Origin of the sequence: Candidatus Colwellia aromaticivorans (assembly GCF_003333305.1) — a bacterium.
GTDB lineage: Bacteria > Pseudomonadota > Gammaproteobacteria > Enterobacterales > Alteromonadaceae > Colwellia > Colwellia aromaticivorans.
Genome location: NZ_QOLD01000081.1, coordinates 1 through 57671 on the forward strand (window position 1 = coordinate 1; position 57671 = coordinate 57671).

Annotated in this window: 45 protein-coding genes, 1 tRNA gene and 1 pseudogene (1 of these 47 running past the window's edge); 11 read left to right on the plus strand and 36 right to left on the minus strand. The window is 36.5% G+C overall.

Annotated features, from left to right (window positions below; genetic code table 11):
* Window positions 1–642: 642 nt before the first annotated feature.
* From DWA31_RS12935 to aroG, 6 genes are all read right to left on the minus strand, one after another.
* Window positions 643–733, minus strand: a tRNA-Ser gene (locus DWA31_RS12935).
* Window positions 734–1093: 360 nt separating this feature from the next.
* The gene (locus tag DWA31_RS12940) at window positions 1094–1477 is read right to left on the minus strand and encodes a DUF4870 domain-containing protein (RefSeq protein ID WP_210725598.1); all 384 of its coding nucleotides are present in this window, start codon (window positions 1475–1477) and stop codon (window positions 1094–1096) included.
* 198 nt (window positions 1478–1675) lie between these two features.
* Window positions 1676–3811 (minus strand): transglutaminase TgpA family protein, encoded by a 2136-nt coding sequence (locus DWA31_RS12945; protein ID WP_114326998.1) that lies wholly within the window; start codon window positions 3809–3811, stop codon window positions 1676–1678.
* Window positions 3812–3815: 4 nt separating this feature from the next.
* Window positions 3816–4847, minus strand: coding sequence for a DUF58 domain-containing protein (locus DWA31_RS12950; protein ID WP_114326999.1), 1032 nt, complete (start codon window positions 4845–4847; stop codon window positions 3816–3818).
* A gap of 40 nt (window positions 4848–4887) precedes the next feature.
* Window positions 4888–5844: an AAA family ATPase gene (locus DWA31_RS12955; protein ID WP_114327000.1), complete on the minus strand. Its 957-nt coding sequence runs from the start codon at window positions 5842–5844 to the stop codon at window positions 4888–4890.
* Between the two features lie 135 nt (window positions 5845–5979).
* A complete protein-coding gene (gene aroG / locus DWA31_RS12960; protein ID WP_168427342.1) occupies window positions 5980–7035 on the minus strand; it encodes a 3-deoxy-7-phosphoheptulonate synthase AroG in 1056 nt (351 codons plus the stop codon).
* Between the two features lie 227 nt (window positions 7036–7262).
* Here aroG and add point away from each other — a divergent pair, with 227 nt between their 5' ends.
* The 3 genes from add (at window position 7263) to deoD (ending at window position 9358) form a co-directional block, all read left to right on the plus strand.
* On the plus strand, window positions 7263–8264 hold the full coding sequence (add, locus tag DWA31_RS12965; protein ID WP_114327002.1) for an adenosine deaminase: 1002 nt from the start codon (window positions 7263–7265) through the stop codon (window positions 8262–8264).
* Between the two features lie 39 nt (window positions 8265–8303).
* Window positions 8304–8474: a XapX domain-containing protein gene (locus DWA31_RS12970; RefSeq protein ID WP_114327003.1), complete on the plus strand. Its 171-nt coding sequence runs from the start codon at window positions 8304–8306 to the stop codon at window positions 8472–8474.
* A 179-nt stretch (window positions 8475–8653) separates the two neighbouring features.
* Window positions 8654–9358, plus strand: coding sequence for a purine-nucleoside phosphorylase (gene deoD / locus DWA31_RS12975; RefSeq protein ID WP_114327004.1), 705 nt, complete (start codon window positions 8654–8656; stop codon window positions 9356–9358).
* A gap of 150 nt (window positions 9359–9508) precedes the next feature.
* Here deoD and DWA31_RS12980 read toward each other — a convergent pair whose 3' ends face one another.
* On the minus strand, window positions 9509–10804 hold the full coding sequence (locus DWA31_RS12980) for a phosphopentomutase (RefSeq protein ID WP_114327005.1): 1296 nt from the start codon (window positions 10802–10804) through the stop codon (window positions 9509–9511).
* 172 nt (window positions 10805–10976) lie between these two features.
* Here DWA31_RS12980 and udk point away from each other — a divergent pair, with 172 nt between their 5' ends.
* The 4 genes and pseudogenes from udk to DWA31_RS13000 form a co-directional block, all read left to right on the plus strand.
* Window positions 10977–11621 (plus strand): uridine kinase, encoded by a 645-nt coding sequence (gene udk, locus DWA31_RS12985; protein ID WP_114327006.1) that lies wholly within the window; start codon window positions 10977–10979, stop codon window positions 11619–11621.
* A gap of 26 nt (window positions 11622–11647) precedes the next feature.
* Window positions 11648–12892, plus strand: coding sequence for a NupC/NupG family nucleoside CNT transporter (locus DWA31_RS12990; RefSeq protein WP_114327007.1), 1245 nt, complete (start codon window positions 11648–11650; stop codon window positions 12890–12892).
* Between the two features lie 51 nt (window positions 12893–12943).
* Entirely contained in the window at window positions 12944–13741 is a 798-nt protein-coding gene (deoC, locus tag DWA31_RS12995) for a deoxyribose-phosphate aldolase (RefSeq protein ID WP_114327008.1), read from the plus strand.
* A 117-nt stretch (window positions 13742–13858) separates the two neighbouring features.
* Window positions 13859–14182, plus strand: a pseudogene (locus DWA31_RS13000) (thymidine kinase); the annotation flags it as partial.
* Between the two features lie 11 nt (window positions 14183–14193).
* On the opposite strand, the gene DWA31_RS13005 reads toward DWA31_RS13000, so the two are convergent.
* Window positions 14194–14454 carry a DUF5062 family protein gene (locus DWA31_RS13005; protein ID WP_114327009.1) on the minus strand — a complete coding sequence of 87 codons (261 nt, stop codon included), beginning with the start codon at window positions 14452–14454 and terminating at the stop codon, window positions 14194–14196.
* A gap of 231 nt (window positions 14455–14685) precedes the next feature.
* Between DWA31_RS13005 and DWA31_RS13010 the strand changes: the two genes are divergently transcribed.
* The gene (locus DWA31_RS13010; RefSeq protein ID WP_245942619.1) at window positions 14686–15726 is read left to right on the plus strand and encodes a DUF3083 family protein; all 1041 of its coding nucleotides are present in this window, start codon (window positions 14686–14688) and stop codon (window positions 15724–15726) included.
* Between the two features lie 60 nt (window positions 15727–15786).
* On the opposite strand, the gene DWA31_RS13015 is transcribed toward DWA31_RS13010, so the two are convergent.
* The 9 genes from DWA31_RS13015 to DWA31_RS13055 form a co-directional block, all read right to left on the minus strand.
* A complete protein-coding gene (locus DWA31_RS13015) occupies window positions 15787–16515 on the minus strand; it encodes a hypothetical protein (RefSeq protein ID WP_114327011.1) in 729 nt (242 codons plus the stop codon).
* Window positions 16512–17315 carry an FTR1 family protein gene (locus DWA31_RS13020; protein WP_114327012.1) on the minus strand — a complete coding sequence of 268 codons (804 nt, stop codon included), beginning with the start codon at window positions 17313–17315 and terminating at the stop codon, window positions 16512–16514. The genes DWA31_RS13015 and DWA31_RS13020 overlap by 4 nt, the downstream gene beginning before the upstream one ends.
* A complete protein-coding gene (locus DWA31_RS13025) occupies window positions 17305–17721 on the minus strand; it encodes a cupredoxin domain-containing protein (RefSeq protein WP_114327013.1) in 417 nt (138 codons plus the stop codon). The genes DWA31_RS13020 and DWA31_RS13025 overlap by 11 nt, the downstream gene beginning before the upstream one ends.
* Window positions 17714–19183: an ATP-binding protein gene (locus tag DWA31_RS13030; protein WP_114327014.1), complete on the minus strand. Its 1470-nt coding sequence runs from the start codon at window positions 19181–19183 to the stop codon at window positions 17714–17716. Before DWA31_RS13030 ends, DWA31_RS13025 begins: the two co-directional genes overlap by 8 nt.
* A 17-nt stretch (window positions 19184–19200) precedes the next feature.
* Window positions 19201–19887, minus strand: coding sequence for a response regulator transcription factor (locus tag DWA31_RS13035; RefSeq protein WP_114327015.1), 687 nt, complete (start codon window positions 19885–19887; stop codon window positions 19201–19203).
* A gap of 9 nt (window positions 19888–19896) precedes the next feature.
* Window positions 19897–20826, minus strand: a complete 930-nt coding sequence (locus tag DWA31_RS13040) for an FAD:protein FMN transferase (RefSeq protein ID WP_245942620.1) — start codon at window positions 20824–20826, stop codon at window positions 19897–19899.
* A 10-nt stretch (window positions 20827–20836) separates the two neighbouring features.
* Entirely contained in the window at window positions 20837–22162 is a 1326-nt protein-coding gene (locus DWA31_RS13045; RefSeq protein WP_114327017.1) for a DUF3570 domain-containing protein, read from the minus strand.
* Window positions 22163–22224: 62 nt separating this feature from the next.
* Window positions 22225–22449: a DUF4266 domain-containing protein gene (locus DWA31_RS13050; RefSeq protein ID WP_114327018.1), complete on the minus strand. Its 225-nt coding sequence runs from the start codon at window positions 22447–22449 to the stop codon at window positions 22225–22227.
* Between the two features lie 11 nt (window positions 22450–22460).
* The gene (locus DWA31_RS13055) at window positions 22461–22949 is read right to left on the minus strand and encodes a TlpA family protein disulfide reductase (protein WP_245942621.1); all 489 of its coding nucleotides are present in this window, start codon (window positions 22947–22949) and stop codon (window positions 22461–22463) included.
* Window positions 22950–23219: 270 nt separating this feature from the next.
* Between DWA31_RS13055 and asnB the strand changes: the two genes are divergently transcribed.
* Together asnB and DWA31_RS13065 are read left to right on the plus strand one after the other, a co-directional pair.
* Window positions 23220–24884, plus strand: coding sequence for an asparagine synthase B (gene asnB, locus DWA31_RS13060; protein WP_114327019.1), 1665 nt, complete (start codon window positions 23220–23222; stop codon window positions 24882–24884).
* 163 nt (window positions 24885–25047) lie between these two features.
* Window positions 25048–27204, plus strand: coding sequence for a TonB-dependent receptor plug domain-containing protein (locus DWA31_RS13065; protein ID WP_114327020.1), 2157 nt, complete (start codon window positions 25048–25050; stop codon window positions 27202–27204).
* Window positions 27205–27213: 9 nt separating this feature from the next.
* Here the strand turns inward: DWA31_RS13065 and pyrD are convergent, their stop codons facing one another.
* The 11 genes from pyrD to proQ form a co-directional block, all read right to left on the minus strand.
* Entirely contained in the window at window positions 27214–28230 is a 1017-nt protein-coding gene (pyrD, locus tag DWA31_RS13070) for a quinone-dependent dihydroorotate dehydrogenase (protein ID WP_114327021.1), read from the minus strand.
* A 406-nt stretch (window positions 28231–28636) separates the two neighbouring features.
* The gene (locus tag DWA31_RS13075; protein ID WP_114327022.1) at window positions 28637–33511 is read right to left on the minus strand and encodes an NAD-glutamate dehydrogenase; all 4875 of its coding nucleotides are present in this window, start codon (window positions 33509–33511) and stop codon (window positions 28637–28639) included.
* A gap of 569 nt (window positions 33512–34080) precedes the next feature.
* Window positions 34081–36399, minus strand: a complete 2319-nt coding sequence (locus DWA31_RS13080) for an efflux RND transporter permease subunit (RefSeq protein WP_114327023.1) — start codon at window positions 36397–36399, stop codon at window positions 34081–34083.
* Window positions 36400–36454: 55 nt separating this feature from the next.
* Window positions 36455–37480 (minus strand): WD40/YVTN/BNR-like repeat-containing protein, encoded by a 1026-nt coding sequence (locus DWA31_RS13085; protein ID WP_114327024.1) that lies wholly within the window; start codon window positions 37478–37480, stop codon window positions 36455–36457.
* A gap of 237 nt (window positions 37481–37717) precedes the next feature.
* On the minus strand, window positions 37718–39079 hold the full coding sequence (locus tag DWA31_RS13090) for a DUF1329 domain-containing protein (protein ID WP_114327057.1): 1362 nt from the start codon (window positions 39077–39079) through the stop codon (window positions 37718–37720).
* Between the two features lie 27 nt (window positions 39080–39106).
* On the minus strand, window positions 39107–41203 hold the full coding sequence (locus tag DWA31_RS13095) for a DUF1302 domain-containing protein (RefSeq protein WP_114327025.1): 2097 nt from the start codon (window positions 41201–41203) through the stop codon (window positions 39107–39109).
* 429 nt (window positions 41204–41632) lie between these two features.
* Window positions 41633–41845, minus strand: a complete 213-nt coding sequence (locus DWA31_RS13100) for a DUF2835 domain-containing protein (RefSeq protein ID WP_114327026.1) — start codon at window positions 41843–41845, stop codon at window positions 41633–41635.
* Window positions 41846–41961: 116 nt separating this feature from the next.
* The gene (gene pepN, locus DWA31_RS13105) at window positions 41962–44553 is read right to left on the minus strand and encodes an aminopeptidase N (RefSeq protein ID WP_114327027.1); all 2592 of its coding nucleotides are present in this window, start codon (window positions 44551–44553) and stop codon (window positions 41962–41964) included.
* Window positions 44554–44597: 44 nt separating this feature from the next.
* Window positions 44598–46061 (minus strand): Na+/H+ antiporter NhaC, encoded by a 1464-nt coding sequence (gene nhaC / locus DWA31_RS13110; protein WP_114327028.1) that lies wholly within the window; start codon window positions 46059–46061, stop codon window positions 44598–44600.
* Between the two features lie 276 nt (window positions 46062–46337).
* Window positions 46338–48440, minus strand: a complete 2103-nt coding sequence (gene prc / locus DWA31_RS13115) for a carboxy terminal-processing peptidase (RefSeq protein ID WP_114327029.1) — start codon at window positions 48438–48440, stop codon at window positions 46338–46340.
* 52 nt (window positions 48441–48492) lie between these two features.
* Complete coding sequence (gene proQ, locus DWA31_RS13120) at window positions 48493–49167, minus strand: RNA chaperone ProQ (RefSeq protein WP_114327030.1); 675 nt, start codon at window positions 49165–49167, stop codon at window positions 48493–48495.
* A 101-nt stretch (window positions 49168–49268) separates the two neighbouring features.
* Here proQ and DWA31_RS17565 point away from each other — a divergent pair, with 101 nt between their 5' ends.
* The gene (locus tag DWA31_RS17565; protein WP_114327031.1) at window positions 49269–49553 is read left to right on the plus strand and encodes a hypothetical protein; all 285 of its coding nucleotides are present in this window, start codon (window positions 49269–49271) and stop codon (window positions 49551–49553) included.
* On the opposite strand, the gene DWA31_RS13130 is transcribed toward DWA31_RS17565, so the two are convergent.
* The 8 genes from DWA31_RS13130 to prpB all read right to left on the minus strand — a co-directional run.
* Window positions 49473–49763: a hypothetical protein gene (locus DWA31_RS13130; protein ID WP_114327032.1), complete on the minus strand. Its 291-nt coding sequence runs from the start codon at window positions 49761–49763 to the stop codon at window positions 49473–49475. The genes DWA31_RS17565 and DWA31_RS13130 overlap by 81 nt on opposite strands.
* Window positions 49764–49879: 116 nt before the next feature.
* Entirely contained in the window at window positions 49880–50251 is a 372-nt protein-coding gene (locus DWA31_RS13135; RefSeq protein ID WP_425451891.1) for a GAF domain-containing protein, read from the minus strand.
* A gap of 105 nt (window positions 50252–50356) precedes the next feature.
* The gene (locus tag DWA31_RS13140) at window positions 50357–51172 is read right to left on the minus strand and encodes an SIMPL domain-containing protein (RefSeq protein WP_114327033.1); all 816 of its coding nucleotides are present in this window, start codon (window positions 51170–51172) and stop codon (window positions 50357–50359) included.
* Between the two features lie 24 nt (window positions 51173–51196).
* Window positions 51197–51874 carry a DUF2057 family protein gene (locus tag DWA31_RS13145; RefSeq protein WP_114327034.1) on the minus strand — a complete coding sequence of 226 codons (678 nt, stop codon included), beginning with the start codon at window positions 51872–51874 and terminating at the stop codon, window positions 51197–51199.
* A gap of 115 nt (window positions 51875–51989) precedes the next feature.
* On the minus strand, window positions 51990–53180 hold the full coding sequence (gene prpF / locus DWA31_RS13150; RefSeq protein WP_114327035.1) for a 2-methylaconitate cis-trans isomerase PrpF: 1191 nt from the start codon (window positions 53178–53180) through the stop codon (window positions 51990–51992).
* Between the two features lie 198 nt (window positions 53181–53378).
* Window positions 53379–55982 carry a Fe/S-dependent 2-methylisocitrate dehydratase AcnD gene (acnD, locus tag DWA31_RS13155; protein WP_114327036.1) on the minus strand — a complete coding sequence of 868 codons (2604 nt, stop codon included), beginning with the start codon at window positions 55980–55982 and terminating at the stop codon, window positions 53379–53381.
* 79 nt (window positions 55983–56061) lie between these two features.
* Window positions 56062–57186 carry a bifunctional 2-methylcitrate synthase/citrate synthase gene (gene prpC, locus DWA31_RS13160; RefSeq protein ID WP_114327037.1) on the minus strand — a complete coding sequence of 375 codons (1125 nt, stop codon included), beginning with the start codon at window positions 57184–57186 and terminating at the stop codon, window positions 56062–56064.
* A 44-nt stretch (window positions 57187–57230) separates the two neighbouring features.
* Window positions 57231–57671, minus strand: partial view of a methylisocitrate lyase gene (gene prpB / locus DWA31_RS13165; RefSeq protein ID WP_114327038.1) — the 3' end only. It continues 450 nt past the right edge of the window; 441 of the gene's 891 nt are visible here — the last part of the coding sequence; its start codon lies beyond the right edge, outside the window; its stop codon occupies window positions 57231–57233.

Here is a 57671-nt window from a genome sequence, read left to right on the forward strand (position 1 = left end):
GAAAGCTTGTGGCTTAAATTGACTCTGTCAAACACAGTGTTGACAGTCGGCTTGGTTTTATCCTCCACACCATTACTGGCTTTCATCGGCCTAGCCTTACTCACTACTACGGGTTCATCTGCCACCTCACACTCGTAATACTCTTGAGTCACCTCTTGAATAATACGTCCAACCATTTTTGATCAAATCATTTTGATTGGATACAATGCCAGGCTTCCCCAGTTACTGCACTAGTTCCCTGTTAGAAATTCCACCCTCAAACACAGCATTGGTCTGACTAAGTATTGGGCTTCGCGCTATTTTGGACGCTTACCCACCAATACCGCCGAAGCAGGTTACGGTTAGTTGTGTACCTCTAACTTCTTATGGCTTCCTTCAGACCCCACCGTTAGCCAGTGACGCCCTTGCCATTCAGATTATCTTCCCCTTAGTCGGGGTGATAAGGCTTCTTTCAGCCTATCGGGTTTGCCAGCTTCGCTGGGCAAACAAAAAAAAGCCGCTATAATGCGACTTTTGTCTTTTTAGTTTTAATGGCGAGTAAGAGAGGTTTTAACTCTACTCGTTGGATTTACGCTATAAACCCTTTTTTGACAAACTATATTTCAATAGCAAATATTATTAATTCAAATAACATTTTGAATGTGGCGGTGAGATAGAGATTTGAACTCTAGAAGGGCTACAAACCCTTGCCGGTTTTCAAGACCGGTGCTTTCGACCACTCAGCCATCTCACCAGATATCATTAGCATGAAAAGAGCACTTGCTAAAAGACGGGCGAATGTTAAATACTGCGTGGTTATTTGTAAAGACTTAATTGTATAAAATAGCAAATAATACGTAAATTACACACTTATACCCATGTTACTTCAATATGTCGAATTCAGCTGGAGTTAGAAACGTCTTTAGGCACAGGTTCATAGTTCCAGACTGAACCTAAGTACCTACATCCCATTGATTGAAGATAATGGTTGTTCAGGAGAATATGCTCCTGAACGACCCTTAATAAAAAGATGCGCCTTGATCATGAATCGTTCAGCAGCCCTGAAACGCACATCTTGAAGTATCATGGGTATACAAGTATTAAAACAAAATATTTATTTGATAAAGTCTAGGTGTTCTTGATAACAATCACCTAAAACAGGCACTTTTACTTTTTGACCTTGTACCGCATGATAAATAGCATAGAGCCATGTTAAAAACACAGCTACATTCAATAACCAACCAATTAAGGGCACTAAAGCCAGCAATGCACCTGTAATAATAAGGCCAAGAGATTGGCGAAGATGAAAGGTTGCGAAATCAGACTTATGTTTGTCATGAAGCACAATGGCAACCAACCATCCTAACAAGGTTATATAACCTATAATAGCCACGGTTTTAGCTATGCCGTATACATCATCATTTATTGATGAATCATAATTATCACTAGCATGTGATATTGTTTGCTGCTTTGGCTTATCCGTTGAATGGTACTGCATAAATTGATACTCCATCGTTATAACGTCAACTGCCTAATCTTTATAATGTAGATTGAATCTAGTTTTACAACAAGCGTTTTGTTATGACAAAAAAGTATATACCCGTTCCACCTGAAGGTGCTCGTTTCATGCATCTTCAGGTGGAACGGGTATATAGTGCTTAGTTGCTTCAAATATAAACCGAATTATTTATTAACACTAACTTAAGTTTGCTGTTATACCTTTATATTGCTTTTTTAGACGACTCAGATGTAATTCTCGCTCTAAATCACTTAACTTTCTATAGTTTAACTGCTCAAAAGTAAGGGTAAAATCAAGAAACTCTTTTGATATTTGCGGTAATCGTGCGGTAACTAACATAGAAAAATCAAAAGCAGTCATATTTACAGGTTTATGCAGTCCCTTCGTTGCTAAAATTTTCAACGCTTTTTGATACAAGCTAAACCATGGCGTTACGTTTTTTCGCTTAAAGATTTTCATATTAAATCGATAAAACAAAGTGACAAGCGCCATTGACGAAATCAATGCGATAGCAACTATACCTGCTATTTTCCATGGCATTTGCTTTCCAAACAAACGCTTTAGCAGATCATATTGCTGTTTGCTAGAGAACCCTAAAACCCATCGTGTCCACTGATAATCCAGTGCATCAAGCTGTAATCTTAGCTCGTTAATCCAAGAAATCCTTTTAAATTGATATAAACCGATAAAACCATTATTCATTGATAATTGTTGTGTTACTAAGGTATTTGACCAGCCACTTTCAACTCGTTGGGGATCTACAGCTGCCGTAGGGTCGATCTTTTTCCAACCAATACCGTGCAACCAAATTTCTGACCATGCATGAGCATCATATTGATAAATACTTAAATGCCCACCCTGCTGTCCATTTTGCTGTGATAATGCTGCGGCATTGACATTGTTATATTCACCACCTAAATACCCCGTAACAACCCTTGCAGGAATACCGGCAGCCCGCATTAAATAGGTGAAACTGCTGGCATAATGTACACAAAACCCTGATTTAGTATCAAAATAAAATTGATCTAGGCTATTATTGAGTAACTTTGGAGGTTGTAAGGTATAAAAATAGTGACTTTCTCTAAAAGTTTCGAGAACAGCTTGTGCTCTATCAATTGGATCAACGTATTGCTTTATTAGTTTAGCTGCTAATTTTTCTAATCTGGGGTTACTACCTTTTACAATAGATAAATTACGCTGTTTATCGACTTCATTTATTGTTAAATCTAAAGAAGAATGTAAATAGCTTTTCACTTGATAATGAGTTATTTGGCTCAATACATTACGACTTTGAATGGTATAATCACTCATTAATGCAACTCTTGCATCATTGCTTGTTGCCACTGCTAGTCCAAATAGCCAAGGTTGATAGCTTGGCTCAACAGTTACATCATACAGAATACTGAGACCTGAAGTTTCAGGCTCGAATATAACATTTGGCGATGTAACTTGTGATAATGTTTTGTTTATATCGTCTTTTGCACGAGTCCATTTTTTGCCATCAAAATTTTCTAATGTCATCGCACGCCAATATAACGTTGAATAATCAGGAATTTGTTCCCTTTTAAAGTCAACCCGAAATGCTAGATCACTAGACAAAGCTAACGAGGCAATATCACCGGGACTGACTTCATCTGACAATCCTATTTTTGCAGAGTTAACGCTAGGCACTTGCCAAAATGGTGATAAACGGGGGAAAACAATAAACAAAGTAACGGCCAGTAACGCACTTTGTAATAATAATATACAAACGGTTTTACTTGCTAACAATAACGTTTTAGTTGGCGAGAAAACCCGGTGTAATATCGTCAGATTAATAATTAAGAAAAAAACAATTAATAAAGAAAAAGCCAATGTTTGCTTAAAAATAAGTGCCGAGGCTAATAAAAACAAACCAAGTAAAAATAATTGATAGAAGTCTTTTCTTTTCTTAATTTCAAAAGCTTTTAAGGTATAAGCAAAAGTAAGTAAGTGCAGCATACTAACCAAAACCCCTAAGCTTCTAGCTGAAATTGCGATGGCAATACAACCACTAACCGCAATGAACATTAATAGCATCGAAGATATAGCCATTTGTTGCTTGACTGAAATATTAACCTTACTGTGTTTTTTGTTGGTATTTAACCTGTTATGGAGTAATAGCGCCTGCCAGCACAAGCATAATGCGATAACTGCAATCATCCATGTACTGATTTCCAATAGTAAAGTAGACAAATTTAATAATTGACAACACCATAATAACCAAGCATTTTTACTAGTTAAATAAAATAAATCAACGGGCTGGCTAAGTGGTTTTGTTGGATTCGTTATCATAGACTTAATCGGTTACTTTTGCTAAAGCGATTAAACAGCTCTGTTGGTGTTGATACCCTGAATTTGGCTCAATTTTAATTAGAGTACTATTTTTAGTGCTGTTTGTAATGCTGGGAGGTAAGTCGAGAACTAGACCAAAACACTGCTTGTTATGGCTATATTCAAGGATTAAGAAACACAAAAACTGAAGCTTCGTTTCAATATCAGAACTTGGCATATTACTAAACTTTAACCAAAGTAAACTGCCTTGCTGCGCTTGGTAATTTTTACTCAATTTTCCCTGACCGCGTGCTAATTGCTTCCAAGCAATACGTGCTTGCGATTCTCCAAGTACATAATTTTTTAATTCCGAATAATCTTCTCCCCCAACTGTTGCTTGCATAGAAGCACCATTACTTTCATCAAGCCCGGTTAAAAATTGTTGATTATCAGTTAATCTTTTCGGCTGTGGAAAAACAATCGCTTGATGTGAAAAGTCTAACAGTGACCAAGTAATAAAAAGACCTAAAGAGTACTCACTAAAAACTTTAACTCTGCCTAAGCTGTAAACTCCTCGCTGCTTTGCATACCACGGAAGTAAAATCTCTATCGTATCAGTGTCACATTGTGCGAGTTTTACTACTTTTAAAAAGTGTTGGGACTCAGAAAATATAAAATTAATATCAAAATGTATTTTATGACCTGTAATAGTAATAGGGTAATTTAAAACTTGCTTAGCAAAGCCGGTTTGTTTCGCTTTTGATGAAAAGGTTAACTGGGAAAAGTTATAAAAACTGTGCATCATTACCGTAATGAAAAGACTTGCTAGTAAATAGCTTAACAACAAAATAATATTATTTTGATAATTAGTGCCTAAGAGAAACAATAAAATATCAAAAAATAAATAAGTAAACCCAAACCGTGTCGGTAGAATAAAAATATTACGATTAGACAGTTTTTGTTGAAAACGACTTGGCATTCGTCGACTAAGCCAGTGATCAAAACGTTTGTTGATTACTTTTTGACTGGCTTGTTTAATAGTTCTAAAAATATTCATGAGGCTAGATAGTAATGACTAAACATAGCTAAAACCATAGCTAAGCATTCAATGGATTTAATACGTTAACAGCGTCCAAAATACGCTCGCTAATACTACCAGAGACATGTTGCTGCTCTGTTATATTTAGATCTAATCGGTGTTCACATACGTTATAAAATACAGCCTTTATATCATCAGGTAGCAAATAATCTCTATTATCAATAAAAGCCCATGCTCTTGCTGCAGCAAGTAACGCTTTACCAGCACGAGGCGATAAAGGTTTACACACTATTTTATCTGTTTTTTCTGTCATCTCTTGCCCTCGGCTAATACGACAAAGCGCAATAATGTACTCAATAATGCTTGTCGATGCATGAACGTTTTCAATGGTATTTTGCATTGAGATTAAAGTATCAACGCAAATAATATCATTTATCAGCGTTGATTCAGTTGCTTGGACATTGTTCGAAAGAAGAATGCTTTTTTCAGCGTCAATATCAGGAAAGCCTAACGATATTTTCATCATAAATCGATCAAGCTGTGATTCAGGTAATGGATAAGTGCCCGCGTGAAATAAAGGGTTCTGAGTGGCGATAACAAAAAATGGTCTGGGTAATATATGGGTTATACCATCGATACTGACTTGGTTTTCAGCCATAGCTTCAAGTAAAGCGCTTTGGGTTTTTGGACTAGCACGGTTAATTTCATCAGCCAAGACTACTTGATTAAATATAGGTCCTTTATGAAGTTCAAACTGCTTAGTCTCGCTATTAAATATAGAGATACCAATCACATCAGAAGGAAGCAAATCACTGGTAAACTGAGTGCGTTGATAACTCAGGCTTAAGTTTTTAGCTAACGCTTGTGCCAGTGTTGTTTTTCCCATACCAGGTAAATCTTCTATCAACAAATGACCTTGAGCGAGTAAACAGGCAAGTGCTAAACGACATTCATGCGGCTTACCTATAACAACTGATTCAATTTGACTCAAAATAGCCAGAAGAGTTTTTTGCATAAAAAAAGCCTACCTAAATATGTTTATTTAAGTAGACTTTTTAGCATGATTAGGTGACTTTTAACAGCCAAGTGTCTTGATTATCAATAGCTCAGACTTCTGAAGCCCAAATACTCAAGTAGAGCGGATATGTTATTAAGCGTTTCTTCTTGCTGTTACCGCATCAGATAACTGTGCTAATAACGTTTCAGTATCTGGCCAACCAATACAAGCATCGGTAACACTTTGGCCATAAACTTCAGCTGTACCATTAACAAGCTTTTGATTTCCTTCAACCAAGTTGCTTTCAACCATAACACCAAATATATCTTGATTACCTTGGCTAATTTGTTTACTAACATCAGTAGAAACTATCATTTGATTTTCAAACTTTTTGCTTGAATTAGCATGGCTAAAATCAATCATTATTTTACTATTTAACTTACTTGCTTCTAATTGTTCTGTTACTGCTTTAACACTATCTTGATCAAAGTTTGTTGTTTTGCCGCCGCGTAAAATTATATGGCAATCACTGTTACCTGTGGTTTCAACAATCGCGGCATGACCAAACTTTGTCACCGATAAGAAGTGATGTGAAGCAGCCGCTGAACCAATAGCATCGATAGCAATTTTTATCATGCCGTCTGTACCATTTTTAAAACCAACAGGGCAAGATAACCCTGATGCTAACTCTCTATGAACTTGTGATTCAGTAGTACGTGCGCCAATTGCACCCCAACACATAAAATCAGCCATATATTGCGGAGTCATCATATCTAAGAACTCTCCCGCCGTTGGTAAACCTAATTCATTTAACTGAAGTAATAATTTACGACCGATACGTAAACCATCATTAAGTTTAAAGCTATTGTCCATATAAGGGTCATTTATGAGCCCTTTCCAACCTACCGTTGTTCGCGGCTTTTCAAAATAAACTCGCATAACAATTTCTAAGTTGTCTTTATACTTTTCACGTAGTTTCACTAAACGCTGACCATATTCAAGTGCCGCTTTGGGATCATGAATTGAACAAGGTCCAATAATCACGAGTACACGATCATCTTTATGATTTAATATGTTATGAATTGCAGTTCGACCAGAAACAACTGATTTAGTTGCTTTCTCTGACGCTGGAAATCGTTCCAGTAATGCGATAGGAGGTAATAAATCTTTGATTCTATTGATGCGCACATCGTCAGTTTGATACATAATTTTTCTCTTTTTTTACCTCATAATGAGGTGGCTTGGGTATAGACGTCTAGATAGATATTCTTAACGCCAATTTACCAGTGTTAAGTCATTAATACCAGACTATTCAAATGAATAAAGAACAAAAAAGTGATATACCTTTGTTACCAATCAATTTGTCTGTTTCATAAGTGCACTTTGAATGGTAACGAGTATAATTACTGAATAGATAAAACATGTTAAGGAATAAAATGATTGATAGTAAATTGCCCTTACTCGATTTACATAGGCATTTAGATGGTAATATTCGCCCTGCTACCATTTGGCAGTTGGCAGAAAAAAATAGCATTGCTTTACCAACAGCACAATTTAAAGAATTTATCCCTTATGTACAAATACAAGACAGTGAAGCAGATTTATTGGCTTTTTTGAAAAAACTCGATTGGGGTGTTTCCGTATTAAAAAACCTTGATGATGTAAAGCGTGTTGCTTATGAAAATGTAGAAGATGCCTTTAATGCAGGTTTACATTACGCAGAGTTACGTTTTTCACCCTATTACATGGCGATGAATCACCATTTATTGATAACTGACGTAGTTTCAGCAGTTATTGATGGTGTGCAGGCTGGTATTAAATCATTCAATATAAAAATAAATCTAATTGGAATTTTAAGTCGTACTTTTGGCGTAAAGCAATGTCAACTTGAGCTAGAATCATTACTTAAGCATAAAGATAAACTTGTTGCTATTGATTTAGCAGGTGATGAGTACAATTTTCCCGGTGAGTTATTTATAGAGCATTTCAATCAAGTACGTGATGCTGGCTTACAAGTAACTATACACGCAGGCGAAGCGGGTGGGGCAAAAAGTGTTTGGCAAGCGATAACCGAATTAGGAGCTACACGCATTGGTCACGGTGTTGCCACTATTAATGACGAAAAATTAATGACTTACATGGTCAATAATAATATAGCCATTGAGTCATGCTTAACCTCAAACTTTCAAACCGGTACGGTAAAGAACTTAAGCAAACATCCACTTAAAACGTTTCTTAAGGTTGGAATAAAGGCTTGCCTTAATACTGATGATCCTGCCGTTCAAGGCATAGAGGCTAAACATGAATTTGAAGTCGCTCAACAAAAGTTAAAATTTACTGATAGTGAAATAAGCCAATTGCAAAAAAATGCAGTAGAAGTTAGTTTTTTGTCAAGCACTGAGAAAACAACATTACTATCTCGTAACAAAATTGTTTAGTTCGTAAAAATATTAACATCAAATAAAGGAGCAATAATAATGGCAGAAGTTTTATTGGCGTTGGCAACCGGAGCGTTTGTTGGTATTTTATTTTCAGTATTAAAACTCCCCTTACCCGCCCCTCCAGTTATATCAGGAATAGCAGGCATTGTAGGAATTTATCTGGGTGGCATCGGTTATCAATGGATAATAGAAAGATTTTTTAGCTAGATACAAATAAATCAACCTTAGCAGTTTAATTTACTATGGCTAGTTGATAATATTCAATAACGCACTACCAAGTTAGTAAAACACCCTTGATAACAGTATCTAAATTTGAGCATAATTTAGATCAGGTTAGAAACTTACTGACTCATTTAACTCTATACAAAATAGACAAGGGATATTTCATGAGTACACCACATATTTCAGCTAATTCAAACGAGTTCGCCAAAACAGTTTTAATGCCTGGCGATCCCCTTAGAGCTAAATTTATCGCTGATAATTTTCTAGACAATGCTAAATGCATTACTAAAGTACGTAATATGTTTGGTTATACGGGTACGTATAAAGGACAAGAAATTTCCGTAATGGGATCAGGTATGGGTATACCGTCAATTTCAATTTATGCCACGGAGTTATATAAAGACTTTGGTGTTGAAAATATTATTCGTATCGGCTCGTGTGGCGCAGTACGAGACGATATAAAAATTCGTGATATTATTATTGGTATGGCTGCAAGTACTGACTCAAATGTTAACCGTCAACGTTTTAATCAATGTGATTTTGCCGCAACGGCTGATTTCTCATTATTACATCGCGTGGTTAATACCGCAGAACGTCTTAATCAAAAAGTGCATGTTGGCAATATTTTTACCGCTGATTTATTTTACACACCACAACCTGAAATGTTTGCCATGATGGAAAAATACGGTATTTTAGCTGTTGAAATGGAGGCTGCTGGCTTATACGGTGTTGCTGCAGAGTACGGTAAAAAAGCGTTAACCGTATTAACGGTGTCCGATCACATTAAAACTGGCGAACAAACTACAGCAGACGAGCGTGAAAGCACATTTAAAGAGATGATGGAATTAACACTGGAAAGCGTTTTGTAAACACGAGTTGTTTTTTCTAATTACTATTGGGTTTATTGAATTAATTTCTAAACTCAATACGTACTGTTGACCTTTCCGTTTGCTTAGTAATGAGTGGTTAAAAATATACTGATAACCTAACAGCATTGATGCTAATTCGGTTTTAATACCTCACAATTTAATGTTTAATTCTGACAGGAAGCTGGTACCATAGGTCATTACTTCCACTTTGAAAAGTTCCGATAGGGTTTGCCCTAAATCAGAAAAAGTTGTTCTCTGTCCAAGATTAACTGATTGTATATTCTGGTGATAACACAATAAAGGAACAAATTCACGCGTATGATCATTACCTGGCCAAGTGGGATCACAACCATGATCAGCAGTTAAAAATAAAATATCATCTGCTTCCATATGTTCATAAATTTCAGGTAAGCGTTTATCGAAATTTTCTAATGCTTGAGCATAACCAACTGCATCACGCCGATGGCCATAATCTTGATCAAAATTAACTAAGTTGGTAAAAATTAGGCTATTATCTGTTGCCGACTTAATGTGCTGAATAGTGGCATCCACTAACGCATCAATGCCGGTTGCTTTGGTTTTAATACTAATACCTTGATGTGCAAAGATGTCGGCTATTTTACCGACACTAATGACCTGCCCTCCTGCTTGCGTTATTTTATCTAACACCGTAGGTGCTGGCGGTAAAACAGAATAATCTCGTCGATTACCCGTACGGGAAAATTCACTCGCCTTTTGAGGTTTTTTATCACCGCCTTTATCTCCTCCAATGAAAGGTCTAGCAATGACTCGCCCTACATTGAGATCACTATCAGATAATAACGCTCGCACTTGCTCGCAATAACAATAAAGGTTATCTAAACCAAAATGTTCTTCATGTGCCGCTACCTGAAAAACACTGTCTGCTGAAGTGTAACAAATTGGTAAGCCGGTTTTTATATGCTCATTACCGAACGCATTGATAATATCAACACCCGAGGCATGACAATTACCTAGTACGCCGGCAAAACCTGTTTTATGATTAATAGCCGTTATTAGCTCAGCACTGAAAGAATCTTTTTTATTTGAGAAATAGTCCCAATCAAAGAGCACAGGTACGCCAGTCATCTCCCAATGCCCACTAGGTGTATCTTTGCCAGTACTGATTTCATTCATATAACCAAAAGCGCCTTTTTGAGGTTTTTTATAAAACTCAGTAAAGTCCTTTTCTGCCTTTGTTATTTCTTGCTCAAGTGCTTGCCAAATTTTAGGTCTGCTCGCTTGTCGACTTAATTCATGCAAACCTAAGTCACCTAAATTAGGTAATTGGATGATGTTGTTGCTTTCTTGAAAGTAGTGTCTGGCGATATTTATAAAAGTATTAGCACCAATATCACCAAATTTTTCAGCATCGTTGGAATAACCTACTCCAAAACTATCGAGTACTACTATTATCGCTCTTGCCATTAAATTACTCTCAATAAAAAGCTATCAATAAATATGACCAACTAGTCAACTTGTGCTAATTTAATGCTTTTATTATAATTAGCCAAGTTATTTTATGCTTACCTACTTAGGAATAGTATAGTCTAAATAAATTTCCCTTATCTCCCCAGACCTATTGCCTTTGGACTTATTGATGACACACCCTAGTAAAACAACTGTTATAGCAATTGCGGGTGCTTCTGCATCAGGTAAATCGCTCTTCGCCGAAACTATTTATAATGAATTGCTACCCGAACTTGGCTCTGACGGTATTTCTATCATTAAAGAAGATGCTTATTATCGTGTTCAATCACACTTATCAATGGATGAGAGAATTAACACTAATTATGATCACCCAAAGGCATTTGAACATGAATTGTTAAGTACACATTTAAGGGTTCTCACTAAGAAAAAGCCGGTTGATTGCCCTATATATTGTTATAAAACACATACTAGAACTAAAGAGACCATAAATGTTAGACCAACTAGAATAATTTTAGTCGAAGGTATCTTATTATTATCAAACCCAAAACTTCGCGATTGTTTTGATATTAAGGTTTACATGGACACACCGCTTGATATTTGTTTAATTAGACGAATAGAACGAGACACTAAAGAACGGGAACGTAGTTTAGAATCTATCACAAATCAATATTTGACTACTGTTCGCCCTATGTATTATCAATTTATTGAACCATCAAAAGCGTGGGCCGATATTGTTATTACCCGTGGCGGAAAAAACCGTATGGCGATAGAAGTGTTAAAAGCTAAAATAAGACAATTATTTAAATCATCATAAAAAAATAAAAACCACATGAGGTTACAATGGAGTTAGCAACACTTCGAGGTTTATTCGGAATTGGTGTATTACTTGCCATCGCAGTAATTTTTTCTAACAAGCGCAAAGCCATAAATTTACGTACCGTCGGTTGGGCTTTTTTTCTTCAAATTGGCTTAGGTGCATTTGTTTTATATATTCCAGCAGGGAAAGATGTTTTAACGTCTATTTCTGGTGGTGTGCAACAAGTGATCAATAGTGCGAATGTTGGTATTGCTTTTTTGTTTGGCGGATTAGGAACTGATGCGATGTTTTCTAACGGCGTTGGCTTCGTCTTTGCTATTCGCGTATTGCCCGTTATTATCTTTTTTTCATCATTAATCGCTGTTTTATATTACCTTGGCGTGATGCAATGGGTGGTGAAAATTATTGGTGGTGCTTTGCAAAGGCTGCTTGGAACCAGTAAACCCGAATCATTATCTGCCACTGCCAATATTTTTGTTGGCCAAACCGAAGCGCCTTTAGTCATTCGCCCTTATATTGCCAAAATGACACAATCTGAATTATTCGCCATTATGGTGGGTGGATTAGCTTCTGTTGCAGGGTCTATTTTAGCGGGCTATGCTGGTTTAGGTATTGATTTGAAATATTTGATCGCAGCCTCTTTTATGGCTGCACCAGGTGGTTTGTTAATGGCAAAAATCATTATGCCTGAAACCGAACATGAAAAAATAGCCCAAGAACATTTCATGACTGAAGATATTGGTGAACAGCCTAGTAACGTAATAGATGCGGCAGCATCAGGTGCAGCGTCAGGTTTAAAATTAGCCGTTAATGTTGGCGCCATGTTGCTTGCCTTTATTGCGCTTATTGCTTTGCTGAACACCCTTGTGGGTGGAACCGCCAGTTCATTGGGTTTCGAAGGAATCACTATAGAATGGATGTTAGGTTATTTATTCGCCCCTATTGCTTATATAATTGGCGTACCAAGTTCTGAAATGCTGCAAGCTGGTAGTTTTATCGGCCAAAAAATTGTGGTAAATGAATTTTTTGCTTATGTTAACTTTGTTGAAATTAAAGACAATCTCAGCGCGTCAACTCAAGCAATTATTACCTTTGCGTTATGTGGCTTTGCAAACCTATCCTCTATTGCTATTTTATTAGGTGGTATTGGCTCAATGGCACCTAATAGACGACATGACATTGCTAAGTTAGGGTTGAAAGCTATGATTGCAGCTACCTTGGCTAATTTAATGAGCGCAGCTATTGCCGGCGTTTTCTTATCGTTATAATTTTCACTTTTTACTTTTTACTTTTTACTTTTATTAGAATAATATTTTTATATGACTACTCAAAAAGAACTCGAAACAAAAGCCGCTAAATTGGCGATAAGCTTGATGGATCTAACCAGTTTAACAGATAAAGAAACGCCTCAAGACATAGAGAAACTATGCCAACAAGCTAAATCTCAAGGTGGAGGTACCGCAGCAATATGTATTTTCCCCCGCTTTATTCCTTTAGCTAAAAAAATATTATTACAACAAGGCACTCCCCAGATAAAAATAGCCACGGTGACTAATTTTCCTCATGGTAATGATGATATTGCTATTGCTGTGGCCGAAACTAAAGCCGCTATTGCCTATGGGGCAAATGAAGTCGACGTGGTTTTTCCATATAAAGCTCTCATTGCCGGTGATATTCATGTGGGTTTAGAGTTAATTGAAGCATGTAAACAAGTTTGTCCTAACAAGGTATTACTTAAAGTCATTATTGAAACAGGTGAATTAAAAACCCCTGAATTAATTAAACTTGCCAGTGAAGTATCTATCCGCGCTGGCGCTGACTTTATTAAAACTTCTACCGGCAAAGTAAAAGTTAATGCTACGCCTGAAGCAGCTAAAATAATGCTTGAGGTAATTAAATCAACAAATAATGAGCACATAGATACAGGTTTTAAAGCCGCAGGAGGTGTTAAAAATGTCGATGATGCACTGATTTATTTAAATCTAGCCAAAAGTATTTTAGGTGATAACTGGGTTACAACTGAGCACTTTAGGTTTGGCGCTAGCAGCTTACTTGATAATTTACTTTCAACACTTGGTTATATTGATGAAAAAGATAATTCATCAATAGGCTATTAGGTTAACAATTACTGTTATGGCACAACTGTACTTTTATTATTCTTCAATGAATGCCCTGCCTAAAGGCGTTTCTAATTCCAGCTGAATCATGCATCTTCAAGTGGAGCGGGTATGTAGGATGAAGCACAATTTTTAACTAAAAAACAAGTAAAGCAGCTAACTGATATTATTGATGAATTACACATCCCTGTTTTGGCTTATGGAATTCGAACTAATTTTTTAGGTTAAACTTTTAGTGGCAGTGCCGCTTTGCTTGCTTGGGCTGATAAACTCGTTGAACTGAAAACAATATGCCATTGTGGCAGAAAAGCTAACTTTGTTATTCGTTTAAATAGCGACGGTTACGCCGCTACAGATGGTGAACAAGTCGAGGATGGTGGCAATGAACGTTATCAAGCTTTATGTCGAAAATATTTTAAAAACTTCTTAATTTTACAATGAGTTACTTGCTATCAGTCAAGTAACGCGTGACCTTCTGGTAGCTGTTTAGCAATCCACAACGCAAGCTTATGTTTCATATGAGGTTGATCTTCGCTCTCAACTGCAAGCGGCTGAATTAACTTATCACTCACTAACAAACGGTAAAGACTTTCTATCTTATCTTTAGCAGAATTGGTTGCTGAAAAGCTTTTATAACCCCGATTAATCGCATATTTTTCACCAATCACTAAGGCTTTTTTTAGTAACTCGGCTTCGTTTTTTAATTTTTTCATTTTGATAACGTCTTAATATTGAAACTAAAGTTAAGATGCGTCAAAACTTGATATAAGTCAATTGTCTATTGTTATTATTAATAAATTAAATTGATCTACAACACGCTTCGTAGTTATACTCGTAGCTACTTATTCATACAAAACAACAGGTATACTATGTCTATCTCTCGTACTAGAAACGCTCTGCATAAGGTGTATGTTCCATCAACCGCTCGTGGAAATCAGTATTTAATGGCTAAAATCCCATTATCAGAAGAATTATTAGCGAAATATTCTGATTTAATTGATGAAAAGTCCCCCAAACCCTATGAAGCTTTTTATCAAAAGCTAGCAACATTATTTTTTAAAATTAATGATAGCTTAGCAATTGAAAGCAGTCACTTTATTGCCAATAATAAATTTGTTCGTGTACGCTTCAGCCCTGAAAAATTAGTATCCCAAACGGAAAAACAGTTACTTTTTTTATATAACCCTGAATTTCATACCAGCCAAAATTCTTTTTTTGATGGTGGAACAAAAACTAAAAAATTAACCTTATTATTTCTTGCCAATGGTGTTGATCTGCGTCAGAACTCAGCTGAATTTCATAAAAAGACAACGCAAGCAATAACAAATTTTATTGAACAAATAGGGTTAGAAAAATCTGCCGTGCGTATTAGTGATCATCAACATTTAACGTATGACCTTTTTGCTAAAAACAAAGGTGTAGAAGGCACTCAAGTACATAAAATTCGCCCCATGGCCAGTCGATATTTAGCCGATGGGCAACATATACCTGACTCTACGACAGCGCTAACTTATGCTGTAGTAGATTTCCCAGTTAATCATAGAATTCGTTCTTTAGCTAAGTCAACTGAAGAGACATCTGAAGAATACAACGAGCTTTATAATTTAATTGCCAACTCTTTTATTAGTGCAGCTAAAAATAATAATTTAAACAATGGTGCTGTTATTGCTAACGGCTTAGTACCAATAGTTAGATATGCTGAAGACGAAAATATTATTGCTAGCAGTGAATTACTGATGTTAGGTTATAATCCTAAACATACAAGTGGTGGTTATACATGCAAGTGGAACTCTGACAAACTGGTTGATACTATTCAGTTAATTTTTGTAGCCAGTGATAATGACAAAACCTCTCATGGTTATGGGAAATTTGTTAATCAAATAGAGAAATCATTACGAGATTTTGCTCAAACTCTTGACTTTGTAAATGACAAAGAACAAATGTTGGTTAGGTTACACCAGCACATTAGTTTTAATTTAGACTAATTATTAATAAAACAATCATGGGGCAACTTGTCGTTTATTCTGCCCTATTTTAATCTATTTTTAGAACTCATATTCAATGGCCAGGCGTAAAACATGGCCTTTACTTCGGCTATCTACACCCGTAATAAAACCGACTTCCCATTTTAGCTGTTTTTGCCCATCAAAACGTTGAATCCCCATAAAAGCTGGCCCAATACCTAGATAGTTTTCACCTGAATATAGCTCAATAGCCGGTTGTAGTTGCTCAAGATAACGATAACGATATTGTATACGAAACTCTGTTTCAAATTCGCTTACAATCGTATTACCCCACTCATATATAATGAAAGCGTTAAAGGTAAGGCTAGTTCGACCAAATTCTTTTTCTACTAAAACACCAGAAGTAATTTCCCAATTTTGTTGGCGTTGCTCTTTCTCTATCTCAAATAACAATCCCCAATCTGCCCAGTACTCCCCCTGCTCTGTCAGCATCCAACGGGCTTCAACCTCATATGAAGTTAAGCTGAAATCGTCATTGATATCACGTTCACCAACTAAATAAAACTCTAACATAACGGTATCAGTGATCGATTGCCCATAAGCAAAACGTTGCGCAAGTTTGTTACTTTCTCTTTCTTTATGTGAAAATAAACGCCACTCAACTTCTCGTTCATTCGGTAAAACATAAGGATGGTAGACTTTATCCACAACAACACCGTCAGCGTGCACCGTAGAAGTATAACAGAGAAAAAGGCTTAAACTGGCTAGCATAAAGCAGCAAGTCTGCTTAAAAAGCATTATGGCTTTCATGATTTTTCTCCGTAAGCTAACCGAACCAAATATCGTGTTTTGCTAATAAATACAGGAACAATAAAGGCAGTCAAATAGATAATGAGTTGCATAAATGATGGGGTTGTTTCATAGCCAAACAAGACGCGAAGTAATTGTCCAAATTCAGAGTTTTCAGCGATAAAAGCGGTGCTATTCCAAACACTATAACTCAATGGTAAAACATCCACTTGTTGCAATAGTACAATTGACTGCATTAACTGACCAATAGCAAAAAACAGTAAAAAATAGCAGGATGTTTTGATGTGAACATGAGTGTCACTGTAGCGTAATAAAAAATAAAGTAAAATAGCAAAACTGACACAAATACCAACGCCTAAAATGATGCCAATAAATAAAGATTCAAACCCTGATAATTCAAACGTCGATGACTGCGTCCAGTAACTGGTTAAATACAGAATAAAATGCGAACCATGAATAGAAAATACCAATAAAAACACGGCCAGTGCTAAGTATTTTTTAACGTGAATAAAACGGTCTTTTTTATCTAAGAGAAATAAGAATGCACTGCAAAAATAAATGACGATAGAACCAAAAGAAAAAACAAACTCTGTGCCTTTATCATCGAAAAGCTGCGATATTTTTTCCATGTATTGACTCAATAAAAGCACCAGTAAAATAGCCAAGACACTCATTATTGCCATATTTTTATTAGTAACGAGACTCTCTGATGTCGCAGTAAAGCGTAATAACAACAGTGATATGATAATAAACATGGGAAATGCGCTTTGTAGAAACAAAAGTACAGTGTTAATGAACATGCAGACTTCCTTGCTTTAGTTTTAAAGCGTCATGTGATGCCGCTTGCTTACGCTTGGTTTCGGCTACAATAACTTTTCCTCGAGCACTATTAGGGTGATATTCCCCAAAAAAACTGTATTCACCTACAGATAGTGGCCCAATAAAAACAATTGATTTTTGCTTAGGAAAGATCACTTTTTCGCGATTAAGATCGAAGCTATCAAACTCCTCTACGCTATTGTCACGATTATGAATAACTAACTTAACTTTTTTATTCGCTGGAATGATGATTTGTGCAGGATAAAATAAATGATTTTTAATATCTAAATGATATTCAGGCCGTTTTGCTTCTACACTTGGGCTACACAAAGAGAGTAAATTAATAAGTAAAAATAGTTTGCAATATTTAGGAAGACTTTTAATCATCTCCCTGCTCCTTTGCTAATTTACTACCTTTAAAGTACACATCAATTTTTAGCCCTTTAAGTAACGTCGAGGGGGATAATTCTATTTTAGCGCCGTGCACGTCAGCAATATGCTTAACAATGGTTAAACCTAAACCACAACCCAAAACACTTGAGTTATGTTGATCACCGCCAACGCGGTAAAAACGATCAAAAATTCGTAGGTAGTCTTGAGGGGCTATACCAATACCTGAATCTTCAACACTAAGTACAATTTTTCTATCATCTTTATCTTCATTAATTAACTTAACCGTGACTTTGATTTTTCCGCCTATTGGTGTGTATTTATTCGCGTTTGAAATCAAATTGACCGCTAACAAATGCACCGAAAACTCATGTGCGCATAAGTAAGTTTGATCACTTTCTAGCACGATGGTTTGTTCTTTTGCGCTTATGTCACTATAAAGTTCAGCAATCACTTGCTGCAATAATGAATTTAAATTAAAACGCGTGCTGCCATCCACAATTTGCGCGGTGTTAGTACGATTCAAATTTAAAATTTGATCGATAACATGTCCCATTCTATCAACACTGTTGGTTAATTCTTTTATTGAATCAAAGTGTTGAATTTCATTCGCTGTGACATGTAGATCATCTAAGGATAAACGCGCTGAAAAATCTTGAGTGATGTTGTGTACATTTATTTTTAATACACTTAAAGGTGTTTTTAACTCATGGGCAGCATCTTCTGCAAAGTGTCGTTCTCGTTTAAATGCTGCGTCTAAACGAGAGAATAGTTTATTTAACGTAACAACAATATCAGCCAGTTCAGTATTGTTTACTTGTAAGTCAAGTGGGCTAAAATCATTAGTATTTCGTTTACCAAGCTCTGTTCGTAGTTGGTGTAAAGGCTTTAACCCTTGGGTGATAATGATATAGATTAAAAATGATAATATAACTATTGCGATAATCATGGGCGTAACGGCGGCTAAAATAAGTTCTTGTGCTAAGGCAAATTGCGTTTGTAGTGGTTGCGCCACAATCACACTAATTGATGGGCTATCTTGGGCTGATGTACTATTCGATAATGCGAACACTCGCCAACGTTTATCTAAAAAATTAGCTTCAGAAAAATGACTTAACGGTTTATGAGAAAGCACCGAAGAGGTAATAAGGTGATCGGGTGCGTTATTACTTTTAATAAGTAATTCATCATTTTTCCATACCTGAAAAGCAAAACTACCCTGCTGTGCCACTTGAGCTGTTGGGTGTGTTTTGTTGCTATTATTGGTATTTATAAGAGATGATGTTTGCACTGCAGTTGTTTGCACTGCAAGTAACGTATTAGCAATATCTAGCAATTGCTGATCAAATTGTTTTTCAGCTCGTGACATACTCACTTTATAGCCTTGAATAGCAGCAATAAAGGTTATTAATGTTAATACCGAAAATAGTGTTAAGACTAAATAACGCCGGATACTCATAACTGAAAATTCATAGTTTAATACGCATTATTAATGATGTAGCCTACACCACGTACGTTTTGAATAAATTTTTCAGGTAAGCTTTTTCTTAACTTATGAATATGAACCTCTACTGCATTACTCAGCACTTCTTCGCCCCAATGATACAGTTTTGATTCAATTTGCTCTCGAGACAATATTCTTCCGGCATTTTCCATTAATGCTTTTAAAACCATAAATTCTTTTTTGGAAAAGTGTATTTCAATTTCATTATTAATAGTATTTCTATCACTTTCAACAAGAACCTTATGAGTAAAAGTGTCTAACTTAACTTGCCCTACACAAATAAGTGAAGAGTTGGCGGTACCTAAGCGACGTTCAATAACACGTAATCTAGCCATTAACTCTTGTATTTCAAAAGGTTTAACAAGATAATCATCTGCACCATAATCAAGGCCTTTAACTTTACTTTCAATTGAGTCTCGCGCGGTTAAAATGATGACAGGCAGTGATGATTTTTGATTACGTAGATGTTTTAATACATCAAGTCCATCGATATCAGGCAAACCTAAGTCAAGAATAATCATATCTTGGTCAGGTGTAGATAAAGCGTTTAACGCTAGCTTCCCTTGGTTTACATGATTAACAACAAAACCTTCACTTTGCAGTGAGCGCTGTAAAGCTTTAGCCAATGGTAAGTCATCTTCAACTAGTAGTATTCTCATATCATTGGTTTACCTGCGAGCCCAAAATTTAATTTCTTGTTCCTCTAAAAACTGCTCTGCATTAGTCCCTTGCAGTAAAGCTAAGGTTGCTAATATACCTGCTTGGATACATTGCGGGGCAACCACCGTAATAGAGCGCGGTGCCTCAATAATGGGCCAACCAGTTTTCGCATTCAAAATATGGCTATAGCGTTTACCATCGTTAATAAGGAACCGACGAGCATCACCACTGGTAGCAAGTGCACCCGCTTTTAATGAAACAATCATATCTGCCTTACTGATATGATTGTTATCTGTATCGGGGTGCTCAATGGCTACTTGCCAAGGTTCATTATTTACACGGGAGGAAGTAACGGCTAAATCGCCACCTAAGTTAACTAATACTGGACTGTTGGTTAATTGCTTGGCAAGAATAATAGCACGGTCAACGGCATACTCTTTACCTATGCCACCGAAATCAATTTCCATCCCTTTCACTAAATTAATTTGCTTTTGATCGAAGTGAATTTTTTGCCAGCCAACATTTGTTAATATTTGTTTAACTTGCGCTTCTGTCGGGAAATTATCATTATTGTCTTCGCTAGCTTGAGCATCGTGAAAAGACCAAACTTTTCGTAGTACACCAGAGCTGATATCAAACAAACCATCACTTAGTTGGTAACATTGCTCGGCGAAGTTCAGTAATAAATAGGTTTCTTCATCAATCGCAACAGAGTCTCCCGCATTGTTATTAATAACACTACAAACACTGTACTGATTATAACGGCTATATTTATCTTCAATACGCCAAACCTCAGTAGCAATAATATCACCCAGTTTAGCGGCTAGTTGCTTATCAGTTGATTGTATTATCACCTCACAAGGACTTGCCATGGCATTAAACGTAATACCATAGCTGTCTTTGTTTTTTGAAAGCTGTACCGCTCTGTCTTTATTCAAGCGTGTCTCGTTAGAAAGAATAAGAAACTTGGGCAATAATAGCATCAATAGTTGAATAAAGTTCGACATCTTTAAGCTCACCAGGAGCATCAAAACCTGCATCCGTTGGTGTTTGACGATAATACTCCAATCTAAAAGATAAATGATGACCATTATTCACTAACAAACCATATTTTAAGCCTACCGTAATAGTGGACATTTCACCTATGCGATAATCAGCACTAACATAGGAAGGTAATGCGGCACCATCAATTAAAAACGGTTGATAAAACACAGCAGCACTTTGTTGATAAAATCTAAAGTGCGGTTGTAAATAACTTTCTGTACCAAACGTATCTCCTAAAGGTATTCTAAAGCGAGAATCAATAGTATGAGAAGTGATTTCCCAGTCATCCCACATATAACGATAAGAAACATCAAGTACTGTACTATCAAAGTGATAAAGCGATTGCGCATAAATACTTTGCTTAACACGAGAGTCCGGTCTAGATTCGTAAATATAATCTTGGGTAAAACCACTGCTGCCATCTACTACCGATATAACTTTAAAGGGGTCTGTTAGGTAGCCATCAACCATTGAGTAAGAATAATTGAATTGCGTGATCATTCTGCGATTGATAACTTGCGTAAAGCCTAATAAAATATCGGTAGTTGTTTTGGTATCTTCTGAGCCAATACGCGTTTCAGCAAAGTCATCACCCCAAGAAGGTGCACTGCTGTCTCCTATTAACATAGAACTAAACGGTTTAGGAATACCTCCTTCTGGGGTAAACGTATCTTGAAAGAAACTAAATCCCGCTGAGAAAGTTGAGTTTTTTCGATCGAAATCAAACGCTAAATTACCATTAATCCCCAGTGATAAATAATCATATTCCTTCGATATATGAACACCACCGCTGGCAGTATAGTTGGGTGCTATTGGTTGAGTCCATTGGCCATTTAGCTGAACGCGAGTGTCTTTAAAGGTATCATCAAGGGGAGTATTGCCTGGGGCGATTGTATATTGCCCCTTACCCGATGGTCGGGTAAACGTTTGTACATTGGGTTGTGCTACTGCGCCATTAGCCGATGCACCTGTTAACGCATCAATCGTTAATTTTAAGTTAAGTATTTCATCATCAGCAAAAGTTTTTGTGGCATTAAAAATAGCTTCCGCGGCACTCACTCGGTCTACTTCACTGTAAAATAAAAAAGCACTGTCGAATTCCCATGTACTTTCTTCTGTATTGGGATTCGACGTTGTGTCTGCTTGCGCTATGTTACTTGTACCCAGTAGCGCCGCGGTAGCGAGTGTTAATGCCGCTTTAATATTAGGTTTTTCAGTTTTATGTTTCATATTATATTTTCTTTGAAAGTGTGACTTACAAGTGATTTATTAGGAGCTATTTAAATGGTGTATTAATTACAACCGCAGCCACCACCACCAAATCCTTTACCGCCACTTGATGCTTCTTTACTAAAATAAATATGATCATCAAGCGCGGCATCAACCGGAGCTGCGTTTAATGACATTTCATCTTTCGCTAATAAATCACGTTCCCAAGGCTCAACACCTAAATTTGCACAGCCCGTTACACCAATAACCAGTGGTAAAAACAAAACTAATTTGATATTTTTTGTCATAATATAAGGCCTTATTTAGTAGCGAGTAACTGTTCTATTTCTTGTTGATATAACGATATTTTGTTGGTGAAAAATCCAGTATGACGAGATTTTATTTTACCGTCTCTACCTATCAGCATACTGCTAGGCATACCTTGTATTTTGAAGTGTTTTGCTATTTTTCCTTTCGGATCATAAATCACGGTGAAAGAAGCTGGCGTTTCACTAAGAAATTTAGCGGCTAAGTCTTTATTCGCATCTAAATTAATGCTAATAACACTAAACCCTTGCTGTTTATATTCTGCGTCGATTTTATTCATCCAAGGAAATGATTTTCGGCAAGGCCCACACCATGACGCCCAAAAATCCAAATAAATCACCTCCCCTTTATGTTTATTCAACGCCTGTTCAAGGGCTACTTGGCTATCGGTTGCTTGCTGAGCATAGGTATTACTTGAGAAAATAACCATGATAGAAAGTAATAAAACAAAAAATGATAACTGCTTTGATAAATGTTGCAAATTGGTACCTAATTTAAAGAGTAATTGCCAGAATATTTAATTAAACCATACATTAACTAAGTTTTCTTAACGAACCCTTAAGAATTGTTATATTTTCATTTTTTAACTGTCATAAGCCCCAGAACCTCTTAATTACATTTTATTTCACCAATAAGGTAAATTATGCTTGTTTTTTATAGTAGAACTGGCAAAGTGTCGCTAACAATTAGTGTTGTTACACTAATTATTCACACAATTTGACTTACTATTAATTAAAGGAGTAGCGCTTCAATGTGTTCGATCTTTGGTATACTAGATATAAAAACAGGTGCTCAAGCACTTCGTCCAACCGCTTTAGAATGTTCTCGTCTATTACGTCACCGTGGCCCAGATTGGTCAGGCATATACAGTAATGATAATGCCATATTAGTGCATGAACGTTTATCCATTGTTGATACTGAGCATGGTGCTCAACCTTTATATAATGAAGACAAAACCCATGCACTTGCCGTTAACGGTGAAATATATAACCATAAAGCTCTAGAAGCTGATTTAACGGTAGATTTTGACTTTAAAACAGCTTCTGACTGTGAAGTTATATTGCCGTTATATAAAGAGTTTGGTGTTGATTTTGTTGATAAATTGCAAGGCATGTTTGCTTTTATTGTATACAATGAAACGGATAATTCTTATTTAATTGCCCGTGATCATATGGGTATTATTCCGCTTTATACTGGCTATGATAGCGACGGTAACTTTTATGTTGCTTCAGAAATGAAAGCACTTATGCCTATTTGTAAAACGGTAAGTGAATTTCCTCCTGGGCATATTTTAGATAGCCGTGTTGGTGAATTACAACGCTATTACAAACGTAACTGGCAAGAATATGCAGCGATTAAAGATAACACCACTAGTAAAACCAAAATTCGCGAAGCATTAGAAGAATCAGTAAAAAGTCATTTAATGACTGATGTACCTTACGGTGTACTGTTATCAGGTGGTTTAGATTCGTCACTGATTTCTGCTATCACGCAAAAATTTGCTGCTCGTCGCATTGAAGAAAATGATTTATCTGAAGCTTGGTGGCCAAAAGTTCATTCGTTTGCTTGTGGTTTAGCTGGTTCTCCTGATTTGGTTGCCGCGCAAACTGTTGCAGACAGTATTGGTACTATTCATCATAGTGTGATCTTTACTGAGCAAGAAGGTATTGATGCATTAAAAGAAGTTATTTATCATTTAGAAACTTATGATGTAACAACTATTCGCGCTTCTACGCCTATGTATTTAATGGCGCGTAAAATTAAAGCGATGGGTATTAAAATGGTACTTTCTGGTGAAGGTGCTGATGAAATATTTGGTGGTTATTTATACTTCCATAAAGCACCTAACGCACAAGAGTTTCATGAAGAGTTAAACCGTAAACTAGACCGTTTACATAAATTTGATTGCTTACGTGCAAATAAATCAATGTCAGCTTGGGGTATTGAAGCACGCGTACCATTTTTAGATAAACACTTTATGGATGTTGCCATGCGCATCAATCCTGAAGATAAAATGTGCGGCAACGGCATAATGGAAAAAGCAATTTTACGTGAATCTTTTGAAGGTTACCTACCAAAAGAAATATTATGGCGTCAAAAAGAGCAATTTTCTGACGGTGTAGGTTACTCGTGGATTGACGGGTTAAAAGCCCATGTTGAAGCACTTGTGACTGATCAACAACTTGAAAATGCTCACATTAGATTCCCGGTAAATACACCTGATAACAAAGAAGGTTATTACTACCGTACCGTTTTTGAAGAGAAATACCCATTAACTACTGCTGCTGATTGTGTTATTGGTGGCAAGTCTGTTGCTTGTAGTACTGAAGAAGCACTGGCTTGGGATGAAAGCTTCCAAAACAATGCCGACCCATCGGGTCGTGCAGTATTGAGTGTACATAACGAAAGTTATTAATTACCTTTCAAAAATGACATTTTAAAATAATAAAAGGCTTACTATATTTAGTAAGCCTTTATTTTTATAAAAATTATCACCTTAAAAAATAACAAGTTGCTTGCGTTCAAAATATTTTCTACTAAAATCAGTTTATAGTTTAATTAGTCATAAAAGTAATTTCATGAAAAGAAAAGTGCTTGCATCAATCATTATTAGTAATATCGGTTTAGTTGATCTAGCCTATGCAAAAGAAGATAACTTAATAAATTTATCTTTGGAAGAATCAATAAATTCACAAATAATAACCTCTTCAAAATATCTTGAAAAAGCTGTCGATTCCCCCGCAAATATTCATATAATTACCGCAAAACAAATTAAAGATCGTGGCTATAAAAACCTTGAAGATTTATTAAGAAACATGCTGAGTGTCGATTTACAAGAATATGCTGCGATTGGTAATTACAATGTGATCAGCATGAGGGGTGCTCGCAGCAATAACAAATTTCTTATATTAAAAGATGGTGTACGACTATCCACTCCAGCAGGTGAAATAAATGCAATCGCTAATAACTATCCCCTTTATTTTGCGAAACGTGTTGAAGTATTAATAGGCCCCGCCTCGGTAACTTATGGTGCGGATGCTTTTGCAGGTGTCATTAATATAATTTCTTCAGATAAAGATAATGCGGACTATACTCAGGTATCAGTGTCTGTAGGAGATGCTCATTATCTCAATGGAAATGCTCAATATAGCCGCCTTTTCAATAACGGTGTCTTTGTAAATATCGGAATACAAGGTCATTATAGTCAGGAGCTAAATTTTTCCGATAATTACCCTGAGTTATACAATGATAACTCAATAGACTACAACTTTAAGAATACTGAAAATTTCCAGTTTTTTGCCGATACAACTATCACTGAAAATTATAGCATGGGTGTTTTTCACTCTAAAATCACCTACTCATCAGACTTTACTGCTACACCCGAATCTTCGAGTTTTGATCATAGTTCCCTTGAAGAAAGTTTAACGAATATATATGCAAGCTTTAACTATACTTTCAACGAAAAATTACAAACACAAACATTATTTACTTATCAACTATTCACGTTAGGTAATGCGAGTCATGTTAATAATATTTTTACTCATTACACTAAACAATATAAATACGGCCGAACCGCACGTTATAGCTTAAATCAAGATTTAACTTATCAACTTAATCAGTCTCATTTATTATCTGGGGGAATCGTTTATGACTATTTTGATATTATTCCTCGTAGCCCAAACCTAGCTGAACCCTATGAAGCAGATAATAAACCAGACGAGCAAATACTCTTTTATCCAAACACTGAACTTGCCGTTGAATTTTTTCAACACCGAGATGAAAGTGTTGGCTTTTACCTACAAGATAACTGGCAGATAAACGATAAATGGCGACAAGTTATCGGAATTCGTTATGATCACCATTCTCTTTATGGGGGCACAGTAAGCCCTAAATTGAGCACTATTTATCAAGCTGATGCACATAATGTCTTTAAATTATTGTATGCTCATTCTTTTTTAACTCCATCTTCTAGCCAAGCATTTAATAGTGCAGGCTCCTTTACAGGTGAGAAGAATGAACAAGACGAATGGCTAAGTAGTCCTCTTACTGCGTTTAGTGTACCAAACGAGCAATTACAACCGGAAACATTAAAAAGCCTTGAACTAAATTATGAACATTGGTTTAACCCGCAAAGTACCATTAAATTCGCTCCATTTTATAACAAAATAAATAATGTGATCATAGGGTCAAATGATGAAACTGCAAAGCAAGCCATTTCAGGGGCTTACTTGACTAAAACTAGTTCATATAAAAATAGTGGTCAATCAACTGCATATGGTATTGATATTTCAATCAACTCAACCATTAGTTATGACAAAAGTAACACTGAATATTGGTTAGCATTATCTTATATTGATGGTGAATTAACTGAACAAGGGATTGAAACAGACTTACCTTTAATCGCACATTATAAAATAAAGACAGGCTTAACGTTTAACTATCAAAATAACCATTATCGCTATGTATTTAGCCCAACATTACGTTGGATAAGTAATACAACCGGTAATAATTTAGTTATTAATAGCCAGAATGAACGAACAGAAATTGATAGTTATTTTGTCGTAGACTTGCATGGCGAGGCGCAATTAACAAATAATTTAACGCTAAAGTTAACGGTCAATAACCTACTTGATGAAAAGTATTACCATGCGCCATTTGATAGCGATTTAGTCGCTTTTAACAAAGCGCCACAAGTTGGACGCCTTGTTTTTGCTACTGTTGAATATGGTTTTTAAGCTTGAAAGCTAGACCTTAAAACCATTTACTATCTCTTTTACCAAAGGAGGTCCTTGGTAAATAAAGCCAGTATATACTTGAACTAAACTAGCACCAGCGGCTAGTTTTTCATTCGCATCATGGCTCGATGCAATGCCACCGACACCGATTATGGGTAGTTTATCGTTTAAAGCTTTCGCTAATAAGCTTATAACAGTAGTACTTTTATCTTTAACTGGCGCACCACTTAAACCACCTTGTTCATTGCCGTATTCAAGCCCTTCAACCCCTTCGCGAGATAAGGTTGTATTGGTAGCAATAACACCATCAATATTATTATCAATTAAGCTTATGGCAATAGAGTTAACTTCATCTTCTGTTAAGTCTGGCGCAATTTTTACTGCAATTGGTACATATTTATTATATTGCTTTTCTAATTGTGCTTGTTCAACTTTTAATGCCGATAGCAATTCATTTAACGCTTCGCCATATTGTAAAGAGCGTAAACCTGGCGTATTAGGTGATGAAATATTTATCGTTATATAACTAGCAAAATTATACACTTTTCGCATACAGTGAATATAATCATCTTTAGCATTCTCTTCTGACGTGTCTTTATTTTTACCGATATTAATACCTAATACACCGCTAAATTTTGCCGCTCTTACTTGCGATACTAAGTAATCAACACCCTTATTATTAAAACCCATACGGTTAATAACAGCATTCGCTTCAGGTAATCTAAAAATACGCGGCTTAGGATTTCCGGCTTGAGGACGTGGAGTTACAGTCCCTACTTCAACAAAACCAAATCCCATAGCAGCAAAGGCATTAATACATTCACCATTTTTATCTAGACCTGCAGCTAAGCCTAATGAATTTGGGAAATCAATTCCCATTACGGTTACCGGTTTATTGGTAACGCGTTGCTTATATAAAGCATTCAATGGTGTTGAACCAGTGCTTTTTAACCCTTTAATGGTTAACTCATGAATGGTTTCGGCATCAAACTGAAACAACACTTTACGAATGGCAGGATAAAACATAAAACCTCTAGTTAGTTATGTAATACCAATTGAAATAATGAATACACCACTTAGCGAGAATTAAAAGGCTTAGAGGCAGGCATTGATTGAAGAGAATGGTTATCCCCTTGTCAAATCAATAACGCCGCATGTAAGCCTTTTAAACTCGCCCTTTGGGAGCTCAGTAGCAAACTGATAACAGCACAAAATAAATAAAATATAGAGTAAACTATGTTTAACTCATTTTGTTTGTTCTATGCTCGCTACTGTAGCTCTAAGTTGAGAGATTCATTAATTCAATTGGTATAATGATAGCTGGAAATAAAAATCCCCACTTAACTTTGAACAGTTAGGTGGGGATTTTATCAGTTAAGTAAACTTTTTAAAATTGCTTTTAATTACTTTTTACTCGTTAATAAAAGTAATATTAAGTGGTTATGTTATTTGGTACTTTTTCGCAATTTAGACTTAGTAACATTAACTCCCGCAAGGCTACAGAGAACATAGCAAACTCATGAGTTTGACCTACTTTAAAGTCTGATAAAATATGTTGCCAACGTGTAATAGGTATTTCATTAACTTCCATCCAAGTATCAAGCATATCATCAAGATCTTCAACTTTCACATCACAGTCACATTGCAACACAACAACGGCTAATGAACGTTGTTGCCAGTCAAGTTCTTCTCTAAAAGATGCTCTAGCAAGTGCTTGCCAATGATTAGCGACAGTCTGACGAGTAATTTGCTCTAAGAACCAATGTAGCTCTAAACGAACGCCTAATTTAAAGTATAAATTAGCCACAAGTTCAACATTTTTACCTTCTTGTTCAGCTATACCGGCAATATCTAATACTGAGAAAATAGTACTTAATTGCGATATACGTTGAGCAATTTCTTTGGGTACGTCTGCGGCCACTAAATCACTTTCAACGCGTTGTAGCTCTTTTGCTTCTTCCGCTATAATAAAGTCATTAAGCTTTTTAGATAAGATAGTAAACGTTGGCTGATACAGCGCTATTGTTTGCTCTATAGAAACTGCTTTATTGCGATGACGTAAAAACCAACGTGTTGCTCTTCTGACTGTACGACGATATTGAAATAACATTTCTGTTTGAATAGCGGTAGAAATTTTATTATTTAATATTTCAATTTTTTGCCAAAACTCTTCTAACTCAAAGATCGCACAAGCCATGGTGTAACTATTGGCTATTTCAACGACAGCAGCGCCTGTTTCTTCTTGCATACGATTTACAAAATTAAACCCCATATCATTACCAATTTTATTGGCTAGTTTAGTCGCAATAATTTCTGCACGCAAAGGATGCTGTTGCATTTCATCTTGATATTTATCACGCAACTGTTTAGGAAAAGCACTGACTAATAATCGGTTATGATAAGGGTTATCCGTTATCTCTTTATGAACTAACTCTTCTTTAAGTACCATTTTGCTATACGCAAGTAAAACAGCAAGCTCAGGGCGTGTTAAGCCATTGCCTTTAGCGATTCTATCAGTAATTTCTTCATCATCTGGAATAAACTCTAATGCTCTATCAAGTTTACCTGCTCGTTCTAAGTCCTGAATAAAGCGCACTTGCTCTTTCATATGATTAACACCACGTTTGGCGGTAATAGACAATGAATGTGTTTGACGATAACAATCTTCAATGACTAAATCACCGACTTCTTCAGTCATATCATAAAGTAATTTATTACGTTGTTTAACCGTTAAATCACCATTTTGTACTAAGCTATTAAGTAATATTTTTATATTAACTTCATTATCGGAACAATCAACACCACCCGCATTATCAACTGCATCGGTATTAATACGGCCACCATTAGCGGCAAATTCAATACGGCCAAGTTGTGTTAATCCTAAGTTACCGCCTTCACCAACAACTTTAGCCTGTAGTTCACCACCATTAATTCTTAAGGCATCGTTTGCTCTATCACCTACTTCTAAGTGCGTTTCTTTACTGCTTTTAACATAGGTACCAATACCGCCATTCCATAACAAGTCAACTTCCATCGTTAAAATTGCTTGGATCAAATCATTAGGAGACATGCTTTGTTTTTGCGTCCCTATCATTTTTTTGATTTGCGGTGTTAATTTGATCGACTTCACATGACGGCTAAAAATACCACCGCCTTTTGAAATCAACTCTGCATTGTAATCTTCCCAGCTACAGCCAGGCATATTAAATAACCGCTCACGCTCTGGATAAGTTTTCGCTGAATCAGGGTTAGGGTCTATAAAGATATGCATGTGATTGAATGCTGCTTGTAAGCAAATGTGTTTTGATAACAGCATGCCATTACCAAATACATCTCCCGCCATGTCACCAATGGCAATACAGGTAAAATCTGTACTTTGGCAATCAATATCCATTTCTCTGAAGTGGCGTTTTACCGACTCCCACGCACCTTTTGCAGTAATACCCATGGCTTTATGATCATAACCAACACTCCCGCCAGAAGCGAAAGCATCACCTAACCAGAAATTATATTCATCAGAGATACCATTGGCGATATCAGAGAAGGTTGCAGTACCTTTATCGGCTGCTACAACAAGATAAGCATCATCTTCATCAAGGCGTACAACATCGACAGGAGGAACTACTTTACCATTAACAATGTTGTCAGTAATGTCTAATAAAGCACGAATAAAAGTACGATAACATTCTTTACCCGCTTCAAATATTTCTTGACGAGTTCCCTTTGGTAATTGTTTACAAACAAAGCCACCTTTAGCACCTACCGGCACAATGACCGTATTTTTAACTTGTTGTGCTTTTACTAGACCTAAAACTTCGGTACGGAAATCTTCACGCCTGTCAGACCAACGTAACCCACCTCGAGCAACTTTACCACCGCGTAAATGCACACCTTCAACTTGGGGTGAATAAACAAATATCTCAAATTTTGGTACCGGTTGTGGCATTTCACTAATTTTTTCTGGTACCATTTTGAACGAAATATATGGTTTCTCGCCCATAAGTTTATCCAGTTGGAAATAGTTAGTACGAATAGTCGCACTGATCATTTCAACAAAGCGTCGAATGATACGGTCATCGTCTAAGTTAGCAACATTATCCAATGAACCTTCGATAGACTCTAGCAACTTTGTATGTGCTTTATCTTTTACATTCTCAGCAAATTTATTATGAGGATCAAAACGTTGTATGAATAAATTTATTAATAATTGCGCAATGCTAGGATAACGAGCAAAAGTATCTTCGATATAACTTTGACTAAAGCGACCACCAATTTGACGTTCATATTTAGCAAAGGCGCGTAAAATAGAAACTCTACGCCCTTCAATCCCTGCACCTAATACTAATCGGTTAAAGCCATCATCTTCTAAATCGCCCTGCCAGACTTTAGCAAAGGCATCTTGGAAGAGTGTACTCACGGTCTGAATATTAAAATCATTTTCGCCATTAATAAGCATAGAGAAATCTAAAATCCAGTAGGTTTCCCCATCCGTTGTTTTAATAGCATAGGGGCTTTCACCAATAACACGTAAGCCAAAGTTCTCTAAAATAGGTAACACATCCGATAGATGAATTGGATCGCCTTTATGGAATAATTTTAATTTGACAAAGCGACTACCAGTTTGTTCTTCTAAAGGTTGGTAAAACAACATTTCTAAACCATCAGAAAAATTTACTCTTTCTAATTTTTCGATATCAACAATCGCAGATCCTGGTAATACTTCGTCTTTATAGGCTTGAGGAAAGTGTATATATTTTCGACTTAATGCTTTCGCTGCAACTTCACCTTTATTGGCGACTAGTGCACTCACTAATTTGTCATCCCAGCTTCGTGCGGCTTCATTTAAATTAATTTCAATTTCTTTCACGTTAATATCTACTTTTGTTGACTTAACCTTAACAATATAATGTGTTCTGGCTTGCACTGATTCAGAGAAGTAGGTGTTAAACTCAACTTCTTCATCACTTCCAAATGCTTCTTGCAACAAGTGCTGAGTTTCAATACGTAATTCAGTGTTATAACGCTCACGTGGTACATAAACCATACAAGAATAAAAGCGATCAAAAGCATCACGCCTGACAAATAAACCGCAGTAGTCACGCTCTTGCATTTGCAAAATTCCCAACACATTTTGCAATAGTTCATTAATATTACTTTGTAATATTTCATCTCTAGGATACGTTTCAAGAATATTAATCAATGTTTTATAGGCGTGTGTTCCTTTGGCAAAACCTGAAGAGTCACATACATCTTTTACTTTAGATTTAATTAACGGTAAATCTAAAGCACTGTTAGTGTAATAAGCAGAGCCAAACAAACCAATAAATCGTTCTTCACCGATAACGTTACCTTTGGAATCAAAACGTTTTATACCGATATAATCAAGTTGCGCAGGTCTGTGCACTCTTGAGCGAGAATTAGTTTTGGTGAGAATTAGGTGGTTTTCACCTAAAGCGATGTCACGCCCCGACTCATTTAAGCTTGAAATTAAACGGTTTGAAATTGTAGTAGAGTTTTTCATTAAACCTAAACTAGAATCCATGTTTGCTACAAGTTCAATATCACCTTGTACCGCAGTAACATCGTATGAACGATAACCCATTAAGGTAAAATTATTGTTTGCTAACCATGACAAAAACTCTACCGTATCATCCTTTGCGTTTTTACTACCGGGTAACGTAGACTTTTTAACATCATCGAGAACCTTGTCAAACTGTTGAAGCATAGGTTGCCAATCGTTAACAGTTAATGTGATATCTTCAACAACACTTAATAGTTCATCTTTTATAAGATCTAATTCTTCTTTGGTCGACTGTCTATCTATTTCAATAAAAAAGATACTTTCTTCTGATGTCGCTTTAATTTTAGAATCAACGTTAGACGCCAGTTGAGTAATATTTCTATTTTTTCCTCGCACTAATTTTAATGGTAAACTCAACATCAGATGTGGCGATAGACCCAATCGATTTAAGGCTATGCGAATAGAATCAACTAAAAAAGGCATGTCTTTAACGATCACTTCAATAATAGTATGACTTGATTTCCAACCATTTTTACTTACCGATGGATTAAAAACATGAATGAGAGGAGTGTCATCCGTATGTTCATTAAGCGTACTCCACAAACTCAATGTAGCACCATACATGTCACTGTCATTTCTATTTGATAAATCGAGAGAAGAAATATTGCCATATAATAAAGACGAAAACTGTTCGACTAAATCGGCTGTGTCTTGAGGGAGCTTTTTCTTTATTAATTGTGCTACATTTTTTAGTATCACTGATGGAGAACCATTAACTAACGCCATACCGTATTCCTTTTGATATTATTTTAACAGAAAGCTTGTAATAATTTAGGTTGCACTCTCTTTTTACGTTATGTATTCAATTGTGGGTAAAGTAAGAGTTTTGTTGCTTTTTATTTCTTTTATTTTGCACTTTTAATCAAACGTAGTAATTAAACTAACTTATTTTATGACTATATAAAACATTTACTGAAAATATTTAGTGACGGATTTTGTAGTGTAGTACAGATTTTATAAGTTAATTTAGCGTGTTTCTGGTACTTTTTATTTACAACAAATATTCATGTAGTTCTTTAAACCTATTTGTATATACCCATGATACTTCAAGATGTGCGTTTCAGGACAGCTGAACGATTCATGATCAAGGCGCATCTTTTTATTAAGGGTCGTTCAGGAGAATGTGCTCCTGAACAACCATTATCTTCAATCAAAGCCTTGCCTAAAGACGTTTCTAACTCCAGCTGAATCCAACATATTGAAGTAACATGGGTATACACAGTGACAGGATATAAAAAAAGCCCTTAATAAATAATTATTAAGGGCTTCTTAGTTATCTAAAGTATTTTTTATAACTAATATTTTTTATTGAGCCATAGAAATGCTGACAAAGCAGGTAATACAATAACTGCGGCTAGCATATTAACTAAAAACATAAAGGTTAATAATATGCCCATATCTACTTGAAATTTCAAATCAGAGAAGAACCATGTTGATACCCCAATGGCAAGAGTTACACCTGTAATCAACACAGCACTACCACGCTCTTTAAGCGCCGCAAGGTAGGCATCATGTACATTTGCACCTGCTTTCAATTTTGCACTCATGGTTGATAAAATGTAAATGCCATAATCAACACCAATACCAACTCCTAGGGCTATTACTGGTAGAGTAGAAACTGTTAACCCTATATCTAACACCGTCATTAACCACTGAGCCAAGGTTGATACTACATATAAAGGTAATACAACAACAATCGTTGCTCTTATGCTTCTAAAGCTTAATAAACATAAAATAATAACGGCACCATAGACATAAAGCATCATAGGTAACTGAGCCTGTGCTACAGCTTCATTAGTTGCCGCCATAACACCAACAGGACCCGATGCAAGCTTGAACTGTAATTGCTTATTGCCTAGTTCAGCTGCGGCTAATTTAACTTCATCAATCACACGATCAATGGTTTCAGCTTTATGATCTTGTAAGAATAAGATAACGGGCATAACACTACAATCACTGTTTAATAAACCACTTGAAGAAGGTACGCGAGCAATAGATTGTACTAGTGTTTGCTGGTTACGAGGAATCACACGCCATTTGGGATTACCTTCGTTATAACCGGCATTAACTAATTTAGATATTGAAGCTAAACTCACTGCAGATTGAATCCCTTCAACATTTTCCATACGCCATTGAAATCGATCAATAGTATTCATGGTATCGTAATAAGTACAAGCATCAGGCGTAGATTCAATGATCACCGACATATAATCAACACTGATTGCGTACCGGTTAGTAATTAAAAACGTATCTTGGTTATAGCGAGAAGACTCATGCAATGCCGGTGCTCCTGCATGTAATTCACCAATCTTTAAACTTTGTGAATTAAACCAACCAGTAGCATACAAGATAACGGTTAACACTAAGATTATTAATGCTGGCCCTTTTTTTGCAAAGCTCGCCATAAAACGCCAAACAATACTCTCTTCACCAATATTACCGGCATGATTTTTTCTGTCTTTAGGTGTAATCGTTAAATAAGAAACCAGTAATGGTAGTAATAGTAGATTAGTTAAAATAATCATAGCTACACCTAATGATGCAGTGATAGCTAATTCTCGAATGATACCAATATCAATTGAAAGCAAAGTCAAAAAACCAACAGTATCAGACAATAAAGCAATACCACCAGGAATTAATAAAGCCCTAAAACTCGCTTGGGCAGCTGCTTGGCTAGACAAACCAAGGCTCACCTGCTTAACCACTGAATTAATCATTTGCACGCCATGGCTAACACCAATAGCAAACACTAAAAATGGCACTAATATAGACATGGGATCAAGCCCAAACCCAAGCGTAGATAGCATACCCATTTGCCAAATAACGGCAACTAAAGAGCATGCTATAGGCAGTAATGTCAAACTAATCGAATGACAGAAAAAGAAGACCATAATAGCGGTTATCGCAATAGCAATGGCAAAAAATACGACAACTCCTTTAGCACCTTCTGCAACATCCCCCACCATTTTAGCAAAGCCAATTATATGAATTGATATATTATCTTTTTCAAATGTATGTCTTACTTCCTGCTCTAGTTGTGCAGCCATGTTTAGCGTATCAAGCTTTTCTCCTGTATTTGGATTAAAATCCATTAAAGAAGCTTTAACCATGGCACAACTATAATCATCAGCAACAATGCTACCAACAATACCTGCTTTTTCAATATTACCTTTTACAATAGCTAAGCCACGTGCATTTGCTTGAAAATCAGCAGGGATTACTGGTCCGCCAGCAAAACCATCTTCGACTACTTCGACGAAACGGGTGCTAGGAGAATATAATGATTTAACCTGAATACGATCAATACCGGGTATAAAAAATAGCTTATCGTGCACTCCTTTCAACGCATCAAAAAATTTAGCAGTAAATATATCACCATCACTATTACATACAGAGATTAAAATATTATTGGCACCGCCAAAATTTTCACTATGTTTTAAATAGGTTTTCATATAATCATGGTTAAGTGGAATATTTTTAGTAAAAGAGGCATCTAGCTTTATTTGTGTTGCTTGAAACATCAAGAAAGCACTCACTAAAACAAAAAGCATCAACACCAAAAACTTGTGGCGGAATAGACCTATTTCTAAACGGTTGGCAAGGGAAATTTTCATAACGTATTACAATCCAATTGTTCTTATTTTTATGGTTTAACTTTTAAAAGAAAGTTTACAAAGAAATGATTTTAACTCCAACATCAGAAACAACAATCAATTGATTATTAAACCAGACCCCTGCAATTAGGGATTTACCATCTTTCTGGTTTCTTAAACTATAGCTTTGACCATCATCATTACTTTCAAGCAAGGTACCATTATTTGCGAGTAGAAAAATGCGATTATCACTCGTTAAAACAATATCATTGATCAATGCCGTAGTATTTGTTTGACGTTGTTGCCATGGTGTACCATTTTTTGAACTTCTAAAAACATGCCCACGTAAGCCAACCACAAGCAGATTGCCTTTCAAAGTTCGAGTTATGTCAAAGAATGAGCCTTGATAAATTTCATCTAATAGTTGCCAGGTTTTACCAAAATCATAACTTTTAGCAATTAACCCAATTTCACCCACCATATAGAGTGTACGTCCATCAAGCACTAAGCGATTAAAATGAGGTAGAATAGAGGATGCTTCATCTAGGTAAGCTTCCTCGTCTTCTTGTTTTAGCTCGGCTAGATATTCAGCATCGTCAGGTAATAAGAACTCACTATGAAATTCTTTTTGCCATGTTTTACCGCCATCTAAAGTACGAAATAAAAGTCCATAGGCACCAATAGCCAAACCCTCTAGTGGTGTTTTGAACACTACATTAAGTAATGGTTTTTCTAATGTAGGTTTGTATTGCTGAACTTGCCACGTTAAACCACCATCTTGACTATGCAAAATCGTGGCATCATGGCCAACGGCCCAACCAAGCAGCTCATTATAAAAAAACACATTGGTTAAGGTTGTTTGAACAGGCACACTAGATTGTTGCCAGTTCACACCATCACTAGACATAATAATATGACCGTGCTCACCAACCGCCACTAGTTTAACTTGTCCAATGGTGGTTATGTCTAATAATAACGATTGACTCGCTAAAGGAGCTTTCACTGAAGGAATATAAGCAGTTGAAGAAGAGTCTGCAGCCAAACTTACTAGGCTGTATGAGTAAAGTAAAAAGCTCATCAATAAAGGTAAAACAAAAGGCATTAGCGAATTCTCAACATAATTATAAAAAATAGTTTTTATTCATCTAACCTTGGAAAATACATAATTCCGTAGGTGTTTTGCACTGAATCTTGTGCATTAACCTTAATATTCTCAATTAAGACGCCATGAGGATAACATGAAGTGAATAGTTACAAAAAACATTAACGATAAAAACAAATAATCAAAAGTTAAAATAAAAACGGCTAACACTAGTCAGCCGTTTAACGTTGATAGCCGTTATCTACGGCCTTCTCGTCTTAGTGCTGATGGTGTGAAGTTTTTTTGCTTCAACTGCGCAGAGAAATCATACATTTTTTCTTCGTTATCTAAGCCTAATGCAATGTAACGACGTGATTGTAAGTCATGAAAAACATCTAACGTAGACCAAAGCGTCGGTACTTCATAATAATTAATCGTATGTGAAATACCTACACGATATAATTCATCACGGTTATCGTAAATATCGGTAATCGCTACTTGCCAGCTATCTTCGTCTATATAGAAAACACGTTTTTTATATATATGGCGAGTATCTTCTTTTAGACTTGCTTCAACAACCCAAACTCTATGCTTTTCGTAACGCACAAGTTCGGGGTTAACATGGCCAGGTTGTAATATTTCACTATATTTCACTTTGTCACTATGTAAACGATAATCATTATAAGGAATAAGTAATTCTTGTTTCCCTTTCAATTCCCAGTTATAACGGTTTGGCGCACCATTATACATATCGAAATCATCTGTAGTTCTTAAACCATCAGATGCTGTTCCAGGTGCATCATAAGCAACATTAGGCGCACGACGAACACGGCGCTGTCCCGTATTATATGTCCATGCTTGACGTGGTGTTTTAATTTGGTCCATAGTTTCATGAACTAATAAAGCCGTACCTGCTAGCCGAGCTGGCTCGGTTACGTTTTGTTTAAACTTAAATAAAATATTTGTTTTTTCAAGTTCTGTTGGTGATGCACCTTTAACATTATAAGGCAATAATAACGATTCTCTCAGGCCTACCAGTGTATAACCACCTGAAGCAGTTGGTGCGGCTTGGCCACCTTGTCGTGTAACACTTTCGCCACGATAGCGTAAAGTATGATTCCAAATAGCTTCTAAACCATTCGCTGGTATAGGAAAAGGAATGCCAACCGCGGCTCCTTTAATACCATTGCCCTCTTTAACTAATTCTGAACGTGTAGCGTTTGTATTTACCGCTTGATAAACATGTTCAGGGTAAGAAGCGCTACGGTGCGTTTGATAAATATTCATCTTAAACGTTTCAGGATAAGTATCAAATAACTTAACTTGCCCTGGCGTTAGTAAATCTTTATGGTTTTCTAAGTTTTTAGCGGTTATCGTATATTGAATCTTGTCATTAGGATAAGGGTCTACATGATGTTCGCCAACATTATACCCTTCAGGAGCCTTGGTAATACCGCCTGTCCACTCAGGGATAGAGCCATCTTTATTGGCCGATTGAACGGCACCCATAGGGGTTAATTCTTTGCCTAGTTTATTAGCTTCATCCATTGATATTTTTGCCGATACTCCACTGGAAGCAAGGGCAACCGATATTGCTAATAATAATGAATTATTGTTCATATGAATTTTCATACTTGTTGCCTTTTCTTAGATTGAATATTTAATACTGAAAGATACATAGTCGTGGTCTTCCATCTTGTTAGTCGTGCCAACACCACCGAAGAAACTGTTATAGTTTAAATCTGCAGACCAACGACTTTGATAATCAAAGGTTAATCCTAGGGACGTTGACTTTCTGCCTTCAATAAACATAAATAATGGATCGGGCGTAATACCTTTAACATCGTGGGCAAAGACTACACGTGGCGCTATATTGATACCGGCAATAACGTTAGTGTATTCAAATTTAGCTATTGCACGATAACCCCAAGCGAACTCAGTTGGGAATGGGTTAGACTCAACACCGTCTTGTATTATTCCTTCTAAAATAGGGCCAATAGGACCCGCAATACCACCATTACGCGCAGTACCAGGACCATTTAAACGTAATACACTTTGCTCAGGCATATCATTAATATTGATACCACCTATTTCAATAAGCCCGACCAATTGACTGGCACCAAAAGTAGGACCAAACAAATGCGTTAATGTCATTTGTGCTTGTAATGTATCTGATAATATATAACCCGTTGCAGTTTCGCCTGAGCCATAAGGCGAACCGTCAACTTTAACCACTTGAGAAATACCATCTAAAATACCTGTACCTGGAATACCAGCATTAGCTAATTGCTGAGGTACGGAGGCAAAAAGCAATTCAACATCATCAATTTGCAAAGGTTCATCTTGTCGATAACTCACTTCGCCTGAGAATGCTGTTGTGCCTATTGTGGTGTTAAAGCTCATCGCGTACATTTTAATGTCTTCGACATAATCAATCTCAACACGAGAGAAGCTATTTAAATCAGAATAGTTATCTTCAGTAATTTCATTTCCTGCTAGTGCCTGCCCTACTATATAACCTACATCACCTTCTAGTGATGCCATACTAAAGTCTGCAGTAATACCTGTGAAGATTGGGCGACGACTATGATAATTCACATGATACAAGCTTATCTCTGTATCATTTAGTTCAGGTAAGAACCAAGATAAACGTAAACCATATTGGCCACCATCATCAGGTTCATTTTCAGCTTTAGAGCCAGGAGCTCTTAAGGTGATATTTTGAACATAAGTAGCATACATTTTCCCTGCATCCTCAGGAGATACTTGCCCGGCCAGAACAGCATCACCAATTTCATTTAGACCAGCAATTAGATAATCTAAATTCATATCAGGATTGCCGCCAAAGCCAAGTTGAACATTATTATATTGGCCGCCGTCACCGGCAAAATCGTTGGTAGAAAAATAACTACCTGGTGGAGGTAAAATAGTTTTTTCCCAACTGTATTGATAGAACATTTCCACGTTAAAATTATCCGTAACACCTAAAGACGCCCATAAGGCCCCAAAAGGTATAAAGGCTTCTTTTACTTCAGCGCCTGGCGCACGTAAACGGGCAACATCAACAGGGTTTATCTCACTAATACCATGAGAAATTAAAGTACTTTCACCCCAGCTAATGACTTGATCACCAAGGCGTACTGAGAAAGGCATTTCGCCGATTTCAAAATCACCATAAACATAGGCATCGAGTAAGCGGATATCTTTACAGACTTGCTCTCTCGCTTCACCATCTCTACATGGATCAAATACATTACCAGTAAGCGCATTAGATGAATCTCTATCTTCGTCCATCATTGCGTAATCATAAAAGTACATACCACGAACAAATACACCAACATTTTGATATTGGATATCTAACTCATGAACACCTTTAAATATCTTAGAGAAGCTTTCGTCCGAATCGTAGTTTAAATTGCCATTATCACCATTGGTAGAGTAACTTCCTGCACCATTCCAGACATCGTCTTTAACAGGGTTTGGTGCGTAGACTTTATAATTACTAAAATCTAAGCCACTATTGGCATTGTTAGACTTACCTATATTGTCATTCCAGTTGCGGCTTTCGGTTCGTATACTCGTTCCCAAACTAAAAGTAGAATCAAAGCTGACTTCGACATCACCAAATTCCCACCTTGCAGCTTGAGCATTATTAATACTTGCACCTAATAATGTCATTGAAAGTGCTGCGGCAATACCAGCAGCTAAAGGTTTTTTAGAAAACCTGCGATGGCTATATTTCATTAATTTTCCCCTGTAGCGAATCAAGAAACCTAAAAATAATATTATATTCTTGCTAATAAACTTAATTATTAAAGCAGTATTTTATGGCTTGGCTTAACATCGTTATTTGTTTTTATATCTATTTACTTCAAATGTAATTGTTAGTACACAAGTAGAAGTTAAGCAATAATTGCATCATTTAAACTCGGTAGCAAGCGTAAAAATCAATAGTTAAATCGCTGTATTTTAAAGATTTGCAATTAATACTTTAACAGTAACCAACGCGCGTTTAAAACAACCGTTTTAAACGCGGTTATGTAAACTGATTTTTTTGAATTAAGTTAATAAAATAAGGGTTTTTTCATGAATTACTTTTCATTATTAAACTCACGGATGGTCTGACCACTGTTTAAAGCTATTACTCTACTACTGATAAAAAAAGAATAATATTTATAATTTAATTAGTGATAAAAATTTATTATTTTGTGTTTCTAAACAAAAATTGCCATAAACACCATCATTTGTTAAGTGGCTTCGAAGGTGCATGGCGGGAAATTGGACAGTAGTTCCAAGGTTGGTTTTCACCACAATGGAATAAATTTGGCCTCGGTAATAAGGCAAAAATTCATTTTTTGATATATTTAAAGAAAAATAATACTTCATATTCTCAAGTCGAAAAGAGTCATTTTAAGCCAGGATTCAGATGAACCTGAACTTTGACTTATTTAATAAGATAACTATCGATACGTACAATAAAAAGCATCGGGCGTGTTAATTTGTTAAGAAGCCAACGCAGCATCCAGTTTCTCTTTTAAATCATTAGATAAATTAGGCAAAGCCTGTAAACGAACGAGTTGCGTCTGCATCAATTGTTTATGTGGCTGGGCAAAGCTATTAAATTGGATCAATGGCGAAATTAATCTTGAAGCTACTTGCGGGTTGATAGTATTTAATTCCGCTATATTGTCTGCTAAAAATTGATAACCCTCACCTGTTGGACTATGAAAATATTTGGGATTATTCATGGCAAAAGCGCCAATTAACGATCTAGCGCGATTAGGATTCTTAAGACTAAATAACTCATGTTTAATTAGTTTATTTAATTGCTCAAAAATGTCATCACTTCGTACACTAGCCCCTAATGAAAACCATTTATCCATAACTAATGACGTTGTCTGCCATTGTTGTTCAAATTTTTGCATGTATAAAGGAAGTTTAACAAGGTTATATCTAGCTGAAAAATTTAATGCCGCAAGTGAGTCTGTCATATTGTCAGATGACTCAAATTGTTGATCAACTAATATAGCGTGTTGCTCTATTGCGGCTAAATAAAACAAACAAGTATTCTTTAATGCTTTATTCGAGATTATGTCTGCGTCACAAATATTAGTTAGTTCTAACGCTAATGAACAAGCTTTAAACTTACTTAATAAAGCTTGCTCTAAACCTTGTGCTAAACATAGTGTAAGGGTGTTAATGGCGTTAACTAAGCTTATAGGATCAACTTGTTCGATTAAATCTGCTGCTTCATCAAAACTTGGTAAGGCTAGTTGCTCAGCTATAAATGCAGGATCATCATTAGCGCTTAGAATACCCGTAAAACAAATTATTAGCTGTTCAGGAATTTCAAAAGAAGGATTCAATGTCAGTTCTTTTATCGTTGACATTAACAACTTTTGCCCAGCATCCCATCGACAAAAGCTATTATTAGCGTTCGATATTATTGTAAATAAGCTTTCATCATCTTGAACAAAGTTAACTTTCACTGGTGCACTAAAATCTGCTAACAAGGCTAAGGTTGGCTTAGCCCTAAGTCCTGAAAAAGTCCATGATTGCTCTTGCGCTTTTAATTCAATTAAATGTTCTTGAATGCTAGTATCTTCATTATCATTATTAACAATCAATTCAAGCTTTATGGGTATATGTAATGCATTAGGACTTGGTTGTTTGGTCGTGATAGGTGATTGCTGTGCTAATGTTATGTGATACTCATTTTTTACTGCATCAAAACTTTCGCTAACACGTACCGCTGGCGTACCTGATTGGCTATACCATAACTTGAATTGCCTTAAATCTTTATTCGAAGCATCACTCATGGCATCGATAAAGTCATCACAAGTTACCGCCATGCCATCAAAACGCTTAAAGTAGAGATCCATGCCCGATCTAAAGTTATCTTTACCCAATAAGGTATGTAGCATACGAATAACTTCAGCGCCTTTCTCATACACAGTTAAGGTATAGAAATTATTCATTTCTAAAACTTTTTCTGGTCGAATAGGATGCGCCATTGGGCCTGCGTCTTCAGCAAATTGCAGTGAACGTAATACCCGAACATTTTGAATTCGTGTAACCGAACTTGAATGCATGTCTGCACTAAATTGTTGATCTCGAAAAACAGTTAAGCCTTCTTTTAAACTGAGTTGAAACCAATCTCGACAAGTGACTCTATTACCCGTCCAATTATGAAAGTACTCATGAGCAATAACTGCTTCAATATTAAAATAATCCGTGTCTGTTGCAGATAACTTATCTGCTAAAACATATTTACTGTTAAAAACGTTTAAGCCTTTATTTTCCATCGCACCCATGTTGAAAAAATCAACAGCAACAATCATATAAATATTTAAGTCATATTCCAGTCCAAAGGTTTGTTCATCCCATGTCATTGATTTTTTTAACGACACCATGGCATGTTCAGCCTTATGTAAATTGCCTTTATCAACAAAAATCTCTAAAGCAACCTCTTTACCTGAGCACGTGGTAAATGTATCAGCTAATAAATCAAAGTCTCCAGCAACTAAAGCAAATAGGTAGCATGGTTTTGGGAAGGGATCATACCAGGTTGAAAAATGTTTGTTGTCGGCTAATTCACCATGATCAATTTTATTGCCATTCGATAAAAGAGAAGGATACAGAGTCTTGTCGCCAATCACTGTAGTTGTGAAGATGGCCATTACGTCAGGTCTATCTAAGTAATAGCTAATACGGCGAAAACCTTCAGATTCACACTGACTGCAAAAAGCCCCTCCGGATTTAAATAACCCTTCAAGTGAGGTGTTATCTACAGGATTTATTTCAGTAATAATTATCAGCTTAAAGTTCTGTTTATCTGTTGTAATAATGAGGCTGTTTTCTAATTGTTGGTATTGATCTGTTGATAATAGTTCGTTATCAATTGACACCGATACCAAAGTTAGTTTCTCACCATCTAAAATCAGGTTTTCTTTATGCTCCCCTCGCCTATTAATGATTAATTCGTTAATAACCTGAGTATTGGTATCATCTAATTCTATCGTTAGATTAACCGTTTCAATGGTGAAATTTGCAGGGCTGTAATCAGCTAAAAATCGAGCAGTTGAGCGAGTCATAAATCATCCTGAAAAAATAGCCTGCGATGCAGGCTAAAATAAAATTAAGTTGTCGTTGCTAATTTTTTAATCTTAAAGCCAATAAAGCCATAAACAACGGCTAATACTGGGTTAATTAAGTTAAAGAAACTATAAAATATATAATCAAGCGGGTTCACTAATAACACGCTATACATATATGCGCCACAAGTGTTCCACGGAATAAGTGGTGACGTTATTGTTCCTGAATCTTCTAGTGTACGGCTTAGTACGAGAGGATGTAATCCACGTCGTTGATATTCCTCTTTATACATGCGTCCAGGCATCACAATAGCCATATATTGATCAGCGGTAATTAAGTTTGTACCTATACATGTTGCTACAGTACTTGCAATTAAACTGCCGGTAGATTTTGCCGTTGCAAGAATCGCACTAACAAATTTACGTAACATACCCAAATATTCTAATACAGAGCCAAAGCTTAAAGCACACATAATTAACCAAATTGTGTTGAGCATTTTCGACATACCACCACCACTTAATAACTTGTCTAATTCTGCATTTCCTGTAGCAATACTGACACCATCAAAAAAAGCTGTCCACACTACTTTTATATTAGCGGTTAGAACGCCTGTATTCTCATTGGCTAATCGTAAAATCAACTCCTGTTGAAAGAAAACCGCCCATAAACCTCCCATTAACGCGCCAATAGCAACAGCAGGAAATGCAGGTACTTTTTTTATTGCTAAAAATAATAATACGACTAATGGTATTAAATTCAATAGACTAATATTAAATTGCTGTTCTAGTTGATTACTCAAATCTATAATAGACGTCGTTGATGCTGTGGTTTCTTCACTAAAACCTAAAATTAAAAATAAAATAATAGCAGTTGAAATAGAAGGTACTGTTGTCCAAAACATATAACGTATATGAGAGAATAATTCACTTCCTGCTATAGCTGGCGCTAAATTGGTGGTTTCAGATAGCGGTGATATTTTATCACCAAAATACGCACCAGAAATGACAGCACCTGCGGTAATTGCTGGATCTAATGATAATCCTTGCGCAATGCCAATTAATGCCACACCAATCGTTGCTGCCGTGGTCCAAGAGCTACCAATGCTTAAGGCAACAATGCTACAAATAATACAGGCTGCAGCATAGAACCAACTGGGATCGAGTATTTGTAAACCATAATAAATCATCGTGGGCACTGTACCCGATAACAACCAAGTACCAATAAGCGATCCAACCGCGAGTAAAATAAGCACTGCGCCAAGTGATAAAGAAATACCACTTATAATAGCTTTCTCAATATCATGCCACTTATTACCATTTTTAATGCCGATAATCACCGCAATACCCATAGCAATTAACAATGCTATTTGATTAGGTCCATATGATGAGTCATTACCAAAGTAGACTACCGCTATAGCTAATAATGCGACTAAAGATATAACGGGAATAAAAGCATCTAACATGCTCGGTTCTTTAGAGTTAGTTTGCTCAAGTGGTTGCTTTGACATAATTTTAAATTAACCTTTTATTATTATTTTACATGCCTATGTAGATGGCTCAGGATCGTCATCCCCGTGATTTCTTAATCGGGGATCTAGTGTATTAAGCGTAATAGATCTTCGATCAGATACTTCGAAGATGACGTATGCAGTTACATCCTGAGTTATGTGCATAGGCATGTTATTTTATGTTACTTTGCATATTTATGAGTTTATATAAATAAAAACACTGTAGTTAAGATACAAGAAAGCCGCCCTATAGGCGGCTTTCTCACACAATTTTTATTATTTTTTAGCTATCTTACCTAAACTAATTAAATCAAAAGTAATACGTGCTGTTTCATCTAAAAATGGATCTAATTCATCTAATTCATCAGGTAAATCATCAAGCGAGATTATTCTCTCTTTACCCATATCGACAAGACGTTCATTAGCACGAATAAGTTGTTTTTCCTTACGCGCTTCCCGTTTAGCTTTGCGTGTTTCTAGGTTAAGAGAAATAGTTTTATCGTCTTTTTCAGCTTTATACTTTTCAATATCAGTGAGTAAATAATTAAATTCACTGTTACCTTTAATACGTTGTTGGTATAGCGAAGTTAAATAACTAACATCAGTTTTAATATCATTAAGCTTAGTGTATTGCGCTTTATCTATCTGATCCCAAGGTAATGCATTTTCCTCTTTACTTTCACCCCAATCTTTAGGGTCTATACCAGAAGGAAAGGAAATATCAGGTAATACACCTCTATGTTGAGTGCTGCCGCCGTTAATACGATAAAACTTAGCGATAGTATACTGAATACTACCTAATGGGTTCTCGTATAAATCATATACTCTACCCAAACCTCTATGTTGTTGCACAGTACCTTTGCCAAAAGTATGCTCACCAACAATGACACCTCGTCCATAATCTTGTATCGCTGCAGCAAAAATTTCTGATGCTGAAGCGCTGTATCTATCAACCATAACCGTTAAAGGGCCATCATAATAACTAATGCCATCTTTATCACGGAGAACATCAACTCGATTGGCACCATTTCTAATTTGTACTACAGGGCCTTTATCGATAAACAAACCCGTTAATAGTGTGGCTTCAGGTAACGAGCCTCCACCATTACTACGCAGATCGATAATAATTCCCTGCACTTCTTGTTCTTTTAGCTTTGCTATTTCTTTTTTTACATCTCGAGATAAATTATTATAAAAACTTGGAATGGTAATTATCCCCAATTTTTTACCTTGGCTATTTCTTTCATCAGAGCCATCATCTATACCGACACCTTCAAAATATACTTCAGACTTAGCAGCTTTGTTTTCTAATTTAATTTTATCTCGAACGATGGTGACTATTTTAACATTTGAGATATCTTCAGACTTTCCTGAGATTACCTGTAGTCTAACTGTTGTTCCTTTAGGGCCTTTAATTTTATCAACAACATCATCTAATCGCCAACCGATAATATCTTCAAAATCTTTTTCACCTTGAGCAACACCGACAATACGATCTTTTGCCTTTAATTGTTTCGATTGATCAGCCGGTCCACCACTAATGACACTTTGAATGACCGTATAATCTTCTTCTGCACGTAATACCGCACCAATACCTTCAAGCGATAAATTCATCTCCATTTGAAAACGCTCTGCATTACGAGGAGATAAGTAAGAGGTATGAGGTTCCACTACACGAGCAAAGCTGTTCATTACTAATTGAAAAACATCTTCGCTTTCACTTTGCTTTAAACGCTTAATTGCGTATTTATAACGCTTTATTAGTACTTCTTTAATTTTAGGCCATTCTTTACCTGTTAACGTTAAATTTAAGGCGTCAGACTTTACTTTTATACGCCATAATTCATTTAATTCAGCGACAGACTCTGCCCAAGCAGCATCTTCACGATCATAAGAATAAACTTCATCTTGGGTATAAATAAATGGTGATTGTTGGGCTCTTTGATCAGAAGAATCTTCAGTTCCTAATAAACTAAGCGCATATTCATAACGCTCTAAACGACGCTGCATATTTAAATTATAAATATCGTAAGCAAAATCGAGTCTACCACGGGCAAAAGCATCATCAAAATCTACACTATATTTTTCAAAACTAGTGATATCTTTGGCTAAAAAAACATGTCGAGAATAATCTAACTGTTTAATAAATCGTTCAAAAACTTCTTCGGATAATGCATCACTAATTTTAACTTTTTTATAGTGACCACGAGTAAACCTAGCGGTTATACGCTTACTTGCCGTAGCATGCTGACTTTCCGGTGCTAAAATAGGCAGTTCTAGATCTTTACTTTCATCAATAAATGCTAAAGCACTTATACTACCTATTGAGAAACTTACCGATATTGAAACGGCAAGTGCTATACGACAAAGTTTTTGCATACATACTTCTCCAAACTGTTTTCTTAACACAACTGAGTTTTAACAGGTAAATTTATGAATATATGTTCTTCATTTGTGTTTTTATAATCATGCCTGAGTCTAACTGAACACTAATGTCTTTACCTGAAATTTCAGTAATGGTTGCATTCATAGGTGAATTACCTAACTGAACTTTAACCTTACATCCTACAGTTATTGTAGCTGATTCTACAGGTTTCAATGGCGGTAACTCTTTTTTTACTGCTTTACCTTTGGTTGATTTGACTGATTTATACTTAGCCGGATCAACTTTTATTTCTGTAGAGGTCTTGCTAGCACTGTCTTTAGACTTAGAGCCTTTATAAGGCTTCTTTGTTCCATTATCAGGTACTTTTTTATTCGCAGAAGAATTGTTACCAAATTTTTCTTGGCTTTCTTTTAACGTTTTACTAGCATAGTTAGCTTGCTCTTCATCAATCTTAGCAACATCTTTACCGTCTATATCAACACGGAATGTACCTACTTTGATTGCTTTAAGATAACGCCAACTGCTGGTGTAATGTCTTAATGCTTGACGCAAACGGGTTTTACTAACCGTTTCATCATCGCTAAGTTTTTCGGATAAATCTTGAAAGATCCCCACTTTTAATGGCTTTACTTGGCCTTTAACTGAAAAGCATTCAGGAAACTTCTCGGTTAAGTAGGTAATAATGTCTTTAGTGCTTATTCGTTTAATTTCAGTTTCCATAAATACAACTTTTATACAGTTTTAGTTAAATAGGTTAGGGGCTGTTGATATTTCGCTGTTAAATTTTGTTCGAGATAAAAGCGTTTTAATCGCGGCGAGTAGTGTGTAGCCTAGTCACTCTAAGCAAATACTACTCAACAAAGAGTAAAACACTTTTAGCCGAATCCTTCGGACAGCGTTTGTTGGTCGTTTTTACGGCGTTATCGCCTTTTTATGTGGAACAACCACATGACAAAGGCTCTGCCTTGTATAAACACCCAACAAATAGCTGCAAAAACAATATCAAAAGATCAACAGGCCCTAAATTAATAATCTTCTCGTTGAAGGTGTTGCTCTCGATTATCAAGAACGTGTTTACACCACTCATAAATATCTGCAGATTCTAAATCAGGTAATACTTCTTGCCCAATCCAGGTATCCCAAATTAAAGCTAATAACTGCTCTAATATTTCAGTTTCTATATCTTCTTCCGCTAAGTCATACAGAGTATGGTAAATTTCATTCACAATCTCAGCGACAACTTCTTCTTGACCATCCCAATCACCGACAACAGCTTCGGAGACTAAATAATCATGTATTACAACAAATTCTTTCATATTAACTGACTCTTTTTAAATATTGCTTCCTGGCAGTTAAACTTTTCTCAAACATTTGTACAATCAATTCTAAGCCTGTTTAAACAATTTGGTTAAAACGTTCAAAAGCCGTACTATCAAGCTATTGTATCACCCTTAAGTTGAACAGGAATAACAATTTCTGAGTTACTAGAGGCATCACAAGCAATATGCCCATCAAATTGATGAACATCATCAATACGTTGAGTTGTTATTGTTTGAGCTGCAGTGCCGCAAACGCCAGCGCCAGCACCAAGAGGTATACGAATACAAACGACATTACCTTGAAAAGGACCAAGAACAAGTTCTTTGTCTATTACTCGATAAAAACCAACCCTATTTACCTGTACTAAAACATTAAAGAGCAAAGCCGAGATGTTTTCCATATTGGTAATAGGGTATGTTTTATCTGATATTAGTACTTTAGTTTGCGCTAATAAATCTCGATAAAACTCAATTTTTTTTGTCAATTATAAAAGCCATGAAAAGATGTTTGCTAAAAACGCATAACATACCTTGAAAGCTGTTTAAATTAAAGCTTTTATCTAGACAAAGTATCTATTTTTGCCCTTTACTTACTCTTGAATAGAAAATTTAACCAATACACTAGCGTTAATGACTTGATTACCAACTTGAGAGTTATGATTAGGGGTTACTTCAGCAGACATCATTGCTGAACTCATGCGAGGTCGATAATAATTGCTACTGAGCTCTTTAACATAGAGTAATTTACCTAAAGCAACGTTTGAGTGACTTGCTATTTGAATCGCTTTCTTCTTGGCATTATTGATTGCTTGAACTAGCGCTTGTTGATAATGCTTTTCCGTATCTTCGACTGACATAGCTAAAGGGGAAATATGACTAACACCTAATTTAATAATATTATTTAGAAATTGGTCATAATCTTTAATACTTGAAAAGTTTATGCTAATAGTTCGTCTTAACTCAAAATATTTTGGTTTAATATTATTTTGATTATTAACAGCGTTAGCCCCAACATATACTTTACTGTGTTGATTATTTGGAAAGGAACTATTCCCTACTCTTTGACTAACTTCTACACCTTCAACTGTAATTGACGGTTTTTCTTCGACTACTCTTAAAGTAACCCTAGCAGAGTTGATCTCGTGATTTTTAATGCCAAGACTTTTTGCGACTTGCACTACTTGGTTACTTTTATGATCAACAACCGCTCTTATTTTATCAGTGTGTCGACCACGCTCAACAATCGATATCGATAATGAAAAACGATCCGGTACAGCTAAAACACTTGCTTGTCCCTTAACTTCTATATTAGGAGTTTCACCATTATAAGCCATACTACTACCACTTAAAATCAATGTGATAATAGCTAATGTACTAATAAAATAAGACATTAAAAACTTAGTCATAGATAACTCCTAAAAATTTATTTATTAATTTTCCTTAGTAAATTGCTTAAAACGTTGTTTTTCATCATTAGAAGCATTTTGCCACCAGTACTTTAACATCGCTAAAGAGTTAACTTGTATCAAGGTACTTGCTTGTTTTTCTGACATGACAATTGGGGCTGTTGATGGAGCACTTTTCGTTTGAATAGTTTGCTTTGTAGCGAGTGCACTAACAGCTATATCAACTTGCTTAGCTAATTTATAATCAGAGACTTTTTCTAATGTTAAATTAAGTTGATTATCATGACCATCTGTTAGTCTCAATTCCGGTGACTTTTTAAAGTTTTCAGCAGCCGCTAAATCCTTTATTGTAATAGTGCTTAGTTTAAGCTGACTCTGGTCAGTAATAGTAAATTTAACAACAAATTCTTGTGATTCAACCCTTCTCTCTTCAGCAAACTCTAGGTCTTCAAAAACGTCTTTATATCGTACTATTAACGCATTATTACCTTGGTTAAGTTCGAAAGAAGATTTATTATCTAAAAATCCATTATCTACAGTTTTATCATTTACTTCACTGACGACTAAATTATCAGACACATTAACGGTTACAGCAAAAACCTGCATGGAAATAGTGCTTAGTGAGCCACAAATGAATAGTGCAGTCAGAGTTGGTATATTAAAAAACCTAGCCAAAATAAAAATCCTTAAAAATATGTTCATTAGAATAGTCTCTTTATAAACTGACTAGGCTGTAAATCAAAGTAAAATAATCAAAAGTAGGTAAAATATAGCCTAAAGTACTAATATTTCTTTTCTCAAGTTGAAAATCTAACCGTTAAAAACAATCACCAGGAATTTTCACCCAGCCTTCCATCAGCACTCTAGCACTACGACTCATACTCACTTTTTTCACCGTCCAGTTGCCATCAATACACTCAGCTTGTGCGCCAACTTTTAGTGTACCTGATGGATGACCGAAAGTTACTGAACTTCCCTCACCTGAGTCTGCGGCCAAATTTGCAGCAAGGGCAACCAGTGTGCCAGGAATAGCTGCAGCAGTACCTATAGCAACAGCAGCAGTTCCCATCATGGCATGGTGTAACTTACCCATAGAGAGAGCACGCACATGTAAATCAATATCAGTAGCAGCAATGTTTTTACCGCTTGAAGATGTATAAGCTTGCGCTGGTGCAACAAACGCTACTTTAGGGGTATGTTGACGAGAAGCAGCTTCAGAAATATCACTAATTAAGCCCATTTTCATAGCGCCATAAGCACGAATTGTTTCAAAGCGTGTTAATGCTTTTTCATCACCATTAATTGCCTCTTGAAGTTCGGTACCTGTATACCCTATTTCGTCGGCATTTAAGAAGATGGTTGGAATACCTGCTGTTATCATAGTTGCTTTAAACGTGCCAATATCAGGCACAACAAGATCATCAACTAAATTGCCTGTAGGGAACATCGCTTCGCTTGGATCCACGGGTGCAACAAAATCAACTTGCACTTCAGCCGCAGGAAAAGTTACCCCGTCAAGTTCAAAATCACCCGTTTCTTGTACTTCACCTTGAGTAATTGGTACATGAGCAATAATTGTTTTGCTGATATTTTTTTGCCAAATTCGCACTTCGCAAATACCGTTTTCAGGTATTCTATCGGCACTAACTAAACCAGAACTAATAGCAAAAGAGCCTACCGCAGCGGTAAGATTGCCGCAGTTACCACTCCAATCAACAAACGCTTTATCAATAGCTACTTGTCCAAAAAGATAATCAACATCATGATCGGCTTGTTCTGATTTAGCTAAGATTACTGTTTTACTGGTACTTGACGTTGCTCCGCCCATACCATCGGTTTGTTTACCATATGGATCAGGACTACCAATTACGCGCAATAACATATTGTCGCGAGATTCACCGGGAACCTGACAACGTTCTGGCAAATCGGTTAAATTAAAAAATACACCTTTAGATGTACCACCACGAATGTACGTTGCTGGAATTTTTACTTGAGGTACGAAAGCCATTGCTCTCTCCTTTTATTTTTTCTTACAAAAATGGCACATTATCTTTTAGAACAATGTGCCACTTTAAAATTAAATCAATCAAGTTTGATGTCTAGACGAATTATTTATATTGAGAGCAAGGCGACTGCACGGAGATTGGTAACTAATATTAGCCCCAAAGTGAGTACAGCCAACGCAGCTATCATTAGAAATAAACGTTTAGACATTAGACTTTAAGAAATCGGTGGCAAATTTTTGTAATACCCCGCCGCCATCGTAAACAGAAACTTCTTCCGCTGTATCTAAACGACACTTAACTGGAATTTCTACAACGTCACCATTTTTACGAGTCATCACAACAGTCATAGCTGCGCCTGGTGATGTAGCACCAACGACATCATAAGTTTCGCTACCATCAATATTGTAAGTGTGACGTGTTTCACCATTAGTAAACTCAAGCGGTAGAACGCCCATGCCGACTAAGTTAGTACGGTGAATACGTTCAAAACCTTGTGAAACGATAACTTCAACACCGGCTAAACGAACACCTTTTGCTGCCCAGTCACGTGATGAACCTTGACCGTAATCAGCACCAGCGATGATGATTAATGGCTGTTTGCGATCCATGTAAGTTTCGATAGCTTCCCACATGCGAGACTCAGTTCCTTCAGGCTCTATACGTGCTAGTGAACCTTGTTTAACTTCGCCATTTTCGTCACGACACATTTCATTAAACAATTTCGGGTTAGCGAACGTTGCTCGTTGGGTAGTTTCATGATCGCCACGATGGGTTGCGTATGAATTAAAGTCTTCTACTGGTAAACCCATTTTTTCAAGGTAAGCACCAGATGCACTATTTAACTGAATAGCATTCGATGGTGATAAATGATCGGTTGTGATGTTATCACCTAATACCGCTAAAGGACGCATGCCCTTCATGGTACGAACACCAGCTAAGGCACCTTCCCAATAAGGAGGACGACGGATATAAGTACTCTTAGGATCCCAGTCGTATAACGGGCTTTCAGCAGGTTCAAACGCACCTAAATCGAACATTGGCGTGTAAATTTTCTTGAATTGCTCAGGTTTTACACATGAAGCAACAATTGCATCGATTTCTTCATCTGATGGCCAGATGTCTTTGAGCGTAATATCGTTTCCGTTTTGATCTTGCCCTAAAATATCTTGTTCAATATCAAAACGCATCGTACCTGCAATAGCATAAGCAACAACTAATGGCGGTGACGCTAAGAATGCTTGCTTTGCGTGTGGATGAATACGGCCATCAAAGTTACGGTTACCTGATAATACAGCAGTTGAGTATAAATCGCGGTCGATAATTTCTTGTTGGATTTTAGGATCTAACGCACCCGACATCCCATTACACGTTGTACATGCATAACCGACAATACCGAAACCTAATTTTTCCATTTCAGAAAGAAGGCCTGCTTCTTCTAAATAAAGTTTGGCAACTTTTGAACCCGGAGCAAATGACGATTTAACCCAAGGCTTACGTACTAAACCTAACTCATTTGCGCGTTTAGCCACAAGACCAGCTGCAACAACGTTACGTGGATTAGAGGTGTTAGTACATGACGTAATAGCAGCAATAATTACCGCGCCATCTGGCATTTCGCCATTCGCTTCTTGTGCTTTACACGCATCTAAATTTTTAGCAATGTCCTTTGAGGCTAAATCAGCTGTCGCTAAACGACGATGTGGATTAGAAGGACCCGCTAAGTTACGAGTAACTGTTGATAAATCAAACTCAATAACACGAGGATATTCTGCTTCAACTAAATCATCAGCCCAAAGACCTGTGTGTTTCGCGTAAGTTTCAACTAATGCTACTTGCTCTGGTTCACGACCGGTAATTTTCAAGTAATCAATGGTTTGTTCATCAATATAGAACATACCTGCAGACGCACCATACTCTGGTGTCATATTTGAGATAGTTGCACGGTCACCAATGGTTAGACTTTTAGTGCCTTCACCGAAGAATTCTAAGTAGCTAGAGACTACTTTCTGATTACGTAAAAACTCAGTGATCGCTAATACCATATCGGTAGCGGTAATACCTGGATGACGTTTACCGGTTAACTTAACACCAATAATGTCAGGCAGACGCATCATGGATGGACGTCCCAGCATTACAGTTTCAGCTTCTAGGCCGCCTACACCAATAGCGATAACACCTAATGCATCAATATGTGGCGTATGAGAATCAGTACCAACACAAGTGTCAGGGAAAGCGACACCATCACGTGCTTGAATAACTGGTGACATTTTCTCTAAATTGATTTGGTGCATAATACCGTTGCCGGCAGGAATAACATCAACGTTTTTAAACGCCGTTTTAGTCCATTCAATAAAGTGAAAACGCTGTTCATTGCGACGGTCTTCAATCGAGCGGTTTTTATCAAACGCTTCAGGATCAAAACCAGGCGCTTCTACTGCTAGCGAATGGTCAACAATAAGCTGTGTAGGAACAACGGGATTAACTTTAGCTGGGTCACCACCTTGATCAGCGATAGCGTCACGAAGACCGGCTAAATCAACTAAAGCTGTTTGACCTAAAATATCATGACAAACAACACGAGCAGGATACCAAGGGAAATCTAAGTCTTGTTTGCTTTCAATGATTTGCTTTAACGAATCAGTTAGCATTTCAGGGTCACAACGACGTACTAATTGTTCCGCTAAAACACGTGAAGTGTAAGGTAATTTGGCATAAGCACCTGGGCTTATGTCTTCAATTGCTGATCGGGTATCAAAATAGTCAATATTTGCATTGGGCAAAGGCTTGCGGTAATCGTAATTCATAATAAAAGTCCAATTGAAGGAACGAATATTGAGTGACAAGTCGCGTATAGCAACTCATTACTCAATATTCTAATCTGTATTATCGTTGTGAGATAGGCGTAACTGTTCTTGGTTCACTGCCAATATAATCGGCAGATGGACGGATAATACGGTTATTAGAGCGCTGCTCCATGACATGTGCAGCCCAACCAGTTAAACGTGAACAAACAAAGATAGGCGTAAATAATTTGGTTGGAATACCCATATAGTTATAAGTAGATGCATGGAAAAAATCTGCATTACAAAATAATTTTTTTGTATCCCACATAAATTCTTCACAAGCAACAGAGATATCGTATAGTGATGTATCTCCATTTTCAGCCGCTAACTTTTCAGACCAAGCTTTGATAATGACATTACGTGGATCTGAGGTACGGTAAACGGCATGACCAAAACCCATGATTTTATCTTTGCGCTCAAGCATGCCTGCCATTTGTACTTTGGCATCTTCTGGAGATGAGAATTTCTCAATCATATCCATAGCAGCTTCATTAGCACCACCGTGAAGTGGGCCACGTAAAGTACCAATGGCACCTGTGATACATGAAAACATATCTGATAATGTTGATGCACAAACACGCGCTGTAAATGTTGACGCGTTAAACTCATGCTCAGCATATAAAATTAATGATACATCCATTACACGTTCATGCTGCGCAGATGGGCTTTCTCCATTAAGAAGACGTAAGAAGTGACCTCCAAGTGATGCTTCATCACTTTTACAGTCAATTTCAACACCATCATGTGAAAACTTATACCAATAACACATGATTGCAGGAAACGCCGACAATAAACGGTTAGCAGCTTTATTTTGCTCAGAGAAGTCAACTTCTGGTTCAACGTTACCTAAAAAAGAACAACCTGTACGCATTACATCCATAGGATGTGCATCTTTAGGAATAAGTTTTAATACTTCTTTTAAAGCTTGTGGAATATCACGCATCGCTAGCAGCTCAGCTTTATATTCAGCTAACTCACCTACTGTTGGTAGTTCACCGTTGAATAATAAATAAGCCACTTCTTCGAAGGTTGCATTATCAGCTAAATCAGAAACATCATAACCACAATAAGTTAAACCACTACCCGATTTACCCACGGTACAAATAGCCGTTTCACCAGCGCTTTGTCCACGTAAACCTGCACCACCAATTTTTTTTTCTGACATAATTATTTTCTCACTTTTCAATATTTATATTTTTTAACGTTAGATTATTTATTTTTGCCATCAGCAAATAATGAATCTAATTTTTGCTCATAATCGTGATATCCAAGATAGTCATATAAATCCATACGAGTTTGCATCGTATCGACAACCGCTTTTTGATCGCCATCAGCTAGAAGAGTTCTGTACACTAATTCAGCCGCTTTATTCATCGCTCTAAAAGCAGATAAAGGATAAAGCACCATTGCACAGCCCCATTCACCTAACTGCTCTTTATTCCAAAGTTCAGTTTGACCAAATTCAGTAATGTTAGCCAATACAGGAACATCTAATGCTTCGGTAAATGCACGGTAATGTTCTTCCGTTTTCACAGCTTCTGCAAAAATACCATCGGCACCGGCGGCAACGTATGCTTTAGCACGTTCAAGTGCAGCTTCAATACCTTCTTGAGCAAAAGCATCAGTACGAGCCATAATGAAAAAATCAGG

Coding starts and splice junctions, on each gene's coding strand:
- DWA31_RS13010 (WP_245942619.1), top strand. CDS start 14,686: ATGGCTAAAATCCCATTATCAGAAGAATTATTAGCGAAATATTCTGAT.
- DWA31_RS13030 (WP_114327014.1), bottom strand. CDS start 19,183: ATGAGTATCCGGCGTTATTTAGTCTTAACACTATTTTCGGTATTAACA.
- DWA31_RS13065 (WP_114327020.1), top strand. CDS start 25,048: ATGAAAAGAAAAGTGCTTGCATCAATCATTATTAGTAATATCGGTTTA.
- DWA31_RS13015 (WP_114327011.1), bottom strand. CDS start 16,515: ATGAAAGCCATAATGCTTTTTAAGCAGACTTGCTGCTTTATGCTAGCC.
- DWA31_RS12955 (WP_114327000.1), bottom strand. CDS start 5,844: ATGCAAAAAACTCTTCTGGCTATTTTGAGTCAAATTGAATCAGTTGTT.
- pepN (WP_114327027.1), bottom strand. CDS start 44,553: ATGACTCGCTCAACTGCTCGATTTTTAGCTGATTACAGCCCTGCAAAT.
- add (WP_114327002.1), top strand. CDS start 7,263: ATGATTGATAGTAAATTGCCCTTACTCGATTTACATAGGCATTTAGAT.
- nhaC (WP_114327028.1), bottom strand. CDS start 46,061: ATGTCAAAGCAACCACTTGAGCAAACTAACTCTAAAGAACCGAGCATG.
- DWA31_RS12950 (WP_114326999.1), bottom strand. CDS start 4,847: ATGAATATTTTTAGAACTATTAAACAAGCCAGTCAAAAAGTAATCAAC.
- DWA31_RS13145 (WP_114327034.1), bottom strand. CDS start 51,874: ATGAACATATTTTTAAGGATTTTTATTTTGGCTAGGTTTTTTAATATA.
- pyrD (WP_114327021.1), bottom strand. CDS start 28,230: ATGTTTTATCCTGCCATTCGTAAAGTGTTGTTTCAGTTTGATGCCGAA.
- proQ (WP_114327030.1), bottom strand. CDS start 49,167: ATGGAAACTGAAATTAAACGAATAAGCACTAAAGACATTATTACCTAC.
- DWA31_RS13035 (WP_114327015.1), bottom strand. CDS start 19,887: ATGAGAATACTACTAGTTGAAGATGACTTACCATTGGCTAAAGCTTTA.
- DWA31_RS13025 (WP_114327013.1), bottom strand. CDS start 17,721: ATGATTAAAAGTCTTCCTAAATATTGCAAACTATTTTTACTTATTAAT.
- DWA31_RS13045 (WP_114327017.1), bottom strand. CDS start 22,162: ATGAAACATAAAACTGAAAAACCTAATATTAAAGCGGCATTAACACTC.
- DWA31_RS12980 (WP_114327005.1), bottom strand. CDS start 10,804: ATGGCAAGAGCGATAATAGTAGTACTCGATAGTTTTGGAGTAGGTTAT.
- prpC (WP_114327037.1), bottom strand. CDS start 57,186: ATGTCAGAAAAAAAAATTGGTGGTGCAGGTTTACGTGGACAAAGCGCT.
- DWA31_RS13090 (WP_114327057.1), bottom strand. CDS start 39,079: ATGAACAATAATTCATTATTATTAGCAATATCGGTTGCCCTTGCTTCC.
- DWA31_RS13095 (WP_114327025.1), bottom strand. CDS start 41,203: ATGAAATATAGCCATCGCAGGTTTTCTAAAAAACCTTTAGCTGCTGGT.
- DWA31_RS13100 (WP_114327026.1), bottom strand. CDS start 41,845: ATGAAGTATTATTTTTCTTTAAATATATCAAAAAATGAATTTTTGCCT.
- DWA31_RS13050 (WP_114327018.1), bottom strand. CDS start 22,449: ATGACAAAAAATATCAAATTAGTTTTGTTTTTACCACTGGTTATTGGT.
- acnD (WP_114327036.1), bottom strand. CDS start 55,982: ATGAATTACGATTACCGCAAGCCTTTGCCCAATGCAAATATTGACTAT.
- DWA31_RS13080 (WP_114327023.1), bottom strand. CDS start 36,399: ATGAAAATTTCCCTTGCCAACCGTTTAGAAATAGGTCTATTCCGCCAC.
- udk (WP_114327006.1), top strand. CDS start 10,977: ATGACACACCCTAGTAAAACAACTGTTATAGCAATTGCGGGTGCTTCT.
- DWA31_RS12940 (WP_210725598.1), bottom strand. CDS start 1,477: ATGCAGTACCATTCAACGGATAAGCCAAAGCAGCAAACAATATCACAT.
- DWA31_RS13085 (WP_114327024.1), bottom strand. CDS start 37,480: ATGCCTTTTGTTTTACCTTTATTGATGAGCTTTTTACTTTACTCATAC.
- DWA31_RS12970 (WP_114327003.1), top strand. CDS start 8,304: ATGGCAGAAGTTTTATTGGCGTTGGCAACCGGAGCGTTTGTTGGTATT.
- DWA31_RS13020 (WP_114327012.1), bottom strand. CDS start 17,315: ATGTTCATTAACACTGTACTTTTGTTTCTACAAAGCGCATTTCCCATG.
- DWA31_RS13130 (WP_114327032.1), bottom strand. CDS start 49,763: ATGAAAGAATTTGTTGTAATACATGATTATTTAGTCTCCGAAGCTGTT.
- DWA31_RS13075 (WP_114327022.1), bottom strand. CDS start 33,511: ATGGCGTTAGTTAATGGTTCTCCATCAGTGATACTAAAAAATGTAGCA.
- asnB (WP_114327019.1), top strand. CDS start 23,220: ATGTGTTCGATCTTTGGTATACTAGATATAAAAACAGGTGCTCAAGCA.
- deoC (WP_114327008.1), top strand. CDS start 12,944: ATGACTACTCAAAAAGAACTCGAAACAAAAGCCGCTAAATTGGCGATA.
- prc (WP_114327029.1), bottom strand. CDS start 48,440: ATGCAAAAACTTTGTCGTATAGCACTTGCCGTTTCAATATCGGTAAGT.
- deoD (WP_114327004.1), top strand. CDS start 8,654: ATGAGTACACCACATATTTCAGCTAATTCAAACGAGTTCGCCAAAACA.
- prpF (WP_114327035.1), bottom strand. CDS start 53,180: ATGGCTTTCGTACCTCAAGTAAAAATTCCAGCAACGTACATTCGTGGT.
- DWA31_RS12990 (WP_114327007.1), top strand. CDS start 11,648: ATGGAGTTAGCAACACTTCGAGGTTTATTCGGAATTGGTGTATTACTT.
- DWA31_RS13005 (WP_114327009.1), bottom strand. CDS start 14,454: ATGAAAAAATTAAAAAACGAAGCCGAGTTACTAAAAAAAGCCTTAGTG.
- DWA31_RS12945 (WP_114326998.1), bottom strand. CDS start 3,811: ATGATAACGAATCCAACAAAACCACTTAGCCAGCCCGTTGATTTATTT.
- DWA31_RS13140 (WP_114327033.1), bottom strand. CDS start 51,172: ATGACTAAGTTTTTAATGTCTTATTTTATTAGTACATTAGCTATTATC.